Origin of the sequence: Variovorax sp. Varisp85, from assembly GCF_047304045.1 — a bacterium.
Taxonomy (GTDB): Bacteria; Pseudomonadota; Gammaproteobacteria; order Burkholderiales; family Burkholderiaceae_C; genus Variovorax.
This window is the reverse complement of the sequence record NZ_JBGLYN010000054.1, coordinates 1-41,722: the sequence shown is the minus strand read 5'-3', so window position 1 is coordinate 41,722 and position 41,722 is coordinate 1. Positions and strand designations below refer to the sequence as shown.

Annotated in this window: 41 protein-coding genes and 1 riboswitch; of the genes, 17 read left to right on the top strand and 24 right to left on the bottom strand. The window is 67.6% G+C overall.

What is annotated here, in order from left to right; translation table 11 throughout:
• From ACCC97_RS20245 to ACCC97_RS20220, 6 genes are all read left to right on the top strand, one after another.
• On the top strand, positions 1 to 1,077 hold a 1,077-nt coding region (locus ACCC97_RS20245), incomplete at its 5' end, for an aminoglycoside phosphotransferase family protein (RefSeq protein ID WP_413334643.1).
• Between the two features lie 35 nt (positions 1,078 to 1,112).
• Positions 1,113 to 1,838 carry a 16S rRNA (uracil(1498)-N(3))-methyltransferase gene (locus tag ACCC97_RS20240; protein ID WP_007834878.1) on the top strand — a complete coding sequence of 242 codons (726 nt, stop codon included), beginning with the start codon at positions 1,113 to 1,115 and terminating at the stop codon, positions 1,836 to 1,838.
• Between the two features lie 91 nt (positions 1,839 to 1,929).
• Positions 1,930 to 3,288 carry a M20/M25/M40 family metallo-hydrolase gene (locus tag ACCC97_RS20235; protein WP_007834877.1) on the top strand — a complete coding sequence of 453 codons (1,359 nt, stop codon included), beginning with the start codon at positions 1,930 to 1,932 and terminating at the stop codon, positions 3,286 to 3,288.
• A gap of 100 nt (positions 3,289 to 3,388) precedes the next feature.
• Positions 3,389 to 3,841 carry a YidB family protein gene (locus tag ACCC97_RS20230; RefSeq protein WP_413334640.1) on the top strand — a complete coding sequence of 151 codons (453 nt, stop codon included), beginning with the start codon at positions 3,389 to 3,391 and terminating at the stop codon, positions 3,839 to 3,841.
• A gap of 103 nt (positions 3,842 to 3,944) precedes the next feature.
• On the top strand, positions 3,945 to 6,857 hold the full coding sequence (locus ACCC97_RS20225; RefSeq protein ID WP_413334637.1) for a DUF4132 domain-containing protein: 2,913 nt from the start codon (positions 3,945 to 3,947) through the stop codon (positions 6,855 to 6,857).
• A complete protein-coding gene (locus tag ACCC97_RS20220; RefSeq protein WP_413334635.1) occupies positions 6,854 to 8,035 on the top strand; it encodes an MFS transporter in 1,182 nt (393 codons plus the stop codon). The genes ACCC97_RS20225 and ACCC97_RS20220 overlap by 4 nt, the downstream gene beginning before the upstream one ends.
• On the opposite strand, the gene ACCC97_RS20215 is transcribed toward ACCC97_RS20220, so the two are convergent.
• Positions 8,007 to 8,864, bottom strand: coding sequence for an alpha/beta hydrolase (locus ACCC97_RS20215; protein ID WP_007834869.1), 858 nt, complete (start codon positions 8,862 to 8,864; stop codon positions 8,007 to 8,009). The genes ACCC97_RS20220 and ACCC97_RS20215 overlap by 29 nt on opposite strands.
• Positions 8,861 to 10,372 carry a M20 family metallopeptidase gene (locus tag ACCC97_RS20210; RefSeq protein WP_413334632.1) on the bottom strand — a complete coding sequence of 504 codons (1,512 nt, stop codon included), beginning with the start codon at positions 10,370 to 10,372 and terminating at the stop codon, positions 8,861 to 8,863. The genes ACCC97_RS20215 and ACCC97_RS20210 overlap by 4 nt, the downstream gene beginning before the upstream one ends.
• Before the next feature lie 91 nt (positions 10,373 to 10,463).
• Here ACCC97_RS20210 and ACCC97_RS20205 point away from each other — a divergent pair, with 91 nt between their 5' ends.
• Complete coding sequence (locus tag ACCC97_RS20205; protein ID WP_413334630.1) at positions 10,464 to 11,249, top strand: DUF72 domain-containing protein; 786 nt, start codon at positions 10,464 to 10,466, stop codon at positions 11,247 to 11,249.
• Here ACCC97_RS20205 and ACCC97_RS20200 read toward each other — a convergent pair.
• Complete coding sequence (locus ACCC97_RS20200; protein WP_007834862.1) at positions 11,246 to 11,764, bottom strand: bactofilin family protein; 519 nt, start codon at positions 11,762 to 11,764, stop codon at positions 11,246 to 11,248. The two genes, ACCC97_RS20205 and ACCC97_RS20200, sit on opposite strands and share 4 nt — an antisense overlap.
• Positions 11,765 to 11,878: 114 nt before the next feature.
• On the opposite strand from ACCC97_RS20200, the gene ACCC97_RS20195 reads away from it, so the two are divergent.
• Positions 11,879 to 12,805: an ion transporter gene (locus tag ACCC97_RS20195; protein ID WP_007834860.1), complete on the top strand. Its 927-nt coding sequence runs from the start codon at positions 11,879 to 11,881 to the stop codon at positions 12,803 to 12,805.
• Here ACCC97_RS20195 and ACCC97_RS20190 read toward each other — a convergent pair.
• The 4 genes from ACCC97_RS20190 to ACCC97_RS20175 form a co-directional block, all read right to left on the bottom strand.
• Complete coding sequence (locus tag ACCC97_RS20190; protein WP_007834858.1) at positions 12,750 to 13,337, bottom strand: IMPACT family protein; 588 nt, start codon at positions 13,335 to 13,337, stop codon at positions 12,750 to 12,752. The genes ACCC97_RS20195 and ACCC97_RS20190 overlap by 56 nt on opposite strands.
• A 19-nt stretch (positions 13,338 to 13,356) precedes the next feature.
• On the bottom strand, positions 13,357 to 13,947 hold the full coding sequence (metW, locus tag ACCC97_RS20185) for a methionine biosynthesis protein MetW (RefSeq protein ID WP_007834857.1): 591 nt from the start codon (positions 13,945 to 13,947) through the stop codon (positions 13,357 to 13,359).
• Positions 13,944 to 15,107, bottom strand: coding sequence for a homoserine O-succinyltransferase MetX (gene metX / locus ACCC97_RS20180; RefSeq protein ID WP_042673612.1), 1,164 nt, complete (start codon positions 15,105 to 15,107; stop codon positions 13,944 to 13,946). Before metX ends, metW begins: the two co-directional genes overlap by 4 nt.
• Positions 15,108 to 15,332: 225 nt before the next feature.
• On the bottom strand, positions 15,333 to 15,896 hold the full coding sequence (locus ACCC97_RS20175) for a TMEM165/GDT1 family protein (RefSeq protein ID WP_007834845.1): 564 nt from the start codon (positions 15,894 to 15,896) through the stop codon (positions 15,333 to 15,335).
• A 15-nt stretch (positions 15,897 to 15,911) separates the two neighbouring features.
• Positions 15,912 to 16,090, bottom strand: a riboswitch (yybP-ykoY riboswitch).
• Positions 16,091 to 16,351: 261 nt separating this feature from the next.
• On the opposite strand from ACCC97_RS20175, the gene ACCC97_RS20170 reads away from it, so the two are divergent.
• Positions 16,352 to 16,891 (top strand): RNA recognition motif domain-containing protein, encoded by a 540-nt coding sequence (locus tag ACCC97_RS20170; protein WP_007834844.1) that lies wholly within the window; start codon positions 16,352 to 16,354, stop codon positions 16,889 to 16,891.
• Between the two features lie 83 nt (positions 16,892 to 16,974).
• Here the strand turns inward: ACCC97_RS20170 and ACCC97_RS20165 are convergent, their stop codons facing one another.
• Genes ACCC97_RS20165 through ACCC97_RS20150 form a run of 4 tightly spaced genes read right to left on the bottom strand, consistent with a single transcriptional unit; the run spans position 16,975 to position 19,954 of the window.
• Positions 16,975 to 17,757: an SDR family oxidoreductase gene (locus ACCC97_RS20165; protein WP_007834843.1), complete on the bottom strand. Its 783-nt coding sequence runs from the start codon at positions 17,755 to 17,757 to the stop codon at positions 16,975 to 16,977.
• Entirely contained in the window at positions 17,758 to 18,408 is a 651-nt protein-coding gene (gene lptC / locus ACCC97_RS20160; RefSeq protein ID WP_007834842.1) for an LPS export ABC transporter periplasmic protein LptC, read from the bottom strand.
• Complete coding sequence (locus ACCC97_RS20155; protein ID WP_007834841.1) at positions 18,405 to 18,953, bottom strand: KdsC family phosphatase; 549 nt, start codon at positions 18,951 to 18,953, stop codon at positions 18,405 to 18,407. The genes lptC and ACCC97_RS20155 overlap by 4 nt, the downstream gene beginning before the upstream one ends.
• A complete protein-coding gene (locus ACCC97_RS20150; protein ID WP_413334626.1) occupies positions 18,953 to 19,954 on the bottom strand; it encodes a KpsF/GutQ family sugar-phosphate isomerase in 1,002 nt (333 codons plus the stop codon). The genes ACCC97_RS20155 and ACCC97_RS20150 overlap by 1 nt, the downstream gene beginning before the upstream one ends.
• A 176-nt stretch (positions 19,955 to 20,130) precedes the next feature.
• Between ACCC97_RS20150 and ACCC97_RS20145 the strand changes: the two genes are divergently transcribed.
• Positions 20,131 to 22,116: a monovalent cation:proton antiporter family protein gene (locus ACCC97_RS20145; protein ID WP_007834837.1), complete on the top strand. Its 1,986-nt coding sequence runs from the start codon at positions 20,131 to 20,133 to the stop codon at positions 22,114 to 22,116.
• 59 nt (positions 22,117 to 22,175) lie between these two features.
• Here ACCC97_RS20145 and ACCC97_RS20140 read toward each other — a convergent pair whose 3' ends face one another.
• The 7 genes from ACCC97_RS20140 to rpmH form a co-directional block, all read right to left on the bottom strand.
• Positions 22,176 to 23,135, bottom strand: a complete 960-nt coding sequence (locus ACCC97_RS20140; protein ID WP_413334623.1) for a zinc ribbon domain-containing protein — start codon at positions 23,133 to 23,135, stop codon at positions 22,176 to 22,178.
• A 93-nt stretch (positions 23,136 to 23,228) separates the two neighbouring features.
• Positions 23,229 to 23,690 carry a Crp/Fnr family transcriptional regulator gene (locus tag ACCC97_RS20135; RefSeq protein ID WP_007834835.1) on the bottom strand — a complete coding sequence of 154 codons (462 nt, stop codon included), beginning with the start codon at positions 23,688 to 23,690 and terminating at the stop codon, positions 23,229 to 23,231.
• Between the two features lie 90 nt (positions 23,691 to 23,780).
• Positions 23,781 to 25,187: a tRNA uridine-5-carboxymethylaminomethyl(34) synthesis GTPase MnmE gene (gene mnmE, locus ACCC97_RS20130; RefSeq protein ID WP_413334621.1), complete on the bottom strand. Its 1,407-nt coding sequence runs from the start codon at positions 25,185 to 25,187 to the stop codon at positions 23,781 to 23,783.
• A gap of 70 nt (positions 25,188 to 25,257) precedes the next feature.
• Complete coding sequence (gene yidC / locus ACCC97_RS20125) at positions 25,258 to 26,967, bottom strand: membrane protein insertase YidC (RefSeq protein ID WP_007834833.1); 1,710 nt, start codon at positions 26,965 to 26,967, stop codon at positions 25,258 to 25,260.
• On the bottom strand, positions 26,964 to 27,251 hold the full coding sequence (yidD, locus tag ACCC97_RS20120) for a membrane protein insertion efficiency factor YidD (RefSeq protein WP_007834832.1): 288 nt from the start codon (positions 27,249 to 27,251) through the stop codon (positions 26,964 to 26,966). Before yidD ends, yidC begins: the two co-directional genes overlap by 4 nt.
• Positions 27,248 to 27,670, bottom strand: a complete 423-nt coding sequence (locus ACCC97_RS20115) for a ribonuclease P protein component (RefSeq protein ID WP_007834830.1) — start codon at positions 27,668 to 27,670, stop codon at positions 27,248 to 27,250. The genes yidD and ACCC97_RS20115 overlap by 4 nt, the downstream gene beginning before the upstream one ends.
• A gap of 86 nt (positions 27,671 to 27,756) precedes the next feature.
• Positions 27,757 to 27,891, bottom strand: coding sequence for a 50S ribosomal protein L34 (rpmH, locus tag ACCC97_RS20110; RefSeq protein WP_007834827.1), 135 nt, complete (start codon positions 27,889 to 27,891; stop codon positions 27,757 to 27,759).
• Positions 27,892 to 28,198: 307 nt separating this feature from the next.
• On the opposite strand from rpmH, the gene dnaA reads away from it, so the two are divergent.
• The 3 genes from dnaA (at position 28,199) to gyrB (ending at position 33,531) form a co-directional block, all read left to right on the top strand.
• Positions 28,199 to 29,578, top strand: coding sequence for a chromosomal replication initiator protein DnaA (gene dnaA / locus ACCC97_RS20105; RefSeq protein ID WP_007834823.1), 1,380 nt, complete (start codon positions 28,199 to 28,201; stop codon positions 29,576 to 29,578).
• Positions 29,579 to 29,668: 90 nt separating this feature from the next.
• Positions 29,669 to 30,775 carry a DNA polymerase III subunit beta gene (dnaN, locus tag ACCC97_RS20100; protein WP_413334618.1) on the top strand — a complete coding sequence of 369 codons (1,107 nt, stop codon included), beginning with the start codon at positions 29,669 to 29,671 and terminating at the stop codon, positions 30,773 to 30,775.
• 134 nt (positions 30,776 to 30,909) lie between these two features.
• The gene (gene gyrB / locus ACCC97_RS20095; RefSeq protein WP_007834820.1) at positions 30,910 to 33,531 is read left to right on the top strand and encodes a DNA topoisomerase (ATP-hydrolyzing) subunit B; all 2,622 of its coding nucleotides are present in this window, start codon (positions 30,910 to 30,912) and stop codon (positions 33,529 to 33,531) included.
• A gap of 78 nt (positions 33,532 to 33,609) precedes the next feature.
• Here the strand turns inward: gyrB and ACCC97_RS20090 are convergent, their stop codons facing one another.
• Together ACCC97_RS20090 and ACCC97_RS20085 are read right to left on the bottom strand one after the other, a co-directional pair.
• Positions 33,610 to 33,924 (bottom strand): hypothetical protein, encoded by a 315-nt coding sequence (locus ACCC97_RS20090; RefSeq protein ID WP_049965753.1) that lies wholly within the window; start codon positions 33,922 to 33,924, stop codon positions 33,610 to 33,612.
• 80 nt (positions 33,925 to 34,004) lie between these two features.
• Positions 34,005 to 34,262, bottom strand: coding sequence for a hypothetical protein (locus tag ACCC97_RS20085; RefSeq protein WP_007834816.1), 258 nt, complete (start codon positions 34,260 to 34,262; stop codon positions 34,005 to 34,007).
• A gap of 310 nt (positions 34,263 to 34,572) precedes the next feature.
• On the opposite strand from ACCC97_RS20085, the gene ACCC97_RS20080 reads away from it, so the two are divergent.
• From ACCC97_RS20080 to ACCC97_RS20070, 3 genes are all read left to right on the top strand, one after another.
• Entirely contained in the window at positions 34,573 to 35,091 is a 519-nt protein-coding gene (locus tag ACCC97_RS20080) for a hypothetical protein (RefSeq protein ID WP_413334615.1), read from the top strand.
• An 88-nt stretch (positions 35,092 to 35,179) separates the two neighbouring features.
• Complete coding sequence (locus ACCC97_RS20075) at positions 35,180 to 35,671, top strand: hypothetical protein (protein ID WP_413334613.1); 492 nt, start codon at positions 35,180 to 35,182, stop codon at positions 35,669 to 35,671.
• 134 nt (positions 35,672 to 35,805) lie between these two features.
• Positions 35,806 to 37,053 carry a metallophosphoesterase gene (locus ACCC97_RS20070; protein WP_413334611.1) on the top strand — a complete coding sequence of 416 codons (1,248 nt, stop codon included), beginning with the start codon at positions 35,806 to 35,808 and terminating at the stop codon, positions 37,051 to 37,053.
• 9 nt (positions 37,054 to 37,062) lie between these two features.
• Here the strand turns inward: ACCC97_RS20070 and ACCC97_RS20065 are convergent, their stop codons facing one another.
• Positions 37,063 to 37,560 carry a polyhydroxyalkanoate granule-associated phasin gene (locus tag ACCC97_RS20065; RefSeq protein ID WP_413334609.1) on the bottom strand — a complete coding sequence of 166 codons (498 nt, stop codon included), beginning with the start codon at positions 37,558 to 37,560 and terminating at the stop codon, positions 37,063 to 37,065.
• A 198-nt stretch (positions 37,561 to 37,758) separates the two neighbouring features.
• Here ACCC97_RS20065 and ACCC97_RS20060 point away from each other — a divergent pair, with 198 nt between their 5' ends.
• Positions 37,759 to 38,334: an acyloxyacyl hydrolase gene (locus tag ACCC97_RS20060; RefSeq protein WP_413334607.1), complete on the top strand. Its 576-nt coding sequence runs from the start codon at positions 37,759 to 37,761 to the stop codon at positions 38,332 to 38,334.
• On the opposite strand, the gene ACCC97_RS20055 is transcribed toward ACCC97_RS20060, so the two are convergent.
• Genes ACCC97_RS20055 through ACCC97_RS20045 form a run of 3 tightly spaced genes read right to left on the bottom strand, consistent with a single transcriptional unit; the run spans position 38,331 to position 41,399 of the window.
• Entirely contained in the window at positions 38,331 to 39,287 is a 957-nt protein-coding gene (locus ACCC97_RS20055; RefSeq protein WP_413334605.1) for a lysylphosphatidylglycerol synthase domain-containing protein, read from the bottom strand. The genes ACCC97_RS20060 and ACCC97_RS20055 overlap by 4 nt on opposite strands.
• A gap of 22 nt (positions 39,288 to 39,309) precedes the next feature.
• Positions 39,310 to 40,584 (bottom strand): cardiolipin synthase ClsB, encoded by a 1,275-nt coding sequence (gene clsB / locus ACCC97_RS20050; protein ID WP_413334603.1) that lies wholly within the window; start codon positions 40,582 to 40,584, stop codon positions 39,310 to 39,312.
• Between the two features lie 20 nt (positions 40,585 to 40,604).
• The gene (locus ACCC97_RS20045) at positions 40,605 to 41,399 is read right to left on the bottom strand and encodes an endonuclease/exonuclease/phosphatase family protein (RefSeq protein WP_413334601.1); all 795 of its coding nucleotides are present in this window, start codon (positions 41,397 to 41,399) and stop codon (positions 40,605 to 40,607) included.
• Between the last annotated feature and the right edge of the window lie 323 nt (positions 41,400 to 41,722).

Below are 41,722 nucleotides of genomic sequence, written 5' to 3'. Positions count from 1 at the left end.
GCCTCATTGGCCCCAAGCCCCGCCGAGACCATCCCCTGGACCGATCCGCAGCGGGCCGAAGCGTTCCGGGCCTGGGTGGCCGCCGTCGCGCCTGCCCACCGGCTGCTGCCCGGCACGGTGCGGCTCGCCTCGGCCGACGCGAGCTTCCGCCGCTATTTCCGCCTCGACACCGCCGACCCCGCCGCGCCGACGCGCATCGTGATGGACGCCCCGCCGGACAAGGAAAACAGCGCCCCCTTCGTCCAGGTGGCGCAGCTGATGGCCGGCGCCGGGGTACTCGCCCCCATGGTGCTCGAATGGGACCAGCCCCGCGGCTTCCTGCTGCTCGACGACCTGGGCCGCCAGACCATGCTGGACGTGATCGATCCGGCCCGGCCCGACGCGAGCCGCCCGCTCTACGACCAGGCCATCGACGCATTGATCCGCTGGCAGCTGGCCTCCAAACCCGGCGTGCTGCCGCCCTACGACCGGGCGCTGCTGGAGCGCGAGCTGGCGCTGTTCCCCGAGTGGTACATCGGCCGCCACCGCGGCATCGCGGTCGAGGGCAAGCTGAAGGAGCGGCTGGAGCGCAGCTTCAAGCTGATCGTCGAGAGCAACCTCGCATCGCCCAGCGTCTACGTGCACCGCGACTTCATGCCGCGCAACCTCATGGCCGGCAACGGTCCCGCGCTCGGCGTGCTCGACTTCCAGGACGCGGTCTACGGCCCCATCACCTACGACGTCGCCAGCCTGATGCGCGACGCCTTCCTGAGCTGGGACGAGGAATTCGTGCTCGACGTCACCATCCGCTACTGGACGGCGGCGCGCAAGGCCGGCCTGCCGGTCGACGAGGACTTCGGCGCCTTCTACCGCGCAGTCGAGTGGATGGGGCTGCAGCGCCACCTGAAGGTGGCCGGCATCTTCGCGCGCCTCACGCTGCGCGACGGCAAGCCCAAGTACCTGGCCGACACGCCGCGCTTCATCGCCTACATCCGCGCCACCGCCAGCCGCTACATGGAGCTGACGCCGCTGCTGCGCGTGATCGACGAAGTCGAGGGCACCTCGGCCCTCACCGGCTTCGCCTACGGCCGCGTCTGAAGGAAAACGGCTGCCCACGCCATCGATTTCACAGCATGCCGCGTTTTCACTGTTCCGTGCCGCTGACCGCCGGCGCCAGCCTGGCGCTGCCGGCCGGCGCCGCACGCCATGTTCAGGTGCTGCGGATGCAGCCCGGCGATGCGCTCACGCTGTTCGACGGCGCAGGCGGCGAATACGCGGCGACGGTCGAGCGCATGGGCCGCAGCGAGGTCGCGGTGACGGTCGGCGCGCACCAGCCGGTGGAGCGTGAAGCCCCGCGCGCCGTGCATCTCGCGGTCGGGATGCCGGCGAACGAGCGCATGGACTGGCTGGTGGAGAAAGCCTCCGAGCTCGGCGTGGCGAGCATCCAGCCGCTGGCCACGGCCCACGGCGTGCTGCGCCTGTCGGGCGAGCGCGCCGAGAAGAAGCGGGCGCACTGGGAGGCGATCGCGGTCGCGGCCTGCGAGCAGTGCGGGCGCAACCGGGTGCCGGTGGTCCTTCCGGTGCAGTCCTTTTCGGGCTGGCTCGATGCGCAGCACGACACGGGGTCGACCGCCGTGCGCCTCGTGCTGAGCCTCGCGGAGGGCACGCGCGCCCTTCCTGCGGTGCAGATCCCCGATGGCCATGGCGCGGTCGTCCTGAGCGGCCCCGAAGGCGGCCTGAGCAGCTCGGAAGAACAGCAGGCCATTGCCCGCGGCTTCGCTCCCGTCACCCTTGGCACGCGCGTGCTGCGCGCCGAAACCGCGGCGCTGGCCGCGCTGGTGTGCCTCGCCGGCCTCTAGGCAGGCCGCGCAAGGTGGTGTTTTCCGCAACGCGCGCGCGGAAAGCCTGAGAAACAATCGTTACTCTACTGAGACAAAAGAAGGACTGTCGATGTCCCGCTCGCCAGGTCCACTGCGCCTCGCCCCTCTCGTCCTTGCCGCGCTGGTGTGCGCCGCACAGGGCGCGCTCGCCCAGAGCCCGGCTGTCGCCCCCACGCCCGCGCAGGTCAGCCCCGATGTCGACAAGGCCTATGCCCAACTGATGGCAGCACCGGCCATCCAGAAGCTGCTCGACGCAGTCAGGGCCGACCACGAGCGCTCGGTCGAAGACCTGAAGATGCTCACCGAGATCGAGGCGCCACCGTTCAAGGAACAGAAGCGCGCCGAAGCCTTTCTCGCGCGCATGAAGGCGTTCGGCCTGACGCACGCGAAGATCGACGCCGAAGGCAACGTGGTCGGCCTGCGCAAGGGCACGGGCAACGGGCCGAAGCTGCTGATCTCCGCGCACCTCGACACCGTGTTTCCCGCCGGCACCGACGTGAAGGTCAAGGAGCGCGACGGCCGGCTCCACGCACCGGGCATTGCGGACGACACCCGCGGGCTCGCCGTGCTGCTGTCGTGGCTCAAGGTGCTGAACGACAACAAGGTGCAGACGGTGGGCGACCTGCTGTTCGTCGGCAACGTCGGCGAGGAAGAGCTCGGCAACCTGCGTGGCATGAAGGCCGTCTTCAACGACCACCTCGACATCGACGGCATGGTGGGGCTGGAGCCGTCGCCGCCGGGCGCGGTGCTGGTGCTCGGCACCGCGAGCCACCGCTACGAGGTCACGTTCCAGGGCCCGGGCGGCCACAGCTTCGGCGCCTTCGGCCAGGTGCCCAGCGCCATCCACGGCATGGGCCGCGCCATCGCGAAGATCGCCGACGTGCACACGCCGAGTTTTCCCAAGACGACGTTCACCGTCGGCACCGTGGGCGGCGGGACCTCGGTCAACACCATCGCGCCGGACGCGCGCATGGCCATCGACATCCGGTCGGACGACATGGCCTCGCTGCTGGAGACCGAAAAGAAGATCCTCGCGGCCATCGACGAAGCCGTGGTCGAGGAAAACAAGCGCTGGAACGTCAACACGCTGAGCGTGAGCACCAAGCTCATCGGCAACCGCCCCGGCGGCCGCACGCCGCCCGACTCGGTGATCGTGGAGGCCGCCGTCCGCTCGAACAGCGCCTTCGGCCACAAGACCCTGCTGCGCGGCGGCAGCACCGACGCCAACGTGCCGATCTCGCTGGGCATTCCGGCCATCATCGTCGGCGGCGGCGGCAAGGGCTCGGGATTCCATTCGCTGAGCGAGTCCATCGACGTGACAGACGCGTGGAAAGGCGCGCAGAATTCGCTGCTCACCGTGCTGGGCCTGGTGGGGGTGCAAGGGGTCAGTCCCGCATTGCTCCCCAAACGGACGGCCCGTACCAAGTAATTTGTCACGTTGCCAGTTTGAAAGTGATGTTCCACTTTCAGCTTATGGCCCGCGGCGCCTAACAATGCTGTCGGTCTGTCACACACCAAAAGGAAAAGCCATGGGATTGCTCGATTCAGTACTCGGTCAGGTGCTCGGGGGCGCGGCCCAGCAGCAGCAACCGCAAGGCGGTGGACTGGGCGATCTGGGAGGCCTGGCCGGCGCGCTGGGCGGCCTGCTCGCCAACAACGGCGGGCAGGGTGGCCTGGGCGGTCTGGTCTCGAAGTTCGAGCAGGCGGGCATGGGCGACGTCATCGGCTCGTGGATCGGCAAGGGGGAAAACCAGCCGGTTTCGGGCGATCAGCTGCAAAACGCGCTGGGCAGCGACACCATCGCTGCCATCGCGTCCAAGCTCGGCATCAACGCGCAAACGCTGCTGCCGATGCTGGCCACCATGCTGCCAGCGCTGATCGACCAGCTCACGCCGCACGGCAAAGTCCCGGACCAGGGTCTGGGCAACCACGACGACCTGCTGGGTTCGCTCAGCGGCCTGCTGCAAGGCAGGCAGTCCTGACCGAAGGACTGTCTTCTCCTGAATTCATGCGCCCGCGAGGGCGCTTTTTTTTGGCCGTGCGTGTTGGCCGACAATCCCGCTGGCATCAATCGAGGGAAATGGCATGGCGGGCAGTCGCAAGTCGAAGGAAGAAGGTCTGGACGCGCAGCCCGATGGCACCGTGCGGTGGTCCAAGGGCATGCGCGAGGCGCTCGCGCAATTCAACGACCGGCCCTGCGGCCACTGCGGCGGCCTGCTCTGCGACGAACGCCGCCTCTGCGACAGCCTCGACTTCTTTCGCCGCCACCGCTCCCGCTTCTACCCCCCGCGCGCCGCGCGGCTGCGCATGCTCGACATGCACGGCGCCGCGGCGGCGGAACTGTTCTTCGAGCCGTCCCCGCACAAGGAAGCCGTGACCGACCTGCTGGCCATCCACGATCCGGCGGTCGTTGGCTTCTTCGTGGCCCAGGTCAAGCAGATCGACTGCAAGAACGCCCTCGTCAAGCAGGCGGGCCGCTGGCCGTTGTTCGTGCTGCGCGAGTTGCTGTCGGCGAACCCGGCGCGGCACCAGGCCGGCGCCGCGCTGGTCCTGGAGCTGCTGGCCGCGAACCCCGACTGGCAGAAACCGCTGGAGGCCTCTTGCGACGACGCCCAGCGCAAGACGCTCGCGCGCCTGCAGGAAGACAGCTCCGTCGGAGTGACCGATGCCGCTGTCGATGCCTGGCCCGCGCTGCTGCGGCGCCCGCCGTGGAAGAACCGGCAGGCGCTGCCCGTCATCCCGACGCTGGCCTTGCAGCCCCTGCCGCCGACGGCGCGGCTGCACTGGAGCGATCTGCCGCCACCGCAATACCTGCAGGCCACGGGCGAATCGTCCGACTGGCTGGCCCGCGAACTCCGGGTCTCGCGCGAAAGCGCCGACCGGTGGATGAACGAGTTCGCGCGCAACCAACCCGACGCGCCTGCAGAGGTGCGCGAGGGCGGCACGGTTCACAAGGCCTTGTGGATGCTGGGCCTGCGCCCCGAGCTCATCGAGGCCGTCGCAGCGAACGGCCGCGAGATCGGTCCGGAAGACTTCGGCCCGCTGCCGGGCAACCGCTGGGGCGTCGCCGAATGCATCTGGCACCTGCCCCTGCCGCTGGCTGTCGCGGTATTCATGCATGGGCCACCCCCCATCCTGTACTCGGGCGATGTCTCGCGCGTGCGGCCCATCCTCCATGCGTTCGGCGCTGCCGCGCTGCCGGGGCTGCCGCGCTTTCTCAAGCAGGGCTCTCGCGCAATGTTCGAGCTGGCCTCGGTCATCGAATGGGATCCGCTCGCCGGCTGGATCGCCAGGGGCTTTCACACCAACCGCTGGGTCCGGCGCGAAGCCGGCGAGTGGCTGGCGCGCTATCCCGACACGGCTGCGCGCGGCCTTGTTCCCGTCGCGCTGGGCGAACCCGGCCCCGCGCGCGAGGCGGCGCAGGCCGCGCTGCGCTGGCTGCACGGCGCCAGCCACGCCGGAGCGGTGCGCAACCAAGCCCACGCCTACGGCGCCGAAGCCGCCAATGCGGTGGCGCAGCTGCTGGCCATCGCGCCCGAAGAACTCCTGCCCGACAACCTGCCCGTGGTGCCGAAGGCCTTGCCGCTGGCAGCGCTTCCCCGCCTGATCCTCAAGGCAGGCGGCCACGCGCTACCGCAGGCGGTGGTGCCCGACGTGCTGATGGCGATGATGCTCGGCAAGCCCGACGCCCCCTATCCTGGGCTGGCCGGGCTGCTGGATGCACTCACGCCCGATTCCCTCGCGCGCTTCGGCCGCGCGCTGCTGGCCTGGTGGATCGGCAACGGCCGCCCGGCCAAGGAGCGCTGGATGTTCACGCTGCAGGGCCGCCTCGGCGACGGCGAGACCGCGCGCCAGCTCTACGGCCTGCTGCGCCAGTGGCGCGTTGCGCTCGACCGCGTGCGCGCCTACGACGCGATGGCGATGCTCGGCGAGATCGGCAGCGATGCCGCGCTGATGCACCTGGCCGAACTCGCGCGCCAGACCCGCCACGACGACCTGCGCACGCGCGCCGACCGCATGCTCGGCGAAGTGGCCGAACAGCGCGGCCTCAGCCTCGACCAGCTGGCCGATCGCACTGTCCCCGACCTCGGCCTCGACACGCGCGCCCGGCTGACGCTCGACTTCGGCCCGCGCAGCTTCGAAGTGCGCATGGACGACAACTTCCAGCCTGTGGTGCACGACGCCAGGGGCAAGGTGCTCAAGACGCTGCCCAAGCCGGGCGCCAACGACGACGCCGGCAAGGCCGCCGCTGCGACCACGCAGCTGAAGGAGCTGCGCAAGCTCGCGAAGACCGTGGCCACCACGCAGGTCAAGCGCCTCGAGGCCGCGATGTGCGCGCAGCGCCGCTGGGGCCCCGACGAATTCGTTCCCTTCTTTGCCAACCATCCGGTGCTGCGGGTCTTCAGCCGGCCGCTGGTCTGGGGCCTGTTCGACGCATCGGGCAGGCAGCTCGAAGGCATCTTCCGCATCAGCGCCGAAGGCGAGCTGACCGACCTGCAGGACGACGCCGTCAAGCTGCCCGAGACCGCGCGCATCGGCCTGCCGCATCCGCTCGAAGTCGCGGCCCTCGACCCGTCGCTGGCAACTGCCTGGGCCGCCGTGCTGGCCGACTACGAAATCGTGCAGCCCTTCGAACAGCTGATGCGCCCGGTCTTCGTGCTCGACGAAGCGCTGCGCCCGCGCCGCGAGCTGCCGCACTGGGCCGGCCGCGCCATATCGAACGCCGCCCTCATGGGCCTGGAAACGCGCGGCTGGCAACGCGAGGTGGGCGACGGCGGCATGGTCGACAGCTTCAACAAGGCCGTGCCCGGCGGACGCCGCATCTGTCTGCAAATCGAAGAAGGCTGGTTCGTGCAGGACAGCCCCGAAGGCAAGGAACTTCAGACCGTGCGCGCGGTGGCGCTCGACGGCACCGAAGGCACGCTGGGCGACCTGCCGCCTGTCGTTTTCAGTGAAATCGAACGCGACCTGCAACGCGCGATACGGGACACACCATGAACCGCAACCTCTGGCTGCTCGCCATCTGCCAGGGCTTGCTCCTGACCAACAACGTCACCTTCATCGCCATCAATGGGCTGGTGGGCCTGAGCATCGCGCCGCGCGGCTGGATGGCGACGCTTCCGGTGATGAGCTACGTGATCGGCGGCGCGCTCAGCACCGGGCTGGTAGCTCGCACGCAGCAACGCCTCGGCCGGCGCGGCTCGTTCCAGACCGGGTTGGCGGTGGCGCTGGTGTCGGCCTTGCTGTGCTGCTACGCGGCTGCCACGAAGAATTTCTGGCTGCTGTGCTTCGCCACGGTGGTCGCGGGCTACTACAACGCCAATGCGGGGCTCTACCGTTTTGCCGCGGCCGAGCTCGCGGCGCCGGCGTGGCGCGAGAAGGCGGTGTCGGTGGTGATGGCAGGCGGGCTGATCGGCGCGGTCGCGGGGCCCAACCTCGCGACGGCCACGCGCCAGGTCTTTGCCGTGCCGTTCGCGGGCGCCTATATCGCGCTGGCCGCGGTGGCGCTGCTGTCGATGGCGGTGATGCACTTCATCGAATTCCCCGCCGCGCCCACGCGCACGGGGTCCGCCGGGGGCCGACCATTGGGCGAGATCATGCGGCAGCCGGTGTTCATCGTGGCCGCCACCGCGGGCGCGCTGGGCTACGGCGTGATGAACCTGCTGATGGCCGCAACGCCCATCGCGATGCAGATCTGCAGCCTGCCGTTCTCCGATGCCGCGCTGGTGCTCGAATGGCATGTGATCGGCATGTTCGCGCCGGGCTTCTTCACCGGCCATTTGATCCGCCGCTTCGGCGCGCTGCCGGTGATGGGCGTGGGGCTGGTACTCAACCTCGGGTGCATCGCGATCGCGCTTTCGGGCGTCGAGCTGCACCACTTCGTCGTGGCGCTGTGCCTGCTGGGCGTGGGCTGGAATTTCCTGTTCACCGGCAGCACCACGCTCTCGCTCACGACCTACACCGCCGAGGAGCGCGACCGTGCACAGGGTGCGCTGAACTTCTGCGTGTTCGCCACGCTGGCGGTGACTTCGTTCGCCTCCGGCGTGCTGGTCACCACGCAGGGCTGGCGGCTGCTGAACCTCGGTTCACTGGTGCCGGTGGTGCTGACGGGCGCGGCGCTGGTCTGGCTGGCGCGCAGGCGCACCGTCAGGCCGGCGACGGAAAGCGCCGGTTGAGCCAACGCTGCAGCGCCTCGAAGACAGGGTCGGCTTCGAGCTCGTTGAAGATCTCGTGGTACAGCGTGTCGAAGCAGTGCGCCTCGACCTTGCCGCCGGGCGCAGCGGCTGCGGCAAAGGCGCGGCTGGCGGCGGGCACCACGAGGCGGTCGTCGCCCGCGTAGAGCAGCAGTGTCGGCACGGGCCAGCTGGCGGCCCGCTGCTGCACCGTCGCGCCTTCGTACGCCAGGAAGCGCGCGAGCCGGCCGCCGATGCGGTCGTGCGTGAGCGGGTCGTCGCGGTAGGCCTGCACCACGGCCGGGTCGTGCGAGAGGTAGTTGTCGTCGAGCCCGTTGCCCACGCGCAGGTTGGGCGCAATGCGCGGCAGCACCGCGAGCAGCGCCTTCTGTAAACCGCCCAGGCCCGGATCGAGCCCTGGCGATGAAAGCACCAGCCCATCGACCGGCCGCACCCCGCGCGCCACCAGGCTCGCGGCCACCAGCCCGCCCAGGCTGTGACCCAGCAGCACGAGCGGCAGGCCGGGGTTCTCGCGGCGCGCATCGTCGATCACGAGGGCGAGGTCGTCGACCAGCCGCAACTCGCCGGGCAGGCCGCCGCGCGCGCCGGTCGATTCGCCATGTCCGTGGTGATCGTGCGCCCACACGGCGAAGTCCCATTCGTGCAGGCATTCCGCAAGCGCGTGGTAGCGGCCCGCGTGCTCGCCGAGCCCATGGACCACCACGATCACGGCGCGCGCCGGACCGGGCGCCGGCAGCCGGCGCAGGGCGAGCGTCTCGCCGTCCGGCGTGGACAGCGACACGCGCTGCGGCAAAGGCAGCGCCTCGCTCAAGCGGCGGCCGGCTCCGATGCAGCGGCGCGGTGCGCGGCCGGCAGCGCGGCGATCACCTCGGCCACGGCGGCGGTGAGCTTCTTGGCGTAGGGCACATGCAGGAACTCGTTCGGGCCGTGCGCGTTGCTCTTCGGACCGAGCACGCCGCAGACCATCATCTGCGCCTTGGGGAAGCCGGCGCTGAGCATGTTCATCAGCGGGATCGTGCCGCCCTGGCCGATGTAGCCGCATGAGGCGCCGAAGTGCGCCTGCGAGGCCTTGTTGAGCGCGTCCTCGAACCACGGCGTGATCGTCGGCGCGTTCCAGCCGGTGGCTCCGCCGCCGCTTTCGAATGTGACGCGGGCCTGGTAGGGCGCGTTGTCCTCGAGCAGCGCCTTGAGCTTCTGCACCGCTTCGGCCGCATCGACCAGCGGCGGCAGGCGCAGCGAGAGCTTGAACGCGGTGTACGGGCGCAGCACGTTGCCCGCGTCCTTCAGCGCCGGGAAGCCTTCGGCGCCGGTCACCGAAAGCGTCGGCTTCCAGGTGCGGTTGAGCAGCGCTTCCACCGGGTCGGTGGTGGTCGGCAGCGCGAACATGGTGGAGCCGCCGCAGTCGTAGTGCGCCCACGGGAAGCGCTTGTAGACCTCTTCGCCGAGGATCGCCGCGGTGGCCTTCGCCTGCGCCAGCCGGTCGGCCGGCACTTCGCAGTGGAAGCTCGCAGGCAGCAGGCGGCCGGTGGCGCTGTCCTCCAGGCGGTCGAGCACCTGCCGCATGATGCGGAAGCTCGAAGGCACGAGGCCCGAAGCGTCGCCCGAGTGGATGCCTTCGGTCAGCACCTCGACCTTGAGCGTGCCGCTGGCCATGCCGCGCAGCGAGGTGGTGAGCCACAGCTGGTCGTAGTTGCCGGCGCCGGAATCGAGGCAGATCACCAGCTCGACATTGCCCAGGCGCGGGCGCAACGCGTCGACGTAGGGCAGCAGGTCGTAGGAGCCGCTTTCCTCGCAGGTCTCGATCAGGCCGACGATGCGCGGATGCGCCGCGCCCTGGTTCTTGAGCGCCTGCAGCGCGGCGATGCTGGCGTACACCGCATAGCCGTCGTCGGCGCCGCCGCGGCCGTAGAGCAGGCCGTTCTCGTACTTGGGCGTCCAGGGGCCGAGGTCGTTGCGCCAGCCGGTGAATTCGGGCTGCTTGTCGAGGTGGCCGTACATCAGCACGGTCTCGCCCATGTCGGTGCCGGTGGCCGGCACTTCGAAGAACAGCACCGGGGTGCGGCCTTCGAGCCGCACGATCTCAAGCTTGAGGCCCTCGACCTTCTGCGCCTCGACCCACGCGGCGGCATTGCGCAGCACCGTCTCGAGATAGCCGTTGGCCGACCAGTCCTTGTCGAAGCCGGGCGACTTGGCCGGGATGCCGATGTAGTCGGTGAGTTGCTTGACGATGTCGCCATCCCATTGGGCGGTGACGTCGGACAGGGCGCGCTCGGCGTCGAGCGCGCCGGTGGGCATTTCGCGGTGCAGGGGGGCGTTCATCGAAGGGTTCTCCGCGGGTGACGAAAAAACGCATTTTGCGCCCGGCGGCGAGCCCGCGTAGAGTGCGGGCGATCTCAACCCGGAGCGCAATGTGAGCAAGGCAGCATCGACTCGGATCAAGGTGGGCATAGGAGGCTGGACCTACGAACCCTGGCGCGATAACTTCTATCCCAAGGGCCTCGCGCACGCGAAGGAGTTGAACTACGCAAGCCGACAGGTCAGCGCCATCGAGATCAACGGCACCTACTACAGCACCTTCAAGCCCGAGACTTTCCGCAAGTGGCACGACGAAGCGCCCGAAGGCTTCGTGTTCTCGATGAAGGCCTCGCGCTTCACCACCAATCGCAAGGTGCTTGCCACCGCGGGAGACTCGATCAAGCGCTTCATCGACAGCGGCGTGAGCGAGCTCGGCGACAAGCTCGGACCGATCGTGTGGCAGTTCATGCCGACCAAGCAGTTCGATGCGGAAGACTTCGAGGCTTTTCTAGAGCTGCTGCCCAAGAAGGAGGGCAGCCGCGTGCTGCGGCACGTGATGGACGTGCGGCACGAAAGCTTCATCGTGCCCGCCTATAAGGCACTCGCGAAGAAGCACAAGGTCTCGACCGTGTTCACGGACGCCGACAAGTTTCCATCGTTCGAGGAGCCCGAGGGCGATGTCGCCTACGCACGGCTCATGATGGCCGACGCCGAGCTCAAGACCGGCTACGCCCCCAAGGCGCTCGACGCCTGGGCCGCACGCGCGCAGGGCTGGGCCGAGTCGCCCAGGAAGCGCGACGTGTTCGTCTACTTCATCAACGGCGCCAAAGAAAAGGCACCGGCCGCGGCCGGTGCCTTGCTGGAGCGCCTGGGATGGAAGCCTCCCGTGGTGGAGGCTTAAGCCGCCGCGTGCAGCGACGGCTTGGCGCCGAAGCTGATCTCGCCCGACAGCTGGCCGCCTTCTTCGATCACGATCTTGCCGTAGCGGATCTTGCCGGTGACCTTGCCGGTCGAGTGGATCACGAGCTTTTCGCGCACCGTGAGGCTGCCGTCGAACACGCCGCGGATTTCGGCGATATCGATCTCGGCCGAGCCCTTGAACTCGCCCTGCTCGGCGATCTGCATCAGGCGCGAGTCCATGGTGGCTTCGACGAGGCCTTCGACCACGAGCGTGTCGCAATCGGTGATCTCGACGCCCTTGAGCTTGATGTTCGGGCCGACGGTGAGCTTGCTGCCGCCTTCCTTGGCGGCAGGTGCGGCCGCCGCGTTCAGGCCGCCTTGCTGTGCGGTCAGCGACGAGGGATTGACGGGGGTTCCGGAGAGATTGGTGCCCGAACCGACGAGCGGTGCAGGGCGCGATGTCAACGAATCGGTGTCACGATCACGCTTGCCGAAGAAGGGGGACTGTGTAGCCAAGGGGGAGCTCCTCAAGAAAGGGACTATCGTAAGAACGCGCTCACGGCCTGCGGCACTTCATTGCGCAATAAGCGTAACCGAATAAGTCGGCCATGGACATGACAATGTGGCGCCATGAGCCGCTCGAACACCGACAACCTCTCCGCCGCGCACGCCTCGCGCGCCATGTCGTCCGCCACCGATTCACGCTTCGACAAGCCCACGCACGGCTGGCGGCGCACGCTGTTCACGGTGATCTTCGAGGCCGACACGCGCGCCGGGCTGATGTTCGACCTGGCGCTGATCGCGGTGATCGTGACCAGCGTGCTGGTGGTGATCCTCGACAGCGTGCAGCCGATCCGAGAGCAGTGGCGGCCGCTGTTCAATGTGCTCGAGTGGGTGTTCACCATTCTCTTCACGCTGGAGTACCTCGCGCGGCTGAGCTGCGTGAACAAGCCGCTGCGCTATGCAACGAGCTTCTATGGCGTGATCGACCTGCTGGCGCTGCTGCCGACTTTTCTCGTGGCCTTCGCGCCCGAGATGGCCTACCTGATCGACGTGCGCATCCTGCGGCTGTTGCGCGTGTTCCGCATCTTCAAGCTGTCGCGCTACTCGGTGGAGTACCGCGCGCTGGTGTCGGCGGTGGCATCGAGCCGGCGCAAGATCACCGTGTTCGTCGGCTTCGTGATGCTGGTGGTGCTGGTGATGGGCACACTGATGTACGTGGTCGAAGGGCCGGTGCATGGCTTCACCAGCATCCCGGTGGCGATCTACTGGGCCATCTCGACGATGGCCACGGTGGGCTTCGGCGACCTCGTGCCCAAGACCGACCTGGGCCGAGCGATCGCCTCCGTCATGATGCTGCTGGGCTGGGGCGTGCTCGCGGTGCCGACCGGCATCGTGACCGCGGAGATGGCGCGGCGCGGACCCGATGACGAAGCAATGCCATTGGCGCCGCGCGGCATCCTCGCGATGACGGCGCCGCTCAGCGTGCCGCCGAAGCGCGTTACGCCTGCGGCCAGACGACGCGCCCTTGCGCAGCATCGCCGAGGCGGGCGATGAAGGCATCGGCATCGGGCTCGGGGAGCGAGAAGGCGAAGGCGACGTCGTCGCCATGCTGCACGCCGTCGAGCACCGCCCCGGCCGCGGCGAGTTCGCGCCGCACGAGTCCTTCGAGCGCATAGGGCACCGAGCAGCGCAGGCTGCGCTGGCGCAGCAACGGCACGAGCGTGGCGCCGAGCAGGGCCTGCGCGACCGCGTCGGTGTAGGCCCGCACGAGGCCGCCCGCGCCGAGCTTCACGCCGCCGAAGTAGCGCACCACGGTCGCGAGCGCGCCTTCGACCTGCTGGTGGCGCAGCACCTCCAGCATCGGTCGGCCGGCCGTGCCGCCGGGTTCGCCGTCGTCGTTCGCGGCCGACTGGCCGCCGGCCATCAGGGCCCAGCACACATGTGCGGCCGCGGGGTGTTCGGCGCGCAGCGAGGCGACCACGGCCAGCGCGGCCGCTCGGTCGGCCACCGGCTGAACGCAGCCGATGAAGCGGCTTTTCTTGATGAGCAGCTCGCTGTGGACCGGCTGTGCAAGCGTGAAGCTCATCCGGCGTTCTTCGTGGCGTTCAGCCGCCGCCGCGCTCGAACTTGAAGACCGCCGTGCTGGCGCGCGCGTTGGGCAGCCAGCGCACGTCGCGTCCGTTTTGCAGGCCGAAGGCGTCGAGCACGCGCAGGTTGTTCTTCCCGGCCAGCACCTCGAAATCCTTGAAGGTGCCGACGCGGATATTGGGCGTGTCGTACCACTGGTAGGGCAGGCGGCGCGTCACCGGCATGCGGCCGCGCGCCACGCTCAGGCGGTTGGGCCAGTGCGCGAAGTTGGGAAATGCGACGACGCCGATGCGGCCCACGCGCGCGGTCTCGCGCAGCATCACCTCGGCATTGCGCAGGTGCTGCAGAGTGTCGATCTGAAGCACCACGTCGAAGGAGGCGTCGTCGAACATCGCGAGGCCTTCGTCGAGGTTGAGCTGGATCACGTCGACGCCGCGGCGGATGCACTGCAGCACGTTGCCGTCGGCGATCTCCACGCCGTAGCCGGTACAGCCGCGCTCGCGCTGCAGCAGGTCGAGCAGGGCGCCGTCGCCGCAGCCCAGGTCGAGCACGCGCGCGCCTCGCGGCACCAGCTCGGCGATCAATCGTTGATGCTCGAGGTCGCTCATTGCAGGAACTCCTTGGCGACGCGCTCGAAGTAGGAGCGCACCACGCCCATGTAGCGCACGTCGTCGAGCAGGAAGGCGTCGTGGCCGTGCGGCGCATCGATCTCGGCGTAGCTGACGTTGCGGCGGTTGTCGAGCAGCGCCTTCACCAGTTCGCGGCTGCGCGCGGGCGAGAAGCGCCAGTCGGTCTTGAAGCTCACGAGCAGGAACTGGGCGGTGGCCTGGGCCAGCGCGGTGCTGAGCTTGCCGCCGTGGCTGCGTGCGGGGTCGAAGTAGTCGAGTGCGCGGGTGATCAGCAGGTAGGTGTTGGCGTCGAAGTACTCGCTGAACTTGTCGCCCTGGTAGCGCAGGTAGCTTTCGATCTGGAACTCGACATCCTGCGTGGAGTAGCGGTAGTCGAGCCCCGCGGCCTCGCCCTCCACGGCGCTGCGCAGGATGCGGCCGAACTTGGCGTTCATCACGTCGTCGCTGAGGTAGGTGATGTGGCCGATCATCCGCGCGATGCGCAGGCCGCGCTTGGGGATCACGCCGTGTTCGTAGAAGTGGCCGCCGTGGAAATCGGGGTCGGTCACGATCGCGCGGCGCGCAACCTCGTTGAAGGCGATGTTCTCGGCCGTGAGGTTGGGCGCGCTCGCCACGACGACGGCGTGGCGCACGCGGTCGGGATACTGCAGCGTCCACGAGAGCGCCTGCATGCCGCCGAGGCTGCCGCCCATCACAGCCGCGAGCGTGCGGATGCCGAGCGCGTCGAGCAGCACGGCCTGGGCGTCCACCCAGTCCTCGACCGTGACCACCGGGAAGTCGGCGCCGTAGACGCGGCCAGTGGCGGGGTTGGCGTGCATCGGTCCGGTCGAGCCGAAGCAGGAGCCGAGGTTGTTCACACCGATGACGAAGAAGCGATCGGTGTCGACCGGCTTGCCCGGACCGACCATGTTGTCCCACCAGCCTTCGGAACGGGCCTGGCCTTCGTAGACGCCCGCGACGTGGTGCGACGCATTGAGCGCGTGGCAGACCAGCACCGCATTGCTGCGCTCGGCGTTCAGGGTGCCGTAGGTTTCGTAGGCGAGCGTGTAGTCGCTGATCGACGCGCCGCTGCGCAGGGCCAGGGGGCCTGCGAACTGCATCGACTGCGAGGTGACGACCAAGGATGGTGACGACGACATGAATGAAAAAAACCCGGCCTCGCCAAAAACGAGCCGGGTCTGCCGCGCCTGTCTTTAGCTGAATTTATAAAGCGCCCGCAAGCTGAAGCAAATCGGCGCAAGGCAAAGTATATCCCCCAGGCTGCGCGCACTTCGTGTCGCTTCGCCAACCCCCTTCGGGGGCAACACCTGCGGCCCGGCAAAGCCGGTTCCGCGGTGTTTCTGGAAGGGCCCCCTGCCTTTTTCTTACCAGCCGATGATCATGATGATGCCCAGCACCAGGAAGATCGCGGCCGAGATGCCGTGCACGAGCTTGATCGGCACGCGCCGCACGATCTTCTCGCCGAGCCATACGACCGGCGCGTTGGCCAGCATCATGCCCAGCGTGGTGCCCGCCACCACCCAGAAATAGTCGTGCGTGAAGCGGGCGGCGAGCATGACGGTGGCGATCTGGGTCTTGTCGCCCATCTCGGCGAGGAAGAACGCGATCACGGTGGTGCCGAAGACCCCGAACTTCGACGCGCCCGGGGCGTCATCGTCGTCGAGCTTGTCTGGAATCAGCATCCACGCGGCCATCGCGATGAACGAGCCGCCCAGGATCCAGCGCAGCACGTCGGGCCCAAGCCAGCGCGTGATGTAGTTGCCGACCGCGCCGGCCAGCGCGTGGTTGATAAGGGTGGCGGCGAAGATGCCGAGGACGATCGGCCAGGGTTTCCTGAAGCGGGCTGCGAGCAGGAGGGCCAGGAGTTGGGTCTTGTCGCCCATTTCGGCGAGCGCAACCACGCCGGTTGCAACCAGAAAAGCTTCCATGATGAAGAGGGGTTCCTTGGGCCGAAGGACACAATTGACCGTGCAACACCTTCGGCCATATTCCCGAAGTTGCACGGTCAAAGGTCTCGCCAGGTGTGTTCACTGCACGCGCCATGTCCTGTGGGGCAGGACAAGTCTGTTGACGCGGGCCCCTCTCGCAAATCGGAAGGCGGCTACTCCCCAATGACGGGCGGATTGTACATGTAGCACCAAGGACCTCGCCTCACCGCGCAAGTAGGCGCTAGCTCCCAGGAGTTTTGACAGGTGCTACCTCAAGACGCAAATTCCTGCTTGCATTTCGGCTATTTCACCCATAATGCACGAGCCTCCCTCTTCATTTTGGTCGGGGGGCAAGTTCGGTGATCGGTCAGTTTCGCGCGGCTCGACGGCTCTCGTTTGAGTGATGCTTTCCGGGACTCCATCGCTTTTCTTGATGTGTTTATAGGAGTCCCTTGATGGGCAACAAACTGTACGTCGGCAACCTGCCTTACTCGGTGCGCGACGGAGATCTCGAACAGGCCTTCGGGCAGTTCGGCGCAGTGACCAGCGCCAAGGTCATGATGGAACGCGACACGGGCCGCTCGAAGGGCTTCGGCTTCGTCGAGATGGGCAGTGACGCGGAAGCACAAGCCGCCATCAACGGCATGAACGGCCAGCCCCTGGGCGGCCGCAGCGTCGTCGTCAATGAAGCGCGTCCGATGGAAGCACGTCCCCCGCGCAGCGGTGGTGGCGGCGGTTACGGCGGCGGCGGTGGTGGTTATGGCGGCGGTGGTGGCGGTGGCTACGGCGGCGGTGGTGGCGGCTACGGTGGTGGTGGCGGTGGCCGCTCCGGCGGTGGCGGCGGCTACGGCGGTGGTGGTGGCCGCAGCGGCGGCGGTGGTGGTGGCGATGGCGGTTTCCGCAGCCCCTACGGCGCCGGCCCCCGTGGCGGTGGCGGCGGTGGCCGTTCCGGCGGTGGCGGCGGTGGCTACGGCGGCGGCAACAGCGGCTACTGAGCCCTGCACTGCAAGGCGCACACAGACAAAAGGCTCCCTCGGGAGCCTTTTTCAATGGCCGATCGCTCGGCGCGTGCGGCTCGTCAGGCCTCGCCGCTGCGCTTCTTGCGCGCGCGCCCCTGCACCGCCCGGTCCAGCACGGCGTTGGGCAGCATGCGCATGATCTTGGCAACCACGCCCATCTGCCACGGGATCACGCGATAGCTCGTACCGGCCTCGATGGCGCGCAGCGCCTGGGCGGCGAAATCCTCGGCCTTCATGAGGAAGGGCATGCCGTAGCGGTTGCCCTGCGTCAGCGGCGTATCGATGTAGCCCGGGCACAGGGTGACGACTTTGACGCCGCTGCCGTGCAGCTCGCCGCGCAGGCTCTCGCAGTACGCCACCACGCCGGCCTTGCTGGCGCAGTACGCGCCGTGCCCCGGCAACCCGCGGATGGACGCCACGCTGCCGATGCCCACCAGCCGCCCGCTGCCGCGCTGCACCATCGCGCGCACGAATGGATGGAAGGTGGCGGCCAGGCCGACGTTGTTGGTGGCGAAGGTCTGCGCCAGCACGTCGAGGTCGGAACGCTCGGCCGTGTCGATGCCGACACTGATGCCTGCATTGGCGATCACCACGTCGGGCAGCCCCTGTTGCGCGATGCAGGCATTGCCGGCAGCGACGATGCTGTCGGTCTGCGCCACGTCGGCACTGTAGATCCGGTAGCGGTCTGCGCTCAGCTGGCGCGCCGCAGCCCACGATTCGATCTCGCCCGTGCGCCGGGCGACCAGCGCCAGGCGGTAGCCCGCATCGTAGAAGCTCGCAGCCAGCGCCTGGCCGATGCCGCTCGAGGCGCCGGTGATGAAGACAAGCGGGGATGGAGTCATTCAGCGCTTCCCTGAAGGAGCGGCCGCTGAAGGAATCAGCACACCGCGCACCCGGCCGTTCAGATTCGCCACGCCGCTCAGGTTGTCGTAGTCGAGCGTGTCGCCGGTGAACTGGTCGGTGCCGCGGATCAGCGTGACCGGCTTGTTCGACGTGACGCGCTCGGTGTCGACGTAGGCGTGCAGGAAGTCGCCACGGAACTCGAGGCGCGGCGCAGGCTTGCCACCGGGCCCCACGGACGGATCGCGGATGACGATCGCATTGCCGAACAGCTGGATCTCGCTGCCGTCGGAGTTCGACACGCCCCGGTCGGCCGTTGCGCGCGTCACGAGGCCTTCGGGCGACACCGTTCGCATGCGCACCTTGTCGACCTCCATGGTGTCCGAATCCGGGTAGTGCCGGCCTTCGGTGCCATGCAGTTCGCTGCGCAGGTCGCCGTTGGGCAGGAAGTTCTTGATGACGAAATCGCGCATGAAGTAGTCGGGCTCGTGCGTGGGCGCGGCCTTGGCCGTGGGCTCCAGCAGCTTGGGCGCGTTGCGCACCAGCCAGTAGGTGCCGAGCGCGACGGCCGCCGTCAGGATGATCGGCAGGTAGATCGTTGCGCGGTCGAGGACGTCGCGCACCATGCCCCATGCGCGTTTGACATTGTTCATGTATTCGGGCCCCGGGCTGCGTCGAGCATGACGCGGTACTGGCCACAGGCCGTGAGCAGCAGGTCGCAGAACTCGCGCGCCGCGCCTTCGCCGCCCCGCGCGCGGGTGACGTAGCGCGCGATGCCGCGCACTTCCGCGTGGGCATTGGCCGGCGCCGCGGCGAAGCCCACGCGCAGGAGCACCGGCAGGTCGGGCCAGTCGTCGCCGATGGCCGCGGCCTGCGCCCAGGTGAAGCCGAGCTGGTCGAGCATGGCCTGCGCGGCGGGCAGCTTGTCTTCGGTGCCGTAGCGCACGTGCTCGATGCCCAGCGCCTCGAGCCGCACGCGCAGCGGCTTGGAGTCGCGTCCCGTGATCACGGCCGGCACGATGCCCGCCTTGCGCAGCAGCTTCAGGCCGTAGCCGTCGAGGATGCTGAAGCGCTTGAGCGTCTCGCCGTGCTCGGTGAAGTACACGCCGCCGTCGGTCAGGACGCCGTCGATGTCGAAGAAGACGATGCGCACGTCCTGCGCGGCGAGCAATGTCTCGGCCTGGAACTCGAGCGGCATCAGATGACCTTCGCGCGCATCAGGTCGTTGGTATTGATGGCGCCGACGATCACGCCCTTGCCGTCGATCACGAACAGGCGGGTGATGCCGCACTGCTCCATGAGCTCGGCCGCCTCCACCGCCAGCGCGTCGACGCGGATGGTGCGCGGGTTGTAGTGCATCACTTCGGCCGCCTTGGGGCTGCGCAGGTCGGCACCGGCTTCGATCAGGCGGCGCAGGTCGCCGTCGGTGAAGATGCCAAGCGCGCGGCCGTCGGGCGCGACCACCGCCGCGGCGCCGAAGCCCTTGTTGCTCATGGCGCGCATCAGCTCGCCGATGCCGGCGTCGGGTGCCACGCGCGGCACATCGTCGTCGGAGCGCATGACGTCGCTCACGTGGGTGAGCAGCTTGCGCCCGAGCGCGCCGCCCGGGTGCGAGCGCGCGAAGTCTTCCGAACCAAAGCCGCGCGCGTCGAGCAGCGCCACGGCCAGCGCGTCGCCCATCGCCATCTGGGCGGTGGTGCTCGCGGTGGGGGCGAGGTTGAGCGGACAGGCCTCCTTGGACACGCCGGCGTCGATCACGATGTCGGCATGGCGCGCGAGGGTGGATTCAGGGCGGCCGGTCATGGCGATCAGGGGCACGCCCTGGCGCTTGACGACCGGCAGGATGACGGTAAGTTCTTCGACCTCGCCGCTGTTGGAAATGGCGAGCACCAGGTCGACGGCCTTGATCATGCCAAGGTCGCCGTGGCTGGCCTCGGCCGGGTGCACGAACATCGCGGGCGTGCCGGTGGAGGCGAGGGTGGCGGCGATCTTGCGGCCGACGTGGCCGCTCTTGCCCATGCCCATCACGACCACGCGGCCGCGCACTTCGAGGATCTTGCGCACGGCCTCGACGAAGCTCGGGCCGACGCGGGTCTTCAGACCGGTGACGGCTTCGGCTTCGATGTCGAAGGTGAGACGTGCCCGAGCGAGGATGGCTTCGGGGTCGACCACGGGGGCCGGGACGGGACGGGAGCTCATTGCCGGATTTTACGGGTCGGAGGGTTGCCCCCACGCTCGGCACTGCGTGTCCTCGCTGCCCCCCGAGGGGGCGCTCGCGCCTTGGGGCGGCCCGGCGGCGCTCGTTGCCCCCACGCTCGGCACTGCGTGTCCTCCCCGACGCGCTGCGCACGGGTCTTGCTCTAGCATCGCCGCCTATGTCTTCGTTCGATCTCACGCTGTTGTATCTCCTCGCCGCGGTGATCGGCGTGGTGGCGTGCCGCTCCCTCAAGCTGCCGCCGATGCTGGGCTATCTCTCGGCCGGCGTGCTGATCGGGCCGCATGCCTTCGCGCTGGCGCAGAACACCGAAGGCATCCAGCACCTGGGCGAATTCGGCGTGGTGTTCCTCATGTTCGTGATCGGGCTGGAGTTCAGCCTGCCCAAGCTGCGCGCGATGCGAAAACACGTGTTCGGCCTCGGCCTGCTGCAGGTGCTGCTGACGATGGCCATCGCCACGGCCGGCGCGCTGCTGATTGCCCACTGGCTGCCGCCGTCGTGGCGGCTCGGCTGGCAGACCGCGCTGGCGCTGTCGGGCGCGCTCACCATGAGCAGCACGGCCATCGTGGTCAAGCTGATGGCCGAGCGGCTCGAACTCGAGAGCGAACACGGCAAGCGCGTGATGGGCGTGCTGCTGTTCCAGGACCTGGCCGTGGTGCCGCTGCTGGTGCTGATTCCCGCGCTGGGCGCACCGCCCGAGGCGCTGGCCAAGGCGCTGGGCTTCGCGCTGCTGAAGGCGAGCTTCCTGATCGGCGTGCTGCTGTACGGCGGCCCGCGCATCATGCGCTGGTGGCTCACGCTGGTTGCGCGGCGGCGCAGCGAAGAACTCTTCATCCTGAACGTGCTGCTGATCACGCTCGGCCTGGCCTGGCTCACCGAACTGGCCGGCCTGAGCCTGGCGCTGGGCGCCTTCATCGCGGGCATGCTGGTGTCGGAGACCGAATACAAGCACCAGGTCGAGACCGACATCCGTCCCTTCCACGACGTGCTGCTGGGGCTGTTCTTCATCACCGTGGGCATGTCGCTCGACTGGCACATCGTGGTCGAACGCTGGCTGCTGGTGGCCGTGCTGCTGCTGATGCCGCTGGCGTTCAAGCTGGGGCTGGTGACGGTGCTGGCGCGGGTGCTGGGCGCCACCTCGGGCGTGTCGCTGCGCACCGGCCTTTACCTGGCGCAGGCCGGCGAGTTCGGCTTCGTGCTGCTGACGCTGGCGCAGGAGCGCAGCCTGTTGCCGCCGTGGCTGGCCAACCCGGTGCTGGCGTCGATGGTGCTGTCGATGCTCACGACGCCGTTCATCATCATGTACAGCAACGCCATCGTGCGAAAGCTCGTGGCCAGCGACTGGCTGCAGCAGTCGCTGCAGATGACGACCATCGCGCGCAAGACCATCAACACCGCACAGCACGTGATCATCTGCGGCTACGGGCGCTGCGGCCAGAACCTGGCGCGCATCCTCGAACGCGAGGGCATCCCGTACATGGCGCTCGACCTCGACCCCGACCGCGTGCGGCAGGCCGCGGCCGCCGGCGACTCGGTGGTGTTCGGCGATGCGGCGCGGCTGCAGGCCTTGATGGCGGCCGGCTTGGCGCGCGCGAGTGCCGTCGTCGTGACCTACCTCGATGTGCCCGGTGCGATGAAGGTGCTGGCCAACACGCGCGCCCATGCGCCGCACGTGCCGGTGATCGTGCGCACGCAGGACGATCACGACCTGGAAAAACTGCAGGCGGCCGGAGCGACGGAAGTGGTACCCGAGGCCATCGAAGGCTCGCTCATGCTCGCAAGCCATGCGCTGGCGCTGGTCGGCGTGCCGATGCGCCGCGTGATCCGCGTGGTGCAGGATCAGCGCGACGCCCGCTACAACCTGCTGCGCGGCTACTTCCACGGCGCCGATGACGACAACGCCGACGAACTCGATCACGAGCGCCTCAACAGCTTCACGCTCAACGCCGGCGCGCGCGCGGTGGGCCAGCCGCTGGAACGGCTGGCGCTGTCCGCGCTCGGCGTGCGTGTGGCCAGCCTGCGCCGGCACGACGGCCAGCCGCGTGCGCTGGCCGACGGCACGGTGCTGTCGGAGGGCGATACGCTGGTGCTGTCCGGCAAGCCGGCCGCGCTGGCGATCGCCATCGACCGCCTGCAAAAAGGCTAGTTTCTTGTTCGGGAACGCCGCGGAACCCGCTTCGCACGGTGTCCCCGGTAGAGGCGAGCTCAGTTGATCAGCGTCGGGTTGCGCTTTTCTTCTTCGATGCGCTGCTGGCGGCGCACCGCTTCGCACTGCGCGTGGGCCTTGAATTCGGGCTTCAGGCACTGGGCCGCCATGCATTGCGCCTTGGCAATGAAGTTGCGGTCGCCGCACATGGCCTGGGGCTCGGCCGCAGCGACAGGTGCCGGCGCCGGGGCGGGGGCAGCGACCACGGCAGCGGGTTCGGGCGCGTTCGACGGTAGTGCGGCAGTGGTCGCCTGCTTGTTGCGCGGCTTGGCAGCGGGCTTGGGCGCCGCGGCGGCAGCCGGTGCGGTTTCAGCGGCAGGCGGCATCGCGGCCGGCTCGGCGGGCTGGGGTTCGGGCGCCGCCGGCGAAGGTTCGGCGAGCGGCGGCGACGATGGGGCCACGGGCGCGGGAGTTTCGGTGGCTGGGGCGGTGGCCTCTTCAGCGGCCGCAGGCGCCTTTCGCGTCCCGTTGCCGGACCAACCGGCGACGATCATTGCCACCGCGACCACCAGCAGACCGAGCCACAGCAGGATCACGCGCTTGCGCGGCGGCCGTTCGGCCGGCACGGATTGCCGGACCTTGGCCCGGCTTCTCCTTTTCGTTCCGGACTTCGGGGCCCAGGTCGACTCCAGGCCCGGCGGCGAAGCGGGCGGCGCGGGTGTCCGCGGCAGTTCGTCGTCGTGCACCATGAGCACGGTCTGTTCATGCTCGTCGCTCTGCCGCGCGGCCGACCTGCCGAAAAAAGATCCGCGCGCAGGCAGCGGCTCGTCCGGATCGAACAGCGGCGCCGGAATGGTCGGCGCGCGCAACTGGGCGGGCGCGGTGGTGGCCCATTCGCGTTCGGGGCTCGGCGACGGGGGAATCCGGTCTCCTGCGGCAGGCAGCTTGACGCCGCAGCTCCTGCAGAACTTCGCGCCGCCGCGGTTTTCCGTGCTGCAGACCGGACAGATCAAGGCCATGGATTGCTTACTGACTACTCTCGGGGGTCAAAACGAAAAGCTGGCTGGCCTGCCCGCATGTGGCAGATCGATCCGCCGGCGGACAGCGCAGCCTCAGGTCACGGCGACGCGCTTGGAGCGGTGCGCCATGCGCTTGGCGATCACGGCGCCGAGCGCCATCGCGATTTCCAGCGCCATGTTGGGCTGGCGGTTCGACATTTCCGCAAAGCGGATCGCCGTGAGCCGCCACACGCGGCCTGCGCCGGTGACCACCACGTTGGCCGAATGCGGCTGGCGCGAGAAGAACGAGCCTTCGCCGACCACCGAGCCGGGCGTGAGCACGGCCAGCCGCATCTGCTCCTTGCTGCTGACGCGGTGCACGCTGATGGCACCGCTCTCGATGAAGAAAACCGAGCGGTCCGGCGTGCCCTGTTCGATCAGCACGTCGCCAACGCCGGTATCGATGGGCTGCAGATAGCCCGCCAGTGTTTCCCACTGCTGGACGTTGAACGTCAACGCAAACGCGTCGGTGCTCGTGTTCTCCGCGATGGCGCGGCTCAGGTTCTGGATGGACATGTTTTCTTCGGCCCCCGCATGTGAGCCGAAGTATCAGCGATGCTCAGGAGATTCGGCTACAACTGTTTACGTTTTTCAAACCGGCTGTCGCTATTTACCAATGCAGAAGCGCGAAAAGATGACGCCCAACAGGTCGTCCGCGCCGAACTCGCCGGTGATCTCGTTCAGGGCGTTCTGCGCCAGCCGCAGTTCTTCGGCCAGCAGGTCGAGCAACTGGGCCTGCGCCGCCAGATGGCTGGCCGCCAGCGCCAGGTGCGTTTCGACCCGGGCCAGCGCCTGCACGTGGCGCGCCCGCGCGAGGTACACGCCCTCGGGCACGGCCTGCCAGCCGGCCATGGCCAGCAGTTGTTCACGCAGGGCCTCGATGCCCAGGCCGGTCTTGGCGGACAGGGCGATGCCGTGCCCGGCATGGGCGTCAGGGGCGGCGTCCTGCTTGTTCCAGACGTCGAGCACCGGCACGCTCGCAGGCAGCTTCTGGCGCAGGCCGGCCAGGATGCCGGCATCGGCGGTGGCGTAGTCGGCCAGATGGGCGCGCGTCAGGTCGTGCAGGAACAGCACGACGTCGGCGCTTTCGATCTGGCCCCAGGCACGCGCTACGCCGATCTGCTCGACCTCGTCGCTGCTCTCGCGCAGGCCGGCGGTGTCGGCCACGTGCAGCGGCACGCCGTGGATCTGGATGGTCTGCGAGACCACGTCGCGCGTGGTGCCCGCCACTGCGCTCACGATGGCCAGTTCGGCACCGGCCAGCGCATTGAGCAGCGAGCTCTTGCCCGCGTTGGGCTGGCCTGCGATCACGACCTTGATGCCTTCGCGCAGCAGCGCACCCTGTTTCGCGCGCTGCTGCACGGCTGCGAGCTGCGACTGCAGCTTTGCCAGTTGCCCGGTGGCATCGGCTTTCTGGAGGAAATCGATCTCTTCTTCCGGAAAGTCGAGCGTCGCTTCGACCAGCATGCGCAGGTGGATCAACGCATCGCGCAGCGTGTGGATCTCGCGCGAGAACGCGCCCGATAGCGAACGCCCGGCGCTGCGCGCAGCCGCCTCGGTGCTGGCGTCGATCAGGTCGGCAATGGCCTCGGCCTGTGCCAGGTCGACCTTGCCGTTGAGAAAGGCCCGCTGGCTGAATTCGCCGGGCTCGGCCACGCGCAAGCCGGGCAGGCGAGCGCGGCCGGTGACGGGATCAGGCTCGGCCGCGGCTTCGAGGCAGCGCGCCAGCAGCAGCTGCAACACGACCGCGCCGCCGTGGGCCTGCAGTTCGAGCACGTCCTCGCCGGTGAAGGAATTCGGCGAGGGAAAGTGAACGGCCAGGCCATGGTCGACCGGCTCGCCGTGCGCATCGCGAAACGGCAGGTAGGTGGCTTCGCGCGGCTTGAGCACGCGGCCGCAGATGGCATCGATCAGCGGTGCCAGCCTGGCCCCCGACACCCGCACGATGCCGACCGCGCCGCGTCCCGAGGCAGTGGCGATGGCGACGATGGGATCGGTGGTGCGGGCAAGCATGGTACGGATTCTTTCAGCAAAAAGGGCCGCTTTCGCGGCCCTTTCGGGGGATGACTGGGGCGTCGTGCGGCTACTTCTTGGCGCCGAGCACGCCCAGGCGCTTGTTGATGAACCACTGCTGTGCGATCGACAGCGTGTTGTTCGTGATCCAGTACAGCACCAGGCCGGCCGGGAAGAAGATGAACATCACGCTGAACGCGAGCGGCATGATCCACATCAGCTTGGCCTGCATCGGATCGGGCGGCGTCGGGTTGAGCCAGGTCTGGAACAGCGAGGTGGCCGTCATCACGATCGGCAGGATGTACCAGGGGTCCGGTGCCGACAGGTCGGTGATCCAGCCGATCCACGGGGCGTGGCGCATTTCGACCGACGACAGCAGCACCCAGTAGAGCGCGATGAACACCGGGATCTGGATCACGATGGGGAAGCAGCCACCCATCGGATTGACCTTCTCGGTCTTGTAGATCCGCATCATCTCCTGCTGCATCTCTTGCGGCTTGTCCTTGAGCCGCTCGCGCATCTCCATGATCTTCGGGTTGATGGCCTTCATCTTGGCCATGCTGGCGTAGGCCTTGGCGTTGAGCCAGTAGAAGGCCGCCTTCAGCAGCACCACCAGCGCGACGATCGACCAGCCCCAGTTGCCCAGGATGCCGTGCAGCTGGTTCAGCAGCCAGTACAGCGGCTTGGAGATGATCGCGAAGATGCCGTAGTCCTTCACCAGGTCCAGGCCGGGTGCGATGGCTTCGAGCTTCTTTTCTTCCTCGGGGCCGGCGAACAGCGTGCTGTTCACGACCTGCGTGGCGCCGGGGGCGATCTTGGGCAGCGTGGCCACCATGGCCACGGTGAACAGGTTGTCGCCCAGGTCCTTCACGCGGAACTCGCGGCGCAGCTGTTCGCTCGCCGGGTCGCCCTTGAGCAGCCAGGCCGACACGAAGTAGTGCTGCACCATCGCGATCCAGCCGTCGTTGGCCGGCGGGGGCGGTTCGATCTTGCCCTTGGCGATGTCCTTGAAGTCGAGCTTGTGGAACTTCTTCTCGTTGGTGTACGCGGCGGGACCGGTGAAGGTGTTGGTGCCGAACATCGTGCCGGCGGCCACGGTGCCATGGCGCAGCAGCTGCATGTAGAGCTGGGCGTCGCGCGGCTGGTCGCTCGTGTTGACCACCTCGTGGCGCACGCCGATGGCGTAGTCGCCGCGGTGGAACACGTAGGTCTTGACGTACTTCAGGCCGCCGACGGGGGCACTTTCGAAGCCCACTTCCAGCGTGTTCTGGCCATCGGCCATCTCGCGCGGGCCGGCCTTCGGCGTCATCTGCGTCAGGTGGTTGGGAAAGCGCTCACCCGAGTCGACGGGATTCAGCAGGCCGGTCTGCGCCACATAGCGCGTGGCCGGCGAGCCGTTTTCGAACAGCACGACGCGCTTGGTGCGGTCGGCTTCGTCGTACTTCAGCAGCTCGAGGTGGTTGACCGTGCCGCCTTCGCTGTCGATCGTGGCCTTGAACAGGTCGGTGGTCACGCTGACCTGCTCGCGCGGCGCGGCTGCAGCGGCTTGCGTGGGCACGGCACCGGCGCTGCCGCCGCTCGCGCCCGACGAAGATGCAGCCGGCACGCCGTTGCTGGCAGCGGGTGCGCTGCCCGCGGCCGGGGCGGAGGCCACCGCGGCCGGCTTGCTCGACGGCAGGAAGGTCGGCTTGTTGCCGTTGAAGACCTGCCATTGGTCCCACAGCAGCACCAGCGAGAACCCAAAAATCACCCACAGGATCGTGCGGCGTATATCGTTCATGACGAAGACTTCTTGTCGGAGGAGAGAAGAGACGAAAACAGCGAGCCTGACTTGTCAGTGCGACGCTGTGATTTCGGTGGAACCGGATCGTGCCCGCCATCGCACCATGGCTGGCAGCGCGCGATGCGGTGCAGAGTGAGGTAACTGCCCTTGAGCGCGCCATGCACTTCCAGCGCCTCGATCGAATACACCGAGCAGGTCGGCGTGAAGCGGCACGACTGGCCGAGCCAGGGGCTCAGCAGCAGGCGGTAGCCCTTCACAAGGCCGATCAGCAGGCGTTTCATGACGAGGAGGAAGCGGGCGGAGGCGCCGAAGCGGGAGCGGAAGAACGCGCCGCCCGCGCCAGCAGCTGCCGGAGCTCGGCGCGCACCGCTGCCTTGAGCTTGTCCGAAGTGGCGCTCACGAATTCCTTGCGGTCGAAACCGGCGCGCAGCCGCACCACGTGCGCAGCACGTGGCAAGCCGACGCCGGGTGCGGCGCTCACCGTATAGATCTGGCGCTTGATGGCATTGCGCGTGACCGCGCGACGCGCCCAGCGCTTGGGCACCATGGCGCCCAGCCAGACATCGTCGGACGCGAACAACGGCGGTGCGCCCGATGCGAGATCGAGCGCACAGCGATGCAATGCGAAATGAGCAGTGCGCGCCACGGTGGCACCTGCGAGGACGGCCTGGAATTGCGCGCGGGTCTTGAGCCGCTGCATGGAAGCCGGACCGGATACGCCGGAAGCGCTGGCTGTGCAAGCCTGCGCTGACGTGTCGGCTGCTGGCAACGGCAGGTGGGCTGCCGTCAGACGGCCAGGCGCTTGCGGCCCTTGGCGCGGCGTGCGTTGATGACGGCGCGGCCGCCGCGGGTCTTCATGCGGACCAGGAAGCCGTGGGTACGGGCGCGGCGGACTTTGGATGCTTGATAAGTGCGTTTCATGGTGATTTCCTATTTCCCTGTTCGCGCCGGTTCTTCGCACAAAAAGCATGAAGTACCTGCGGGCCGCCGGGGGAGCGTGTTTCGGATGGTCCCCGAAAGACGCAAGAGGTTTTCAGGGAAACCCGCAATTATCGCAAACATTGGCCGCCGGAACAATCTTCGAGTGGATTTGCGGGCCTTTCGATCGGCCCGGCGGCGTGTGGATAAGGTTTTGACAAGTTAGAATGCCGGGCGCCTTCCAGCAGAGAATATCCACAATACCTATACCAAAAAATGCCCGAGGGTCTCATCACTTTTTCAAGCGCCCATGTCGACTGACGGCATCGGCGAAAGCCTCTGGCAGGCCTGCGTCGACCAACTCGCGCAGGAGCTGTCAGAGCAGCAATTCAACACCTGGATCAAGCCCCTGACTGCGCAGGTCGCCGACGACCTCTCGCGCATGACGGTGTTCGTCGCCAACCGCTTCAAGCTCGACTGGATCCGGGCTCAGTACGCCGGCAAGATCGCCGCCATGGCCGAGAAGATGTACGGCCAGCCGGTCGCCATTGAGTTAGCGCTTGCTCCTCGCGAAGCGGCCGTACGCCCTGCACCTGTGGCCGTCATGGCCGAAACCGACGTGCCGCGCGACGTGGCCGGCCCGGGCGAGGAGCCGGCCGCCGCGGGCTTCAAGAACAGGCTGAATTCCGGTCTCACCTTCGACACCCTGGTCGAGGGCACGGCCAACCGCATGGCGCGCGCCGCGGCCATGCACGTGGCCGGCATGCCGGGCCATCTTTACAACCCGCTTTTCATCTACGGCGGCGTCGGCTTGGGCAAGACCCACCTGATGCACGCTGTGGGTAACCGGCTGCTGGCCGACAAGGCGGATTCCAAAGTTCTCTACATCCATGCCGAGCAGTTCGTCTCGGATGTGGTCAAAGCCTATCAGCGCAAGACTTTCGATGAGTTCAAGGAGCGCTATCACTCGCTCGATCTGTTGCTGATCGACGATGTGCAGTTCTTCGCCAACAAGGACCGGACGCAGGAAGAATTCTTCAATGCGTTCGAGGCCCTGCTCGCCAAGAAGTCGCACATCGTGATGACCAGCGACACCTACCCGAAGGGCCTGGCCGACATCCACGAACGCCTGGTGTCGCGCTTCGATTCGGGCCTCACGGTGGCCATCGAGCCGCCCGAGCTCGAGATGCGCGTGGCCATCCTGATCAACAAGGCGCGCGCCGAATCGGCCGAAATGCCGGAAGAAGTGGCCTTCTTCGTCGCCAAGAACGTGCGCTCCAACGTGCGTGAACTCGAAGGCGCGCTGCGCAAGATCCTGGCTTACTCGCGCTTCAACCAGAAGGAGATCTCGATCGCCCTGGCGCGCGAGGCGCTGCGCGACCTGCTGTCGATCCAGAACCGTCAGATCTCGGTCGAGAATATCCAGAAGACGGTGGCCGACTACTACAAGATCAAGGTCGCCGACATGTACAGCAAGAAGCGTCCGGCCAGCATTGCGCGGCCGCGGCAGATCGCGATGTACCTGGCCAAGGAGCTCACGCAGAAAAGCCTGCCCGAAATCGGCGAGCTGTTCGGCGGGCGCGATCACACGACGGTGCTGCACGCGGTGCGCAAGATCTCGGGCGAGCGCCAGCAGCTCACCGAACTCAACCAGCAGCTTCACGTGCTCGAGCAGACGCTCAAGGGCTGACCGCCGAATGTCATCAAGAAAGCCCCTCGCGACAGCGGAGAATGGCGCCCTTACAAGCTGATTCAAAGAGATAGAGAAGAGGAAGAAGACATGATCGTTTTGAAGGCAAACCAAGACAAAGTCCTCGCCGCGCTGCAGTCGGTGGCGGGCATCGTGGAGCGGCGTCACACCTTGCCGATCCTGGCGAACGTGCTGATCCGCAAGACCGGCGGCCAGCTGCAGCTGACCACCAGCGACCTCGAAATCCAGATCCGCACCACCGCCGAGCTCGGCGGCGACGGAGGCAGCTTCACAACCACCATCGGCGCGCGCAAGCTGATCGACATCCTGCGCACCATGCCGGCCGACCAGACCGTGAGCCTCGAGTCGAGCGCCAGCAAGCTGGTGCTCAAGGGCGGCAAGAGCCGCTTCACGCTGCAGTCGCTGCCCGCCGAAGACTTCCCGCTGGTGCAGGAAGCCGCCAATTTCGGCCCTGTGTTCAGCGTGCCGCAGAAGACGCTGAAGGACCTGCTCTCGCAGGTTTCGTTCGCGATGGCCGTACACGACATCCGCTACTACCTGAACGGCATCCTGTTCGTGGCCGAAGGCAAGCAGTTGAGCCTGGTCGCCACCGATGGCCACCGCCTGGCGTTTTCCTCCGCGATGCTCGACGTCGAGGTCCCGCGCCAGGAAGTCATTCTTCCGCGCAAGACCGTGATCGAAATGCAGCGCCTGCTGTCGGACGCCGAAGGCGCCATCGAGATGCAGTTCGCGAACAACCAGGCCAAGTTCAGCTTTGGCGGCATGGAGTTCGTCACCAAGCTGGTCGAGGGCAAGTTCCCCGACTACAACCGCGTGATCCCGAAGAACCACAAGAACAGCGTCACGCTGGGCCGCGCGCCGCTGCTGGCCAGCCTGCAGCGCACCGCCATCCTGACGAGCGAGAAGTTCAAGGGCGTGCGACTGAACATCGAGCCGGGCACGCTGCGCATCGCGTCGAACAACGCCGAGCAGGAAGAAGCGCAGGACGAACTCGACATCGACTACGGCGGCGACGCCATCGAGATCGGCTTCAACGTCACCTACCTGATCGACGCGCTGTCGAACATGGACCAGGACATGGTCAAGCTGGAGCTTGCCGACTCCAACAGCTCGGCGTTACTGACCATCCCCGAGAACGCATCCTTCAAGTACGTCGTGATGCCGATGCGTATCTAGCAGACAGACCCCGAAGCGCCTTGCGCACACAGCCCGCGGCCCTCCGCGGGTTTGCGCTTTCAAGAGGCGGCGAATTGAGCTTTTGAGAGCCCGAAAAATCACGTGAATGCCGTGAGAGACAGAGGAATATCCGAATGAGTGCTGAAGAAAACAAGCCCGAAGTGCCGCACACCGAACCGGTCTACACGCCTGAAGTTCAGGTCGTGCCGCCCGAGGCCATAGCCGCCGACACCAGCTACGGCGAAGGCTCGATCACGATCCTCGAAGGGCTCGAGGCCGTGCGCAAGCGCCCCGGCATGTACATCGGCGACACCTCCGACGGCACCGGGCTGCACCACCTGGTGTTCGAAGTCGTGGACAACTCCATCGACGAGGCGCTGGCCGGCCATTGCGACGACATCGTCGTGACCATCCACTCCGACAACTCGATCTCCGTCACCGACAACGGCCGCGGCATCCCGACCGGCGTGAAGATGGACGACAAGCACGAGCCCAAGCGCTCGGCCGCCGAGATCGCGCTGACCGAACTGCACGCCGGCGGCAAGTTCAACCAGAACAGCTACAAGGTGTCGGGCGGCCTGCACGGCGTGGGCGTGAGCTGCGTGAACGCGCTGAGCGTGATGCTGCGCCTCGTGGTGCGCCGCGAAGGCAAGATCCACGAGCTCGAATTCAGCCGCGGCTTCGTGCAGGACCGCCTGCTCGAAACGGTGAACGGCGTCGAAGTCTCGCCCATGAAGATCATCGGCGACACCGACAAGCGCGGCACCGAGGTGCATTTTCTGCCCGACACCCAGATCTTCAAGGAGAACTCGGACTTCCACTACGAGATCCTCAGCAAGCGCCTGCGCGAACTGAGCTTCCTGAACAACGGCGTGCGCATCCGCCTGAAGGACGAGCGCACCGGCAAGGAAGACGACTTCTCCGGCGCCGGCGGCGTGCGCGGCTTCGTGGAGTTCATCAACAAGGGCAAGACCGTCCTGCACCCGAACTCGTTCTACGCCGAGGGAGAGCGCCCGGCCGACACCTACGGCGGCATCCCCGGCACGCACATCGGCGTCGAAGTGGCGATGCAGTGGAACAGCGGCTACAACGAGCAGGTTCTCTGCTTCACCAACAACATCCCGCAGCGTGACGGCGGCACCCACCTCACGGGCCTGCGCGCCGCGATGACCCGCGTCATCAACAAGTACATCGAAGAGAACGAGTTCGCGAAGAAGGCGAAGGTCGAAGTCACCGGCGACGACATGCGCGAAGGCCTGTGCTGCGTGCTGAGCGTGAAGGTGCCCGAGCCCAAGTTCTCCAGCCAGACCAAGGACAAGCTGGTGTCCAGCGAAGTGCGCGCGCCGGTGGAAGACATCGTCGGCAAGCTGCTGACCGACTACCTGCAGGAACGCCCGAACGACGCCAAGATCATCTGCGGCAAGATCGTCGAGGCCGCCCGCGCCCGCGAAGCCGCCCGCAAGGCCCGCGAAATGACGCGCCGCAAGGGCGTGCTCGACGGCATGGGCCTGCCCGGCAAGCTGGCCGACTGCCAGGAGAAAGATCCGGCGCTTTGCGAGGTCTACCTGGTGGAGGGCGACTCCGCCGGCGGCTCCGCCAAGCAGGGCCGCGACCGGAAGTTCCAGGCCATCCTGCCGCTGCGCGGCAAGATCCTGAACGTCGAGAAGGCGCGCTACGAGAAGCTGCTGACCAGCAACGAAATTCTCACGATGATCACCGCGCTGGGCACCGGCATCGGCCGCGCCGGCGCCACCACCGCGGGCGGCGGCGCGGACGACTTCAACGTCGCCAAGCTGCGCTACCACCGCATCATCATCATGACCGACGCCGACGTCGACGGCGCCCACATCCGCACGCTGCTGCTCACCTTCTTCTACCGGCAGATGCCGGAGCTGGTGGAGCGCGGCCACATCTACATCGCGCAGCCGCCGCTGTACAAGGTGAAGGTCGGCAAGGAAGAGCAATACCTGAAGGACGGCCCCGCGCTGGACGCCTTCCTGCTCAAGGTGGCATTGAAGGACGCGAGCCTGCAGACCGGCGGCGCGAACTCCACCACGCTCGCCGGCGATACCCTGGCCGAGCTGGCGCGCAAGCACCAGGTGGCCGAGGCCGTCATTGCGCGCCTGCGCAACTTCATGGACGCCGAGGCGCTGCGCGCGATTGCCGACGGCGTGGCGCTCGACCTCGACACCACGCCCGCCGCCGAGGCTTCGGCCGTCGCGCTGCAGGCCAAGCTGCGCGAGCTCAACACGACCGGTGTGCCGGCCGAGGTGAGCAGCGAATTCGACGCCCGCACCGACAAGCCGCTGCTGCGCATCAGCCGCCGCCACCACGGCAACATCAAGAGCAGCGTGCTCACGCAGGACTTCGTCCACGGCGCCGACTACGCAGCGCTCGCCGAAGCCGCCAACACCTTCCGCGGCCTGCTGAGTCCCGAAGGCGCGCTGGTCAAGCGCGGCGAAGGCGAACGCGCCAAGGAAGAAAAAGTCGACGACTTCCGCCAGGCCATGAAGTGGCTGATCAGCGAAGCCGAGCGCGCCACCTCGCGCCAGCGCTACAAAGGCCTGGGCGAGATGAACCCCGAGCAGCTGTGGGAAACCACCATGGACCCGACCGTGCGGCGCCTGCTCAGGGTGCAGATCGACGACGCGATCGAAGCCGACCGCGTGTTCACCATGCTCATGGGCGATGAGGTGGAGCCGCGCCGGGAGTTCATCGAGCAGAACGCGCTGCGGGCGGCGAATATCGACGTGTGATGATGGTCGTCACCCACATCCACGGCCCCGTGCCGCACCGCTGAAGAGCCTGAAAACGCCCGGTCACCCGGGCGTTTCTCATTGCAGGCGCAAGGTTGTGGCGAGCCCGCCGTTCGAGCACGGGCCGTCGGAGTATTCGGCTTCGCCGGACGGGCCGATGCACTTGGTCACCTTGACGGTGGGCGTTGCCACGCGGGGAGGCTCGACAGGGGCACCCTCCAGCGGAACGAGAGACGCGACGGGGAGGGCGGCCGGCCTCACAGGCCGCGCAGCTTCCTCGCGATCGCTCGTAACGGGCGGCTGGACGAACGCAGCCGGGATGCTCGCCTGAACCGGCGCGCGTGCCGCGCTTTCCCGTACCAGCCCCTGGAGGGTCGCATAGAACAGGAACATCGCCACGAGTGCCACCCCGAGGCACGGTGCCCAATACTGCGGCGGCCCCCAAGGCCCAAAGGACCGGCCAGGCCGTCCTCTCAGCGCCGCAGCCATGGCCAGCCCCCGGCCTGCAATGCGCCCGCCAACCGGGCGATCCCTCCGGTGCCGCTCGCCGCGCGCCCGATCAGCGCACCGCCGGCCGCACCGACGGCGATGCGCGCCAGCAACGAGCGGCTGCGGCCCGCCGCCAGCAGCAGCAAAACGCCGGCGCCCAGCACAGCGAGATGCTCACCGGGATAGTCGGCGCGCGCGGCATCCACTTTCCTGAAGTCGTCGATGGTCGATTGGAATGTCATGGCCGAAGCTCCTTGTTTGCGTTCAGCCGTTCTTAACCCGCACCGCCATGTGCGGCTGTAGGCGCGCGCCATGCCCGCCGGCGGAATCCGTCCCGAAAACGCCGCAGACCGAGGCACATCAGGGTTTCCCTCAGGCTTGTCAGTAAAAGCACCGGCAATGCACGTCACAAGGCCGTCATCAGCTATGAAAACAATAGCATTCACCTTCAATCCGAAGATCGTTCCTCGTAAACGCTATATCTAGCCCGACTCTTGCTAAGCAAAATCCCCGACGGATTTCACGTCACGCAAGATCGAGGACCACACAGCAATGAACCCTACGCGTCTCCGCCGGCCCCTGGCCGCGCTGGTATTGGGCGGTACAGCAGCATTCCTCGGGGCCGTGACTTCAGCCCACGCGTTCTCGAACCCGCCCATCCAGGTGGCGCAGGGCATCGAGTACATGTGCGGCGGCGCCGCCAAGGACGAAGCCGCGTTCATGGAAATGGTGTCGCCGCGCTGGGCCGCGACCATCGATTTCGGCGTCAGCGACGGCAAGGGGACAGGGGTGCCCGGCTTTCCCGCCAAGGCCCTTATTGAAGTACGCCAGAAATACACCGGCCAGGTCGTGATGGACGTGCAGTCGCAAGGCCCCTATATGCTGGCGCGCCTCAATCCGGGCGCCTATGACGTGAACGTGACGCTCGGCGGCCTCACGCTGACGCAGTCGCTGGTGGTGATTGCCGGCATGCCGGCGCGTGCGTCGTTCGTGTGGCCCTCGAATTTCGACATGGCCTCGATCGCGCCTTCGTTGCCACAGGCGCTGGCGCAGACGTCCACCGCCCGCTGAGCTTTTTTCCGGTCAGCCTTTCCTAAGCCGCGAACCGCACAGTGACGTCGTGGCTTCTCGCCACGACGACAAGGAAAGGATTCAGACCATGGGCACCCGTTTTCCATCATCGCGCGCGATGCGGCCGCTGGCGGCCGCCCTGTTCTGCGCCGCCGTTGTGCTCGGCGCGCTTTCGCCCGCGCAGGCGGCGGTGAACCCGCCGATCTACATGGCGCACGGTGTCGAATACATGAGCGGCGGCATCGGCAGCGACGAGGCCCGGCTGATGGAGACGGTGTCGCCGCGCTGGCCCGCCACCTTCGAATTCGCGGTCAAGGACAGCAAGGGCGCCGACTTCGCGGCCAACGTGCACGTGACGGTGCGCGACAGCAGCGGCACCGCACTGCTCGACAACGTGGTGTCGGGCGGCCCGTTCATGGTGGCGCGCCTCGATCCGGGCACCTATGAGGTCGAGGCCCGCATCGGCAGCCAGGTGCTGAAGCAGCAGCTGCACGTGCTGCAGGGCGCACCGGCCAAGGCGAGCTTCATCTGGCCGGCAGGCACCGACATGGCTTCGGCCGGCACGCGCACGGTGCAGTAACACGGCGAAAGTGGGCGCCGGCACCGCGGCGGACCGGTACCGTTCTTGTGGGTCCGGCAGAGCCATGAAGCCTGCTATCCGGGCGCATTGCGCTATAGAAAAAATAGCTATCGCCGCACTTCCCGGCGCCTTGAATGCGCGGCATGCGCCTTGCAGATGAGGTGTCCCGGGCAGTGCCCGATCCCATTGCCCCGATGCCGATCCGTCCCCTGAGCGCCCTGACCGCGCTATTGCACGTCTATATCGCGCTGCGCCTGCTGCCCGCGCTGGCCGTGCTCACGCCCGCGTGGCCGCTGGCGCTGTTCGCGCTCGCGGTGTCCGCGGTCACGATTCCGCTGCCTTTCGTGTCGCGCCGCATCGGGCGCGATGCCGCCACGGGCGATGTGCTCAAGTGGATCGGCCTGATCGGCATGGGCTGGTTCTCGTCGATGTTTGTGCTCACGCTGCTGCGCGACGCTGGCCTGCTGCTCGCCTGGCTCGCAAGCGCGTTGGGCGGTGTGCCGGTGCAGTGGAATGTGCTGCAGCCATGGAGCGCGCTGGCCGTGCTGGCGATGGCCACAGCCACGTCGGCGATCGGTTTCCTCAATGCGCGCCGCACGGCCGGCGTGAAGCGGGTGGACGTGCCCATCCGCGGCCTGCCGCAGGCACTCGAAGGCTTCACGATCGCGCAGCTCAGCGACATCCACGTGGGTCCGACGATCCGGAACGCGTACATCCAGCGCATCGTCGATGCGGTGAATCGCCTGGGCGCGGACGCCATCGCGATCACCGGCGATCTGGTCGACGGCACAGTGCCGGAACTGCGCGAGCACATCGCGCCGCTGGCCGGTCTGCGTGCGCGCCACGGCACCTTCGTGGTCACGGGCAACCACGAGTACTACGCGGGCGCGCATGCCTGGATCGACGAGCTGCGCCGGCTCGGCCTGAAGGTGCTGCTCAACGAGCACGTGGTGCTGCAGACGCGCAACGTGCGCGGCGCGCAGACCGATGAAGAGCTCTTCGAAAGCGCGCTCGTACTCGCCGGCGTGACCGACTTCACTGCCGGGCATTTCGACGCGGCGCACGCCAGCGATCCGCACCTGGCGCTGCACGATGCGCCGCCGCTGGTGCACACGCGCGTGCTGCTTGCGCACCAGCCGCGCAGCGCGCCGCTGGCTGCGGCGGCCGGCTACCAGCTGCAGCTGTCTGGCCATACGCACGGCGGCCAGTTCTTTCCCTGGAACCTGTTCGTGCCGATGCAGCAGCCTTTCACGGCCGGCCTGCACCGGCTGCAGGACATGTGGGTGTACGTGAGCCGGGGCACCGGCTACTGGGGCCCGCCGAAGCGCTTTGGCGCGCCTTCCGAAATCACGCTGCTGACGCTGGTGCCGGCGAAGTCCTGAAGAGCCTGCTCAGGATTCGAGTTCGGCCAGCCGGCGTGCGTTGGAGGTAGCCGCCGCGTGGATCGGCTCCAGGCCCTCGCGTGCGATGCGCGCCGCGATTTCCGGCAGCTGGCTCGCGGCATCGACCGTGCCTGCGGCCGATTGCACGAACGCATCGCCATGCGCGGCCGCCTGGGCCGGCGTGACGCTGCCCGCCAGCAAGAAGAAGGCCGTCGTGCCCTGGACCCATTGCTGCAGCACCCGGCTGGCGAGCGAGAAATGGCTGCTGTGCCACTGCTTCGCCATCGCGATGCCAGCCTCGTTTGCAGCCGCCAGCTTTTCCTGCCCCATGAGCTGGAATTCCGCGAGGTCGGCCGCACTGGGCGTGAGTCCGGCCTTGGCGATGCGCTCGGTGCGCATGCGGATCACGGAGCCGGACGACAGCAGCATCTCATGGGTCTTGAAGGCCAGGTCGAACCACTGCATGAGCGGATTGGCCAGGCGGGCGGCGGAGGTGAGGGAGGGCATGAGGGCAGTGCGCTGGAGGAGGTCGGACCACTATAGGCTTCGCCGGCCCGAAAATGCTGCAGTGCAACAAATCCGGCACTGCATTTTTATTGATCGGGTCCTACTTCCCGATGTGGAAATTACGTGCCGAGCGAATGCTGAACAGGGTTGAGATTGATGATGTCTTCCTGTTTCACGTCACGCGTCACGGGCCGCAGCATGAGATTTCGCGTCGCCACACCTCTTCGGGCCGCCCTGTTCGCGGCCCTTTCGGCCTTGCCGGGCGCGGCGGCCCATGCATTCGAAGACAGCGCAACGGGCATGTACGTCGAGGGAGGCCGCGCCCCGCACGGGCAAATGGGCAGCGCCGATTCGGCCACGGTGGGCATGACCTTCCCATGGTCACCGCGCCAGCCGGTGCGCGAAGGCGCACTCTCGGGCTACTGGGATGTGTACCTGAGCAACTGGCATGCGCCGGCCCTCGGCAACGGCCCGCGCAACTACGCGCAGATCGGCGCCCTCTACACCTGGCGCTACCGCTTCGACCATGGCGACTCGCCCTGGTTTGCCGAAGGCGGCGTCGGCGGCAGCGTGATGGATCACGTCTACAGGACGCCCGACCGCAGCTTCAGCACCGCCTTCCAGTTCACGGAGGTGCTGGGCCTCGGACGCAGCTTCGGCGAGCACGGCACGCATGAACTGTCGCTGCGCGTGCAGCACTTCTCGAATGGCGGCATCAAGAAGCCGAACCCGGGCGAGACCTTCGTCCGGCTGCGCTACGCCTATCGCTTCTAGCGCCCCGCCATCCCCGGCCGCTTCGCTCTCGCCTCCGTCACCAGATAGCCCAGCGCGGCCACCATCAGCGGCAGCAGGTAGTACAGGCCGCGATAAGCCAGCAGCGCGCCGAGCAGCTGGGCTTCCGGCACCTCGTGCGACAGCAGCGCCACGAACACCGCCTCGAGCACGCCGAGCCCCGCCGGCACGTGCGTGACGACCCCGGCCACCGCCGCCACCAGCAGCACCGCGAGCACCTGCGGATAGCCGACCTGACCCTGCAGCAGGAACCAGATCACGCCGCCGATCAGCGACCAGTTGGTGCACGACATGGCGAGCTGCAGCAGCGCCATGGCCAGCCCCGGGATCCTGAACGCATGGCCGCGCACGCGCCAGACGCGCCCCTTCGCCGCTGCGCACAGCACCAGGTAGGCCAGGGCCACCATCAGCAGCACCGCGCCGAGCATGCGCAGGTCCTCGTGGTCGATTTTCCAGCCGGGCGGCAACGTCATCGGCCAGAAAAGGAATGCTGCGCCGGCCACCACGAGGTAGCCGAGCCAGTTGGTCAGCATGCTGAAGCCGAGCACGCGAGTGATGGTCTCGTTCGCGAGGCCCAGGCGCGAATAGAGCCGGTAGCGGAAGGCCACGCCGCCCACCAGCGACCCGAGGTTGAGGTTGAAGGCGTAGCTGATGAAAGTCACGCCCATCACCGTGCCCGTGCCGAGCCGGTGCCGCGTCAGGTGCCGGCCCAGCAGGTCGTAGGTGCTGTAGAGCGCGAAGCTGCTTGCCGCCAGCACGCCGGCCGCAAGCAGCACGGCGGCAGGCAGCAAGCGGATCGCGTCGAACACCTCGTCCCAGTGGATGGTGCGCGCCTGCCGCACGAGCAGCCACGCGATCAGCGCGAAGAAGCCCCACGTCGCCGCGCGGCGAATCCAGGGCCACCAGCCGTGGTGGGAGAGAGCCATGGTGCTCATCGATTCGATGCGGCGCTTCCGCTCAGGCGGCTTCCGTCCGGGTGGCGCCGCCGGCCGGGTCACTGCGGCCGCTGCCGCGCCGGCTCGCGAGGTCGGTGGCTTCGGCCGGCGTCAGGCGCGGCGCGTGTCGCGGCAGGCGGCCCAGCAGGGCCGGGTACCAGCGCAGGATGTGGAAGACGAAGAAGCTGCGCACCAGCCGCCAGCCGCTCCATTCGCTGGCGAGATCGGCCGCCTCCACCTGTTTGCAGCTGTGCTGCATCAGCCGGTCCATGCGCTCCCACAGCACCTGGTTGAAGGCCGCGTCGCGCACGATCACGTTGGCCTCGAGGTTCAGCGACAGGCTCAGCGGGTCGAGGTTGCTCGACCCCACGGTGCTCCACCTGTCGTCCATGAGCGCGACCTTGCCATGCAGCGGACGGTCGCAGTATTCGTAGATGCGCACGCCGGCATGCAGCAGGTGGTGGTAGAGCATGCTCGCGGCAGTCTTGACGATCGGCATGTCGGGCTCGCCCTGCAGGACGAGCCGCACGTCCACGCCGCGCCGCGCCGCGCGCCGCAATTCCTTGATGAGCAGGTAGCCCGGAAAGAAATACGCATTGGCGATCACGATGCGCCTGCGCGCCGCGCGGATGGCCGCACGGTACTGCCGCTCGATGTCGTTGGTGTGGCGCCGGTTGTCGCGCGTGACGAACATCGCATCGGCCTCGCCGGCGCGGACCTGGTTCACGGGCGGCGCCAACTTCAGCCGGCGGCGGAACCAGCTCGCGCCCTTGCCGCCGAGCGCGATGGCGCGCAGCACGAACTGGTGGATCTCTCCCACGATCGGGCCCGCGAGTTCCACCGCATAGTCCTGCTTGGCCTTGGGTCCGAAATCGAGCAGGTGGTCCGCCGAATAGTTGATGCCGCCGACGAAGGCGCGCTCGCCGTCGACCACCACGATCTTGCGGTGCATGCGGCGGAACACGTTCAGCCGCTGGCCCATGAAGCGCTGACCCGGATCGAACACCCGCACCTTCACGCCGGCCAATGTCAGGCCCTCGATGAACTCGCGCGAGAGATCCGGCGAACCGAAGCCGTCGATCATCAGGTCGATCTTCACGCCACGCTGCGCCGCCTCGCGCATGGCGGCGTGCAGCTGCAGGCCGACCTTGTCCTCGAACAGGATGAAGGTCTCGGCGATCACCTCGCGCCGTGCCTTGCGGATGGCGTCGAACACGCGCGGGAAGAACTGCTCGCCGTTCTCCAGCAACTCGATGCGGTTGCCGCCGGTCCAGTGGTTGTTGTTCCCGCTGCTCATGGCTCGCGCGCTCACTGCGCTCACAGGTCGATATCCGCCACCAGCGGGGCGTGGTCCGACAGGTGCGACCACGGCCGGCGCGGCAGCACCACGGGCGCGTGCGCGCCGGCATTGCGCACGTAGATGCGGTCCAGCGGCAGCACGGGGAAGCGGGCGGGAAAGGTCCTGGCCGCGCGGCCGTTGGCATGCACGAACACTTCGCGCAGAGCGGCGCCTTTTTCCAGGATCTCGTGCGCGCGGCCGCGCCAGTCGTTGAAGTCGCCCGCCACGATCAGCGGCGCGTCGGCCGGCACCTCGTCGCGCACGATGTGGCAGAGCAGCTCGAGCTGCTGCTGCCGGTGCGCCTCGGCCAGCCCGAGGTGGGCGCAGACCGCGTGCACGTCGACGACACGGCCCGGCAGCCGCAGCACGCAATGCAGCAGCCCGCGCTTCTCGGGACCGCTCACGGACACGTCGTGGTTGCGGAAATGCACGATCGGGAATTTCGAGAGCAGCGCATTGCCGTGGTGGCCTTTCGGATACACCGCATTGCGCCCGTAGGCGAACTGCGGCCACATGGTGTCGGCCAGGAATTCGTAGTGCGGCGCTTCGGGCCAGTTGCTCACCCTGCGCGAATGGCGCGAATGGGTGCCGAGCACTTCCTGCAGGAACACCACGTCGGCGCCCACGGTGCGCACCGCGTCGCGCAGCTCCGGCAGGATGAACCTGCGGTTGAGCGCGGTGAAGCCCTTGTGGGTGTTCACCGTCATGACCTTGAGCGAGGTCGGCGAGGCCTGCGCGGACGCCGCGGCGTCTGGAATGGGAGAGGAGGACATCGTTGTGCAAGTTGTACGTTGCCGCGCCCCTCCTGACTGTAGGAACTCGCCACCTCCTTCCGCCCCCTTTCACGCGTGGGCGGCCGGCTCCTACAGGCAGGCCTGCCGCACCCCCACACGGTGGGAATTTCGCTGCCTCTACGGTGATTTTCGAGGGCTCGGAAAGCAGCCCGCGTTTCATCCTCGACACCGACACAAAGCCACAAGGAGCACATCGATGAAGCAAATCACTTTTCACGCCACGGTTCTCGCCGCGTTGCTGGGCATGGCCGGCATCGCGTCGGCACAGGCCACGTCCATTCCCGCCCACCGACGGGGCGGGC

What these genes read in the sequence shown, in the direction of transcription:
- ACCC97_RS20165 (WP_007834843.1), bottom strand. Translation starts at nt 17,757, where the DNA reads ATGACTCCATCCCCGCTTGTCTTCATCACCGGCGCCTCGAGCGGCATC.
- ACCC97_RS20210 (WP_413334632.1), bottom strand. Translation starts at nt 10,372, where the DNA reads ATGAACGCCCCCCTGCACCGCGAAATGCCCACCGGCGCGCTCGACGCC.
- ACCC97_RS20235 (WP_007834877.1), top strand. Translation starts at nt 1,930, where the DNA reads ATGTCCCGCTCGCCAGGTCCACTGCGCCTCGCCCCTCTCGTCCTTGCC.
- ACCC97_RS20155 (WP_007834841.1), bottom strand. Translation starts at nt 18,953, where the DNA reads ATGCCGCTCGAGTTCCAGGCCGAGACATTGCTCGCCGCGCAGGACGTG.
- metW (WP_007834857.1), bottom strand. Translation starts at nt 13,947, where the DNA reads ATGAGCGACCTCGAGCATCAACGATTGATCGCCGAGCTGGTGCCGCGA.
- metX (WP_042673612.1), bottom strand. Translation starts at nt 15,107, where the DNA reads ATGTCGTCGTCACCATCCTTGGTCGTCACCTCGCAGTCGATGCAGTTC.
- ACCC97_RS20150 (WP_413334626.1), bottom strand. Translation starts at nt 19,954, where the DNA reads ATGAGCTCCCGTCCCGTCCCGGCCCCCGTGGTCGACCCCGAAGCCATC.
- ACCC97_RS20045 (WP_413334601.1), bottom strand. Translation starts at nt 41,399, where the DNA reads ATGTCCTCCTCTCCCATTCCAGACGCCGCGGCGTCCGCGCAGGCCTCG.
- ACCC97_RS20090 (WP_049965753.1), bottom strand. Translation starts at nt 33,924, where the DNA reads ATGTTCCTGTTCTATGCGACCCTCCAGGGGCTGGTACGGGAAAGCGCG.
- rpmH (WP_007834827.1), bottom strand. Translation starts at nt 27,891, where the DNA reads ATGAAACGCACTTATCAAGCATCCAAAGTCCGCCGCGCCCGTACCCAC.
- yidC (WP_007834833.1), bottom strand. Translation starts at nt 26,967, where the DNA reads ATGAACGATATACGCCGCACGATCCTGTGGGTGATTTTTGGGTTCTCG.
- ACCC97_RS20070 (WP_413334611.1), top strand. Translation starts at nt 35,806, where the DNA reads ATGCGCGGCATGCGCCTTGCAGATGAGGTGTCCCGGGCAGTGCCCGAT.
- clsB (WP_413334603.1), bottom strand. Translation starts at nt 40,584, where the DNA reads ATGAGCAGCGGGAACAACAACCACTGGACCGGCGGCAACCGCATCGAG.
- ACCC97_RS20140 (WP_413334623.1), bottom strand. Translation starts at nt 23,135, where the DNA reads ATGGCCTTGATCTGTCCGGTCTGCAGCACGGAAAACCGCGGCGGCGCG.
- ACCC97_RS20065 (WP_413334609.1), bottom strand. Translation starts at nt 37,560, where the DNA reads ATGCCCTCCCTCACCTCCGCCGCCCGCCTGGCCAATCCGCTCATGCAG.
- ACCC97_RS20115 (WP_007834830.1), bottom strand. Translation starts at nt 27,670, where the DNA reads ATGCAGCGGCTCAAGACCCGCGCGCAATTCCAGGCCGTCCTCGCAGGT.
- ACCC97_RS20240 (WP_007834878.1), top strand. Translation starts at nt 1,113, where the DNA reads ATGCCGCGTTTTCACTGTTCCGTGCCGCTGACCGCCGGCGCCAGCCTG.
- ACCC97_RS20135 (WP_007834835.1), bottom strand. Translation starts at nt 23,690, where the DNA reads ATGTCCATCCAGAACCTGAGCCGCGCCATCGCGGAGAACACGAGCACC.
- ACCC97_RS20060 (WP_413334607.1), top strand. Translation starts at nt 37,759, where the DNA reads ATGAGATTTCGCGTCGCCACACCTCTTCGGGCCGCCCTGTTCGCGGCC.
- ACCC97_RS20195 (WP_007834860.1), top strand. Translation starts at nt 11,879, where the DNA reads ATGAGCCGCTCGAACACCGACAACCTCTCCGCCGCGCACGCCTCGCGC.
- lptC (WP_007834842.1), bottom strand. Translation starts at nt 18,408, where the DNA reads ATGAACAATGTCAAACGCGCATGGGGCATGGTGCGCGACGTCCTCGAC.
- mnmE (WP_413334621.1), bottom strand. Translation starts at nt 25,187, where the DNA reads ATGCTTGCCCGCACCACCGATCCCATCGTCGCCATCGCCACTGCCTCG.
- ACCC97_RS20055 (WP_413334605.1), bottom strand. Translation starts at nt 39,287, where the DNA reads ATGAGCACCATGGCTCTCTCCCACCACGGCTGGTGGCCCTGGATTCGC.
- ACCC97_RS20170 (WP_007834844.1), top strand. Translation starts at nt 16,352, where the DNA reads ATGGGCAACAAACTGTACGTCGGCAACCTGCCTTACTCGGTGCGCGAC.
- gyrB (WP_007834820.1), top strand. Translation starts at nt 30,910, where the DNA reads ATGAGTGCTGAAGAAAACAAGCCCGAAGTGCCGCACACCGAACCGGTC.
- ACCC97_RS20075 (WP_413334613.1), top strand. Translation starts at nt 35,180, where the DNA reads ATGGGCACCCGTTTTCCATCATCGCGCGCGATGCGGCCGCTGGCGGCC.
- ACCC97_RS20220 (WP_413334635.1), top strand. Translation starts at nt 6,854, where the DNA reads ATGAACCGCAACCTCTGGCTGCTCGCCATCTGCCAGGGCTTGCTCCTG.
- ACCC97_RS20225 (WP_413334637.1), top strand. Translation starts at nt 3,945, where the DNA reads ATGGCGGGCAGTCGCAAGTCGAAGGAAGAAGGTCTGGACGCGCAGCCC.
- ACCC97_RS20080 (WP_413334615.1), top strand. Translation starts at nt 34,573, where the DNA reads ATGAACCCTACGCGTCTCCGCCGGCCCCTGGCCGCGCTGGTATTGGGC.
- ACCC97_RS20230 (WP_413334640.1), top strand. Translation starts at nt 3,389, where the DNA reads ATGGGATTGCTCGATTCAGTACTCGGTCAGGTGCTCGGGGGCGCGGCC.
- ACCC97_RS20085 (WP_007834816.1), bottom strand. Translation starts at nt 34,262, where the DNA reads ATGACATTCCAATCGACCATCGACGACTTCAGGAAAGTGGATGCCGCG.
- ACCC97_RS20190 (WP_007834858.1), bottom strand. Translation starts at nt 13,337, where the DNA reads ATGAGCTTCACGCTTGCACAGCCGGTCCACAGCGAGCTGCTCATCAAG.
- dnaA (WP_007834823.1), top strand. Translation starts at nt 28,199, where the DNA reads ATGTCGACTGACGGCATCGGCGAAAGCCTCTGGCAGGCCTGCGTCGAC.
- dnaN (WP_413334618.1), top strand. Translation starts at nt 29,669, where the DNA reads ATGATCGTTTTGAAGGCAAACCAAGACAAAGTCCTCGCCGCGCTGCAG.
- yidD (WP_007834832.1), bottom strand. Translation starts at nt 27,251, where the DNA reads ATGAAACGCCTGCTGATCGGCCTTGTGAAGGGCTACCGCCTGCTGCTG.
- ACCC97_RS20145 (WP_007834837.1), top strand. Translation starts at nt 20,131, where the DNA reads ATGTCTTCGTTCGATCTCACGCTGTTGTATCTCCTCGCCGCGGTGATC.
- ACCC97_RS20175 (WP_007834845.1), bottom strand. Translation starts at nt 15,896, where the DNA reads ATGGAAGCTTTTCTGGTTGCAACCGGCGTGGTTGCGCTCGCCGAAATG.